The following is a 57,671-nucleotide window of genomic DNA, read 5'->3' as shown; positions in this document are numbered from 1 at the left end:
TGTCTTCTCCACCACCACTTGCCACTTGAGTAGCACTAGCCTGTTCCTTACGGGTTTTATTAATTTGATTATTGATGATAAGTACAAATTCTGCCTCTTCATCCGAAGTTTCTTTTTTCATTTTATGCGGCTCAATCTGGTCCCCACTAATTCCTTTATTTATGGCTTCGCCTCCAGCGCCCACCGTTTCTTGCTGTCGGGTATTCGATGAATCGATTGCTGCATTACTTCCTGCTGCACTATTTTGTCCGGCTCCACTGGCAATTTGTGTTGTATTCGGTGCAAATGTAATCTGATTATTAATGACAATGACAATTTTTCGTTTATCAGCAAGATTTCCCAAATTAATTTCTTCTCCATCTTTTTTTACAAATCGAAACGTGATTTTTTCATTGTTTTCCATACTCTCCCCCCTTTGTAGTATTAAATGACTGGAGAATGATAATGGATTGGACAAGCGTATTTTTTTATAAATATGTGACCCCGCCCACAATGAAGGATGTATTACCAGGTTCCGGTATTTACCTCATATTAGGTACGTTGGCTTGGCGACAGTCCAGCATCCGCCGAATTTCGGAATGCATGGAGAAAAACCTTATAGGAGATATAGAAAGAGAGATTAGTAGAAACATTGGTATATAAAGGTTTCTAGGTTTCATTATATTTTCCTTTTCTTATTTATATTTATCAGCCAAATATCTAGCATAGTGAACTAAATTTCTAGCTACATCTAATTCAAGATTAAATATATTAGGTACCCCTGGTCTCCAATTCACCTCAAATAACCACAATTTTTGATCCTTATCAATCCCTACATCAATTCCTAACTCATCAAATAGTATATCCTTATATAAAGAATTAAAATGGTTAGAAAAAGTTACTGCAAATCGTTCTAAATACCTTTTAATATTATACCAATCGTTATCAAACTCCGCTTTTAAAAAAACATCTAAATACGTACTATAACCACCCTTAGCCATATTTGATACAATACTTCCTAATGGACCTATTCTCGGGAATATAGAAGTAACAACCCACCTGCCTTCCCCATTTCTTTGAACATGCAATCGAAAATCATAAACATGACCAGATTTCATTTGACATGAAATAAACTGTTGAATTATGTAACCTTGCTCTTGAATCTTATCAGATATAAAGCTCCGTAATTGTTTTTTATTAATAGATGAAATTTGTTCTGACTCATTCATACTGTAATTCATCCCATTTTTTTCAATGAAAATAATACCACTACCTTGATGTCCAGAAATTGGTTTAATAATAAGTTTTTCATAACGATTAATCATGTCAAAAAACTTATTAACATCATTTAATTCATAAAAAGGAATAAGATATTGCTTAAATTTTTTCGCTCTATTTATTCTGTTATATACACTTAATTTATTTCCAATTGAATGACTTGTAAAAGGAACTTTTTCATGTAGATAATCATAGATTTGCTGATTTTTATCACTAACATGAACACTTGCATTGTAAATAACATCTGGAAAAGAAAATTCTTGTTCAATCCACTTACCATTTTCATAAGTTTTACCTAAAATCTTCTTCGTTTCTATATTTACTTTTCCTAAAGTAAAATAAAAAAATTCCACACCTTCAGCTTTAGCTACAGCAGCATAAGTATATGCTTTCTTTACGTCATTCGGATCTTTCCGATGATGAAGCATACCAATTATAGTCATGTTAGTTCTTCTTCCCTTCTTTCTAAAGATTTTTTTCAAAACAAATATCAAATTCATTATATATATATTCATGTTCTTCCTCATTCAACCATTTTTCGAAAAATCCAGAACAAGCTTAACCTCATTTTAATATTCTACCTATAGAAATAATAAACCTGAGATTTTATAAAATGATAAAGGTTAAGGTGACATAAAATGGATACTATCGTTTTCATTGAAACAAATAAATCTGGATCAAGTAGGGAAGCAATCAAAGCAGCTGAAAAACTTAATTTCTTTACTGTTTTATTAACTAAAAAAACAAAATTTATTAATGAACGCACTATATTCCCTGATGTACATCAGATGATTTTCACTGATATAAATGATTATGATAATATAATTACAACAATTGAAAAATTAAATACATCAGGAAAAAACATAAAAGGGATCTTTAGTTTTATTGACCCTTTTGTTTATGTGGCTGCACGTTTATCAGAAAGATTTTGCTCAAATATTGTATCTACTAAAGCTATCCATCATATGGAAAACAAAATATTAACTCGTAATGTACTTAAAGAATTACCAATCTCACTCAACTATTTAATTTACAAACCAACAGAATCATTATCATCTTTTCTTGAAAAAACTAAAGAAATAAATTTCCCTCTTATTGTAAAATCCCCTAAATCAACAGGATCCAAAGATGTATTATTAGTAAAAAATAAAGATCAATTAATCTTATCTATACAAAGTCTTTTAAAAAAACTACCTAATGAAGAAATTCTACTTGAAGAATATATAGATGGACCTCAGTACTTAGTTGAAATTTTAGTTCAAGATGGAAAAGTCCATATTATAGCAGTAATTGAACAAGAAATTACACTTTTTGAACGTTTTATTGTTACTGGTTATTCTTTACTAGGACAGGTAGACAAAAGACTATATAATAGTCTTTTCAATGCAGTTAATTCTGTTATTCAGGCCTTTAATATGAAAAATGGAGCGTGTCATCTAGAACTCCGGAGAATAAAAGATGTTTGGAAATTAATTGAGATAAATCCCAGAATATCAGGTGGAGCAATGAATGACATAATTGAAATTGGACATGGAATCAACTTAGTGCAAGAGACTATTCAGTTAATGTTAGGAAATAAACCTTCACTAAATAAAAAACATTATAAATATGTGTACGCTCATTACCTAACAGTTAAATTTAAAGGAAAACTAATTCGAGTTACAGGGAAAAACCGTAGTTCTAAATATCCTGGTGTAGAGAAAGTTTATATAAAACCTAAAAAAGGAACTATCTTAAAACCACCTACATCAATGGGACATCGATGTGGATACGTTTTAGCTGCAGCCTATTTTAAAACAGAAGCTAAAAAAATAGCTTTAGAAGCAGCTAAAGAAATTTCATTTGAAATCCAAAAATAATAAATACGACATATATACACCAACTGATGAAAATATACTAAAAATCATATTTCTTATAATTTTAATTTCTTTACTAAATAGACGACTCCAAAATGTTTTAATTTATATATGATAAAATATATCCATCGCCGATATGTCCAAACATGTAATTTTCATAGCAGCAAAATTACAAATATACTTTTACAACATGATTCAAAAATCAATGAAGGAATGTTTTAAGTGAAAGGACATATTCGAAAAAGAGGAACAAAGTGGTGTATTATTGTCGATATCGGAGCTGATTCAGAGACAGGAAAAAGAAGACAAAAGTGGTTTTCGTGATACATTTAAAGCCTATTTGAAAAAATCCGAATTAAAAAACATTAGATTTCATGATTTACGCCATACTCATGCAACGCTTCTTTTAAAACAAGGAGTACATCCAAAGATTGTAAGCGAACGATTGGATCATAAGGACGCTTTCATAACCTTAAATCGCTATTCACATTTTTCACCTAGTCTGCAAAAGGACGCTGTTAAAACATTTAGTGAAAGACTATTCGGATGGTAATGTTTGCAAATATAAAAAATGAGGTTTCTCTTTTCTAGAGAAACCTCACCACATCAATGTTTTTGTTAAATTTTAAACTGACTCGTATACAAATCAAAGTAAAACCCACCATCTTCCATGAGAGTTTCATGATTTCCTCTCTCTAAAATACTTCCATCTTTTATTACAAGTATTTGATCTGCTTTTTCAATCGTTTTCAGCCGATGAGCGATTACAAAACTTGTTCGCCCTCTCATTAAATTATTTAATCCAGATTGAATTTGTAATTCTGTTCTCGTATCAATATTAGATGTTGCTTCGTCGAGAATTAATATATCTGCATCTGCTAAAATCGCTCGTGCAATCGCAAGGAGTTGTTTTTGTCCTTGACTTAAATTCGAACCTTCTGAAGCAATTTCCGTTTCATATTGATTCGGTAGATGTTTTATAAAAGAATGTGCTGATGCTGCTTTTGCTGCTGCAACTACTTCTTCATCACTTGCATCTAAACGTCCATATCGAATATTTTCCATAATCGTTCCTGCAAATAAATACGTATCCTGTAAAACAACCCCTATTTTACTCCGCAAAGAATTAATATCATAATCCTTGATATCTTTTTCATCAATGCTAATTTGCCCTTTTTGAATGTCATAAAAGCGAGTTAACAAATTAATAATTGTTGTTTTTCCTGATCCAGTTGGACCGACTAAAGCGATTGTCTCCCCAGGATTCGCCTCGAGACTCACATCTTTTAAAATCATGTTGTCCTGTGCGTATCCAAATGAAACTTTCTCAAGCCTAACATGTCCTTGTAAATTTTGTACAAGTACTGCATCTTTTTTATTTTGAATTTCTGGTACTTCATCCATAATTTCAAAGACACGTTCTCCTCCAGCAACTGCCGCTTGAATCGTATCCATTAAAGTTGCAAATTGACTAAGTGGTCTTGAAAATTGTCGAGAATAATTAATAAAAGCTGCAATGACACCTACTGTTGTCATTCCGTTTAATACCATTACCGATCCAGTTCCAATTACAAGCCCCATTCCTAAGTTATTAATAAAGTTCATACTTGGAAAAATAAATGCTGAAAACGTTTCAGCCTTCGTTGCTGAAATTCTTAGCTGTTCGTTAATTTCATTAAAGTTATGTACGGTTTCTTTTTCTTTTCCGTATAACGTAGTTACGTCTGCGCCTGTAATAGCTTCCTCAATAAATCCATTTAATTCTCCTAAATCCTTTTGACGCTTCGCAAAGTTTTTCCCACTATAAGCAACTAGTTTTTTCGTAACGAAAAACATAATAGGTACTGTAATTAAAGTTACAATCGCTAAAATCCAATCTAATGAAAACATCGCAATTGTTACACCTATAAACGTTAACGCTGATGAAATGATTTGCACAACACTTTGTGTCAAAGCTTGATTTAAGTTATCAATATCATTTGTCACACGGCTCATTAAATCACCTTGAGAACGTACATCAAAGAATCGTAGAGAAAGTGTTTGGATTTTTTCAAAAATATCTTGTCGTATTTTTTGTATAGTCTTTAATGCAACATTAATCATTACAAATGTTTGTAACCATGTTAATAATACGGTTATCCCATATATTGCAATGAGTAGCATGCACATTCTGGCTGTCCCGCTTAAATCCTTCGGTACAATGTATTCATCAATGATGACCCCCATATAATATGGCCCCAGTAAACCTAGTAATGTCGTGATAAATACAAGAATAATAACGAACATAAGAGATGCTTTTTGATACCCCATATAGTTCCATACTCGCATTATAGTTCCTTTAGTATTCTTAGTTTTTCCCGTTTTCGGATTGTTACGTCCACCTTTATTTCCAAATTGTCCTTGAAAATTACGCACGCTCTTCCCCTCCTTCTTGCTGCAGGCTACCACCTTGGGAAAGATAAATTTCCTGATACACTTCACAAGTTGCCAATAAATCCTCATGCGTACCATTTCCAACTAATTCACCGTTATTCAAAACGAGGATTTTATCAGCATCTATAATAGAAGATATTTTTGATGCAATTAAAAATGTCGTTGTGCCACTATATCTTGTCCTTAATGCTTCCTGTATTACAGCTTCTGACTTCGCATCAACTGCCGATGTAGAATCGTCTAATACAAGAATAGATGGCTTTCTCACTAGGGCTCTTGCAATAGATATACGTTGTTTTTGACCACCAGATAGATTGGTTGCACCTTGTGTTAAGTTATATTCATAAGAGTCTTCCAGCTTATTGATAAACTCAGTCGCACAAGCAGATGAAGATGCTAATTCCAATTCATCATAAGTTGCATCTTCTTTGCCATAACGTAAATTCTCTTCTATACTGCCTGAAAAAAGAAGTGCCTTTTGTGGAACGAAGCCAATGGAAGCACGAAGTTTTTGCAAATCGTATGCTTTCACATTAACATCATCTATACATATTTCACCTTGATCAACATCGTAAAGTCGTGGCAATAGTTTCGCCAATGTAGATTTACCACTTCCGGTCGATCCAATAATCCCTATTTTTTCACCTTTACGTACAGTAAAGGAAATATCTTTTAAAACATATTCATTATTTTTCGTATAACTATAGCTAACATTTTTAAACTCTACATTACCACCCACTTGCTTTGGTTCATATACGTCGCCTTCAGTTGTAATATCAACTTCAGTATGTAAGACTTGTTGTACACGATCAGCTGATGGAAAAGCACGGGCAATTTGAATAAATACCATACTAATAGACATAAGTGACATTAAAATGATATTTAAATAGTTAATAAAAGCTAAAATGGCCCCTACTTGGAGTGTACCGTTAAAAACTTTCTCGCCACCAATCCATAAAGTTGCTACAATTCCGCTATTTACAACTAGCATAATAATTGGCATCATCAATGAAATAATTTGTATTGCACGAATATTTATTTCAGTTAAACTTGTATTAACTTTCTCAAACTGTGCGATTTCATATTTTTGTCTTACATATGCTTTTATAACACGTACACCGGATAAATTTTCTTGTAGCTTTGTGTTTACTTTATCTAATGCTTCTTGTACTCGCTTAAATGAACCGCTCGATTGACCTGCAATCAATACAATTGCAACTAATAATACGGGTACCACAACAAGTAAAATTGGAAATAGGTCTCTCGCTGTTACAAAGACTATAATGATACTTCCAATAAATAATAACGGTCCACGGACAAGTACACGTAACGTCATCGTCATTGCCGATTGAATAGATGTAATATCATTTGTCACGATTGTTAATAATTTACCTGTTCCAAATGAATCACGATTTTTGCTAGAAAATGTTTCTATTTTCGCAAACACATCTTTTCGTATGTCTGTAGCGAAATTAACAGCAGCTTTTGTAGAATACATCATACAACCAAGTCCTCCAATTAAACCGATTGCTGCTGCTCCTATCATAAGAAGCCCCATTTTTATTACATAATTCAAATCCCGGTTTGCAATTCCAACATCAATAATATGTTGCATTATTGTCGGTTGAATTAAGTCCATCGCAACCTCAAGTACCATAAATAGCGGTCCAATAATAGCGAAGAACATGTATGGTTTTAAATACTGTAACAACTTGCGAAATGATTTCATACACAATCTCCTTTTTTCATGAAATTACCATCGAATAATTTATAGTCCTCCTTATTTGAGCAATATAGTCTGTAATTTCTCCATTAGTCCTATTATATTAGGTAAATTAATATTTAACATTATTAAATGATAAGTTTTAAATCATTTTTAGTCAATAAAATGGAACTTTAATCTACCAGGCATTTTCACTACCAGTTGATGTGAATACTCTTTAACTTAATAAAAACCGCATTCTCATTTAGTAAGAATGCGGTTTTCCCATCTATATTTGTTCAATTTTAAAATCGAAAACCTCGGTCTCGAATCCATTATTTTCAGAAGGACTACACGTATAAAAACCAATTTTAACAGGCTCATTACCTATGTCCTCCATCAAATGAGCGATTCTTATTTGTTCCCATCGCTGACTCGTTTTCACATATATTGTATAATCGCCAAGTTTTCGAATAATTCAAAAACGTAATTGTTGCTTAGCAAACTCATTTGGATAGTCTTGCGTTGACCAATCAGAATAGCCATTATTCGTTACGACAGCACCTAAATGTGATGGGCCCTCAGGAATATATTCTAAAGATGTTTTTAACCAACACTTCTCAGAAATCATAACAAATAAACCCGCTTGATCGTATGTCGCATTTGGATTCATGCGCAATTGAACCTCAGCCTGAAAATCTGTCATTATCTCATCATAAAATACATGGCCATTCATTACTTCAAAACCATAATGGGTTTTCAGCCAAAAATCTGTTTCTTCTTTCGAATGGACAATGAATGTATCATTGTCTTCAAGTTTGTAAAATTTAGGTGCGTTCATTACAGTAAGTTGCTCAATATGATTTGGTATATATGATGTTTTCATAATTCCTCCATAAAAAAGCATTTAAATTAATATTTAAAACTCAGTTAATACCGGGAATTTATAACCTTTAAAATCTAATTCTTTATTACTTCGAACCATTAAATACTTACTAGTCTGTAATTCTGTATATTGTACATCATCAATTCCTAATTGATCTGGGTAGAAATAAAATTCAATCTCCGTAAATTCCCCAGAGATTTCCTCACATAATTCATCTAAAATCGGAATTACCGGCGCAAATACTCCAAATAATTTTAGTTTTTGATTTTCTACTGTAAAAACAATCAGCGCATCTAATTTCTCTGAATAATAAAGGTTTTCATTCCATGTTGAATCATACATATTTAAATAAAACGAAGAGCGGTAATTTAACGTTGAAAATTTATTAGAAAGCCTTTGGCCATTTTCAATAATCTCATGTATTAATTGTCTATCCTCTTCATTATAAAAATCTAACTTTTTAAGTTGAGAATCTTTGTAACCTTTATTTTCGTATGATACTGTCATCAAATATTCTTGCACAATTTGAAAACCAAATGGTTTATATAGTTCCGGATTTTCAGTAAACAAGACCGCACACTCGCATTGCTCATCAATTTCCTCTATCATCTTACTAAACAATTGTTTCATTAATCCTCTTCTACGATAATTCGGATGTGTCATTACTGATTGAATACCCGTTGCATTTATTTTTTCACCATTAATTAAAAGCGGAAGTGAAAATGCCGCAACATTTGCAATCGCATTATCATCTTGTAAAAATGATAATGCTTTATATGTATAATCCCAATACCCTTTCTCTGAAAAATCCTGCAATGTTTGGCTCGTAATCCCAAACACTTCTTCAAATAAAGGAAATAACTGTTCTCTTCTCGGTTCTTCTAATAGCAAGTTTGCCATTTTTTCAACATTCCCCATTTTGTCCCTCCATACGTCGATTCCATTAATTTAGATATACTTATATGACCTACTCTCAAAAAATAGGCCTTTCAAATCAATATAGTATCATAAAACTTTTAAAAATGGTTTAATTTATTTTATGTTTTGATTATTAAAAAACAAGTCGAATAAACTAGTATTAAGATTTTTGAATAATATCATGTTTATTATATAACAAATGGTGCTTCCTACTTATCTTTCCGATAATAGAAATACACCATTTTATGCAAATATAATTCACCTATTCTTTGGTTCCCTCAAGTCGCTCCTTCGTACTAATTTCTTCTCCCTTCACTCGCTTTTCAAACGTCTTTCTCCAACTAGTAGACAGTGCATTTACTTCTAAAATCCTTTTTAATCCTTCAGAGTTTTGTTTTTCTTTATGCATTATGCGATTCGCAAACAAAATTGACACACCTTTTGGATCAGGCTTCAACAATTTTAAAGTATCTACCGGTAATATCCACCCTTCTTTTAATACTCGAAAATAAAAACCTGTGTATCCTGTATCTTGAAAATATAATGGCAACTTTGGAATATTATATTTCTTCGCTAATTTAAAACAAGGTTGTCTTGGCTGCGTTACTTGTACAATCGCTTCTCCGAGTTGAAACGTGTCACCAATACAAACATCTTCTTCACGCATTCCGCTTACTGTTATATTTTCACCGAAAGCCCCATATACAAGTTCCTGATTCAATTCTTTTTCCCAGTACGGATAGTGATCACCAGTATAAACACAAACCGCTTTATCTACCCCTCCATGATGAACTAAATCCGCCTGTCCATCTCCATTAAGCTTTAAAAATGATAAAAAAACAGGTTCCTTTACTTGCTTTTTATTTATCCCTGTTTGAATTAACTTCCCACCATACATAACCTCTTTTGGCAGTCCTATATTTAGAGATAGGACTTCATATGCTTTAGTCATTCAAATCCCTCCTCTTACTTGCGGCACAACTTTTCAAAAGACTCATTTATTATTTCAAATCCTCTATCTATTTCTTCGTTTGAGATAACTAGAGGTGGTAAAAAGCGTAGTACATTATCAAATATCCCCGCTCCAATACTTATAAGCCCATTCTTCCAAAAATCTTCAATTAGCTTTACTGTTAGTTCTTTTGCAGGTTCTTTCGTTATGCGATTCGTTACAAGTTCCATTGCAACCATCGCACCGATTCCACGAACATCACCAATCACTTCGTACTTTAATTGCATTTGATGTAGATGTGACATTATTCTATTTCCAATTTGCTGAGCCCTTTCAACTAGATTTTCTTCTTCCATTATTTCAATTACAGCAAGACCGGCTGCACATGATAACGGACTCCCGGCAAAAGTTCCACCAATTTGTCCTCTCCCAGGAATGTCCATCAACTCCGCACGACCGACAATAGCACTTAATGGTAAACCGCCAGCAATTGATTTTGACAAAGTCATTATGTCAGGTTCTATATGAAAATGTTCCGTTGCAAACCATTTCCCTGTTCGGCCAAATCCAGTTTGCACTTCATCCATTATCATTAAAATACCGTATTGATTACAAATTTCTCGTAATCGTTTTACAAATGAAATGGAAGGAACAATAAACCCACCCTCTCCTTGTACTGGTTCCATTACGATCGCTGCTACTTTTTCAGGTGATACTTCTTCTAAAAACTTTTCAAACTGATAGATGACTTGAGAATCCACTTCTTCAGGAGAAACTCCTTCTTCAGCTCTGTAATAGTACGGATACGGCAATATATGCATGTCTGAAACGAACGGACCAAATCCTGCTTTATATGGAGTTTCTTTGGTCGATAAAGACATTGTCATTAATGTTCTCCCATGAAATCCTCGTTCAAACGAAATTACTTTACTCCTCCCTGTTACTTTACGTGCGATCTTTACAGCATTTTCAATCGCTTCCGCACCACTATTGGCAAACATCGTTTTTTTCTTACTTGTACCTGGCACTTTCTCATTAATTTTCTCCGCTAAAGTAATATAATTTTCATATGGAGTTACATGAAAACAAGGATGTATAAACGATTCTGCTTGTTTTTGTACCGCTCTTACAACTTTCGGATGACAATGTCCAACATTTTGCATACCAATTCCACCAGCAAAATCAATAAACTGATTTCCATCTACATCTGTTATTATCGCTCCCCTTGCTTCTTTTACATATAAAGGCGTTAAATGATATATTCCTGTCGGTACGGCCTCCTCATACCTTTTTTGAAGTACTTGTGAATAACTGCCCGGTAATACACTAGATTTCAACAATTCTTCTTCACCTCATCTAATTTTTTAATCAATCCATTTCTGATAAAGTGATTATATATCCCACAAAACCATTGTTCAATTCAATTATTTATATAATAATGATAGGTATATCCTATGATTAAACTTGAGGTGATTTCAATCGAATTACGACAATTAGAATACTTTTTAGCTGTTTCGAAAGAATTACATTTCACAAAAGCAGCCGAGAAATTAAATATTTCACAACCTTCACTAAGCCAACAAATACGTGCATTAGAACATGAAGTAGGCATGCCACTTTTCGATCGAATTGGTAAAAAAATATCTTTAACTGAAGCAGGAAGAGTTTTATTATCGCACAGTAAAACAATCTTTCACGAAGTCGAACAAGCTCGTTCTGCCATTCAAGACTTAAATGGATTACATCATGGTTCCTTAACAATAGGATCTTTGTTAACCGTAGTAAATTATTTACTACCACCAGCTATATTAGATTTCAATAAGCAATATCCAAATATCGAACTCTCTGTGTTGGGGCTTCGTACAGGAGAAATTCGTGAAAAATTATTACAAAATGAATTAGATATTGGTATTACATTTCTCCCGGTGCAAGATAAAGAGATTGTTTCTATCCCACTATATAAAAGTGAACTTACATTAGTTGTGCCAACCAGCCATTCTTTAACTGAACGTAAGTATGTATCTATTGAAGAATTACAGGACTATCCTTTAATTCTTCTACCTAAAAATTTCTATTTAACAGAACTAATTACATCTCATTGCCAAAACTTTAACTTTAAACCAAAGCCAATTTTAGAAATTAGTACAATGGAATCTTTAATTCAAATGGTCGCACAAGGTATGGGGATTACCGTGTTACCAAAACCGTATATAGACTTTTTGCAAAATGAGCACATACAAGCTATTAAAATTGAAAACCCCACTCCAACAATAGATATAGGACTTATTTATAGAAGAGATAAATATATGTGCGCTGCTACCCGGAAATTTATTGAGCAACTCAAAATAACAGTACATTCTTTACAAAAATAAGCATAAAAAGAGATTATCCTATGCAGCCGTTACACAACGACCTATTAGAATAATCTCTTTTTATAATGATATAAAACATTACATTTTATGGTTTCTTTTCTAATAACCTATTATTCATTATAAGTGCTAAATTATTATCGTATTATTAAGCTACACATCAGCGATATTTTATGTCTATTTCGTATAGGTGTTAGCAAGTCCGTTTGCAAACTTGTTAGCACATTTTTATAAAAATTATATAATGCTTCACAAAGTAGGAATCCGTTTCGATCAATCTTTTTTCAAAATGGATTCCTTTTTGTCTCTTATCAATATTCAAATGTTACAGTAGTACCATTAAAACCATCAAAACAATTAGAGCAATTAGAGCAATTAGAGCAATTAGAGCAATTAGAGCAACCACCACAACCAAAACAACTAAAGCAACCGAAGCAACCAAAACAACGGAATCCACCACAACGACCACCGCCACAACGACCACAACCACCACAACCACCACAACGACCACCGCCACAGCCGCCACAGCGACGAGCATCATCTGTAATATAGTAATATGGATATTGGTTTTGCTGGTCCCAATACACAATATTTCCAGGCTGATAATCATTAAGGCTTAACGCTTGTAGTTCTTGTTGAAAATTATTCATCTTCATGACCTCCGTTTATAAACTAAAACCCCATCGATACTTTCCTATATTTCTGTTCGTTAAATCTAAGTAGAAATAGCGCTATAAAGTGAAACTTTAATCAGTAGGGGTTTTGTTCATCCCCACTGATTATTAGCCCGCACCAATCGGGCGTTTACGGGCAGCAGGGCTCCCACCTAACTTCTTTGCTCCAGTTGAATTTTGAGGTGGGAGTTTTACTGCCCACAAATAGCGGGATAAACTAAGTTCAATACGTACACCAACAAAATATGACCTATCACTAGATGATGCACCTTGTTCATATGCCTATTTTTAGGTTATTTTTACTATGGGCTCATTTTTATAAAGTGAAACTTTAATCAGAGGGGGTTTACGGGCAGTTAATGCGGGCTAAATGGACATTATAAAATATGAATTTAAACAATAATATTTAGATTTATGTCATCATTTTCTAGTTCTATAGTCGTATATTCCATAATTTTGTTTGGTCATCTTCGTATTTCCAATATGCACTCCCATCTTTATTTTTCTTCGCTTCAATATCTGCTATATCAGAGCTAATTTTATAAGTATTTATAATTAGTGATTTCTGCTAAGAAAAGTCTATTTTTATGAATGGCAAATCAGCGATGTTTTTTGCTATTTCCCCCATCACAACCACGGTTTTCCTTTTCAAAAGGCATTATTTACTGTCTAGTTAAAACCTTGTTAAGATTACCGTAAGAATAGACTTTTAATAGGTTGTAAAAATAAGTTCAACATTACAAAACTAGATTTAATAATATCAAATGGATAATACTCTACATCGAAACTTCTTATTTGCGATCAACTATTTATTGAAACGAGCAAACTTGTATTTATAGGATTGCAAATAGCCACATTTTACAATTAATGAATAAATTTTTTACTCATCCATTTTCATGGCAAAAGGAGTATATATTAATGTGTAATAGCAAACCAATTGATGAATTAACTATTGAGGACCTGAAACAAAACCCAATATGGGAATGGGCAATAGATGAAGCGGAAAATGAAGAGTGCGATGAAACGTGGGTAAAACCAGTGGAAACAATAAATTTTACAGAAGAATTAAACGGTTCAATAGTACTTGGCGAATTAATAATACATAATGATGAGAAATTCCCTATGATGTGTAGTATTGATATTGAAAATAATGAGGTATTAATTAGTTCCATTGTTTTTATAACGAAAAAGAAGATGAGTATATTGCTATAGAAGATGTAGTGAAAAAGGTTGAAATGCCTTTATCACTTAATATTAATCTCACAATTAACGGAGAGCCTAGATTTTTAAAATTCTCTGCAGATAAAGTTGATATTTATAAAAACACTATAAAAACTAACTTAAATTAAATTTTAATTGAAGTAAGAGGAAAATACTCATTAAGTAAAAAACAGGAAACCATTATAATTAACGGTTTCCCAAATATCCTTCTATTTTCAATATTTATATAAATCCATACTAAATAATCCCATTTTCCACCAATGTCTCTGCGATTTGAACTGAGTTCCAAGCAGCACCTTTTAATAAATTATCAGAAACGATCCAAAGATGGAATCCTTTTGATGTATCAGGATCTTTACGTATTCTACCTACAAATGTATCTCTTTTACCCTCTGCATATAATGGCGTTGGATAAATTTGTTCACTAGGATTATCTTGTAAAATAACACCTGGTGCATTCAGTAGTACTTCTTTAATTTCTGCAACGGTCGCTTCTTTTTCAAGTTCAATATAAACTGATTCAGAATGCCCCGATACAACTGGAACTCTGACGCAAGTAGCTGCCATTTTCAGATTTGGATCTTCTAAAATTTTCTTCGTCTCTTGAATCATCTTTACTTCTTCGAATGTGAAATCATTGTCTGTAAATATATCCACTTGCGGCAATACATTAAATGCAATTGGATAATGTTTTTTATCTTTTTTCACTGGTAATATAGTGCTCTTCACTTCTTCACCTGTAAGCATTGACTTAGCTTGTTCTTTTAATTCATGAATCGCATGAATTCCTGAGCCTGATACGGCTTGATACGTTGAAACAATAATTCGTTCTAAACCAAATGATTTTCGAATTGGCTGAAGAGCTGTTACCATCTGTAGTGCTGAGCAATTCGGAACTGCAATGATCCTTTTATGTTCCCTTAAAGTATGTGCATTTACTTCTGGAACGACGAGTGGTACATCGTGTGCCATTCGGTATTCACTTGTGTTGTCAATTACGATTGCACCACTAGAAACTGCATGATTTACATATTGTCTAGAAACTTCTCCCCCAGCGCTAAAAAAGGCAATGTCTACACCTTCAAAACTAGTTGATTTTGCCTCTTGTATTTTAATCTCTCGTCCTTTAAATTGTACTATCTTACCAGCAGATCGTTTTGACGAGAGTAATGTAATTTCTTCTATATTAAATTTCGTTACTCTCTCTAACAATGCAATGATTTTTTGCCCTACTGCGCCTGTAGCTCCAACTACAGCTACATGATAGCTCTTTTCACTCATTTTTTCTCCTCCAATTTCAATTGAATGAATTTCTCCACAACTTAATTTTAAAAGAAATTTAATGATTTGAAAAATTGAAATACATGATATAATCATTCACAAATCATGATAATAAAAGAGGTATCATTTATGGAAATGAGACATGTTAAAACATTTTGTGCCATTGTTAAATATGGTAGCTTTTCTAAAGCTGCTCATGCATTAGGTTATGCGCAATCTACTGTGACAGCCCATATTAAAGCATTAGAGAACGATTTAAACATTCCCCTATTCGATCGATTAGGAAAAAAAATACTTCTTACAAAAGCAGGTCATCAATTTCATCCGTATGCATTAGAATTACTTACTATTTATGATAAAGCGCAAGAAATCCCTCAAAACAGTGACCATTTAGAAGGAACATTGGCTATTACATCTAATGAATCATTGGCAGTGTATCGGTTACCACAATTATTACGTACTTACAAACAGGAAAATCCGAAAGTAAATATCGTACTTGAGACAAATACCAATGAGCAAGCATTGAAAAAATTACATGAAGGAGAAACCGATGTTATCTTCATAATTGGAGAAAGTATAGAGCATAATGATTTTATTACGTGCAATTTATGTAATGAAACATTTGGATGGATTTTCCCTGCTCATTTCCCTTCAAACACTGATCCACTCCTTTTATTACAAGATACTCAATTTATATTTACAGAACAAAGCTGTGGCTATAGACCAATGGTAGATCGTTTTTTACGTCAAAGCGGAAGAAATCCTAATAAAACATTTGAGACTTCCAATGTTGAAGTCATTAAACAATCCGTTATGTGTGAGTTAGGAATTTCTATTCTCCCTTACATCGTTGTACAAGAAAGTAATCAAAAAGAACAACTCTGTTTTCAGCCCATCGAAACTCCAGCCGTCATTCAAAGCCACGTAATCTATCATAAATCTAGATGGATATCCCCAGTTTTGCAATCGTTTCTTACATTATTAGAGAGAATAGAAAAGTAAGCGAGTAATTACAAAAATGAGTAACTGCTCTAAAAAGCAATTACTCATTTTTGTTAAAACATTTGTGTTCATAACAATACAGGTGTTTCAAAATCAATATGTATATTATTTATTAGCTTGTACCTCACCTGCAATTAATTTACTACCTGAATATGTACCTTTTTGTATAAAAACTTGATTAATTAATTCTTTTTGCTCCTTTTCTGACATTACTCCTTTCCCTTCTCCTAAATTCCCACTTTGTAATTTCCAAATCTTGTTGTGGTCCACATCAACCTTTTCATATTTTCCTTGTTTCCATCGTTCTAAAATATCCACATATGTACTTTTTTGTGCAACATCATTACTATTTATAATTTCAAGTAAACTTTCAATACGTTCTTGTGTAATAAAAATATAGCCCCATTTTTGATCAGCTTTCGCTTTTTGATGTGCCATTTCATGTAATGCTGTCTGTATGTTCTCATCTGTCCATTTGAAGTTTTTATTAAAACCACTATTCGGCAATGAATAATTTCCATTTTCTAATCTCTTTGCATCTTCGGCTTTTACATTACTATCAGCTAGCACTTCTACTGCCGGAGCGGCTGGTGATGCCTTTTTCGCAGCTGGTTTACTATTATTCAGATAATACAGCATACCATATGTTAAACCTACTCCAATTACTGCCATACCAGCTATAATTCCTATTATTTTAAATAATGTTTTCATCTTGCCTATTTCCTCCCATATTTCCCTTTTCATAATATCTATTTATCAAAAACAGATGTAGCTTCTCTTTTTTCGCAACTTGCTGCGATTCATTTTTCCATACTAATTAACATAAATATAACTATTACTTTCCAGAAATGTAGCAACTCCATCCTCATCATTACTTTTGGCAATAAATTTAGCGACGGATTTTAATTCTTCAACAGCATTGCTCATCGCTACGCCAATCCCACACTTCTCTATCATTTCCATATCATTGTAGTCATCTCCAAATGCAATTACTTCAGATACATCTCGATTTAAGTGCTGTAGAACATGCTGAATACTATTCCATTTTGAAACATCCGTATGCATAATTTGACACAATGTTCCGTTATCTGTAATGACTGCCTTGCACTCATCAGGCAACTCCTTAGTGAACTCCTTATTTATTGAGCCATTAGTACAAACAATTACTTTAGAGGCTTTTTCAAAGTTTAATTCTCTTATATCCATGACTTCACACGGCACATTACCAAAATAATCAGTAACATCAAAATTTGAGTACAGCTTATCATTTATTTCAAGACAAATCTGATGAAGATTATACTTTTTTGCTATTTCTATGATTCCTAAAATATCATTTTTAGAAATCTTCATTTCATATAAAATATCATTACCTTTAAGAACTAGAGCTCCATTATAACAAATGATAATCTCATTCTTTAACACGTTGGGAATATACTGATTTATAGCTCTTGGAGGCCTTGCCGTAGCAAAAATCAATTCGTCTCCATTATTTTTACATTCCCTCAAAATATTAATAGATTTCTCTGAAATTGTTTTATCACTTCTTAATAAAGTCCCATCAAGATCTGAAATAATAATCTTTTTCATGCTTATATTTATTCCTCCTTCACAAGTTATAACTCGAAGCATCGATTATTTGTTGAACCAATCGAGCTTTTACGGGTAGTAGACCTCCGCCTAATTTTTTGTCACAGCTGAATTTCGAGTCTTATTTCCCGCAAATAGCGGGATACATTTTCATTTATTACATATTTTCTATTTCCTGAATCATATATGCATTTCCTTATATTGTATTTCTTTTCTTTATAAATTGAAAGATTATTCCGTCAAAAAGTGCAGTCTTTTTCAAATGCTAATTCCACTCTAAGCATTTCGTTTTAAATTTATAAAAATATATGCTAGCCTAATAATTTATAGTAGCTGCATAAATATGAGCTTATTGTATGATGGTTTAACATCTTCAAACTTTGATGAAACTATCTACACTTTTAAAATGTATTCATTCTCTCACTATGAATAATTCTGTTTATGGTATCGATGTTTGTAGTGAACTACCAGTTTCTCCTTCTCAACTCTTTCTACCTAAATATACAAATACTATTAAGAAAAATGAAAAATCAAACTTACAACAATATATAAACTCACATATTCAATATGCATAAAAAACAACGAGTACCTTATAAGGCACTCGTTGTTTTTTATGCACGACTCTCTTTTAACCACTTCGTAATAGCTTCTAACCTCGAAACATCAAACCGTCTTTTTTCACACACGTTCAAGCTGTTTAAACTTTTCACAATTTCTAATTCATTCGACTTTATACTTTTTGCTTCAATCAATTTACAGTACCCGTCTGTGACGGTATTGAGATTTTCATAATAACGCTGAAATGCTTTAGATATATGTAAATGTTTTTCAAAGTTTCTTCTTTTTTTCGTCCCATCAAACTCTTTCCGTTTTCTAAGCTCTTCATCACTTGTATATAAATAAAAATATTGATCTGGAAAACCAATTTCTCTATTTATCATCTTTTCTTTATAAAAGTTTTCTATTAAAGATAACGGCTGATTAAATATATCAAAACGAAAACACCAATTATAACTAAGTGGCTGATATATATCCCCATCGAGTATTACTAATTCATATTGCTGAGACTTCTGTATTGCTATTTTCCAGCGCTCTACTTGTTTTTCAAAATACCATGTTCTATGTTCATTTTTTGGTCTTTCAAATAATAGATTAACTTCAGGTATAATAAATGCACCGTAATTTTTTTCTAATTCACGACATGTTGTACTTTTACCAACAGCGCTCGCTCCCTCAAACGCTACAATCCCCATATCTTCTCCCTCTTTCATTAGCTAATATCTCGTTGTTTCACTTTTCGCCCCCATAACTGTTTCCATAAAATGATTGAAGCGATAGAAAGCATTATTGTTGTAATGATACTACCTTCAATACCAAATGAGCCTCCATGAAGCACTTCTGACCCATTTGTTACAGGTTTAAATAGTGGTGTTGAATATATCGTCATGCCACTAACTGCAAAACCATAGACATTATATTGTGCCCAATTCCAAATGGAATGCCATGCACAAATCCCCCAAAGACTACTGTCCTTTAATACGTAAAAAGCTGCAAATACACCAACTAATATTATATTCGATATTGAAAGAATTGTAATACCTGGATTAAGTAAATGAAGAAAACCAAATAAAAAGGACGTCACTATAATCCCAACCCATATACGACTTCTAACAGAAATAACTGGAAACAACCAGCCTCGTACAATAATTTCTTCCGTTGCACCTTGTATTAAAAAAGCAATTAAAGATCCTACAATACCAAATATGGCGGTTGCCGTAATTTGTTGCATTTGTAGTTTTACAATACCTGTTAATACAAGTACAATTACTGGTATTGAAATGAAGAAAAATCCTATTAACGCACCTCTCAAATACTGTCTCATCCATTGCACTTTCCAAAAACCAATGGATGAAAATGACCTTTTCTCTACAAACCTAATCCATAAAAAAATAAAAAATATAGCCCCACCAAACGTTAATATCATCTCAATATTACTATAAATTGCCTTTACAAATGATGTATCTGCTTTCGGTAAAAAAAGCATAAACAACATGAAAAATTCACCTAAAGTTAAAAATACAATTGCAAGTATAACAGCGAAAATAGGATGAACTTTTCTTCTTCCTTCTTTTGCTGCTTCAATTATTTTAAATTGTTTATTTAGCAATATTCTATCCTCCTTATTATTGTAATCATCTGTATTCTTAAAATATATATCGTTTCCCTTAAACATATTTTTTAAAATAAATGATTTCTGTTTGGAATAAATTCAGATTAGGAATAATATATAAATAAAAGAGATGTCTTCGTGCTTTTTACCAGTATCACCCAATTCATTCACTGGTATTACCAGCACTTGCTATTTCCCACCATTTGTTGTAAGATAGTAATTAAGGTCAATTTAGCACTATACTTTCTTTGCATATTATCAAGTATCAATCAGGAATATTTTGTACTCCTTATGGATTTTTGATAATATGTGAACTTTTATTTTCAATCGAATAAGGCCGATCATATTGTAATCTTTTTAAATTTTAGGAGGCATTACCATGACATTAACAGGTAAAGTAAAATGGTTTAACAGCGAAAAAGGTTTCGGTTTCATCGAAGTTGCAGACGGTAGCGACGTATTCGTTCACTTCTCAGCTATCACTGGCGACGGCTTCAAATCTCTTGACGAAGGTCAAGAAGTTAGCTTCGAAGTTGAAGACGGTAACCGTGGACCTCAAGCTAAAAACGTTGTAAAGCTATAATTCAATCAATAAAAAGGTTGTTACCAGCTCGGTTAACAACCTTTTTAATATATAACTAAAAATTTTTACATAAAAGGAGTGGTTACATGTATCGCAATCGAAAGAACGATGTAGCAGAAGTACCACCAGAACAAACCCCTGTTTGGGAATGTGAATCAGAGGATTGTTTAGGATGGATGAGAAAGAACTTTTCATTTGAAGAAGAGCCTAAATGCCCTTTATGTAAAAGTAGTATGAAAAGCGGAGAACGTTTATTACCTAAAATAGGTTGATTTTTACAAGCCCCTCTTATTTTAAATAAGAGGGGCTTTTTTATTAATAATGAATATCCTCTACATCAGTTCGTACAATAGAATACATTAATGCATCGTGTTGTTTATTTCCTTGATGAATGTATCCACGTAACAGCCCTTCTTGTTGAAAACCTAATTTAGATAACATATTACACGAAGTTATATTTTCAGGATATGTAATAGCTCCAATTCTAAATAAGCCTAAATCTCGAAATCCATAAGTAATAATTTCTCGAGCAGCTTCAGAAGCATAACCATTCCCCCAATAACGAGGATGCAAATCATATCCAATCTCTGAGCGTTTACTCCAAAGTTGTAAATTATTTAATCCAATTGTTCCTACTAAATTATTTGTGTCTTTTAATACAATCCCCCAACGCATTGCCTTTTTCTCAAAGTAATTTTTTGAAAAAGATTCAATCATACGTGAAGCTTGTCCAAACTCAGTAAAAGAATTCATACCGTAATAACACGTTACCTCATCTAATGAGAATATTTCATATATTTTTTGACAATAAGATTGTTCTATTTCAACTAAGCGCAAGCGTTCTGTTTCTAACATAGGAAATACCATAGGATCACTCCTTTCTCTCTACTCATTTATTATAGCAGAAAAAGTATTTATAATTAGGAAAGTCCTTAATGTCCCACAAATCAAATATTTCTAGCGATGTTTATCCTATTAATAATATATAACTTCGTTGTATTTATTAATTCCCCTCTAAAAGCCACCCCTAATTTACACCCTCTCATGTTAAAATATAGAAAAACAGTAAATATTTCTTACGGAGGTGCTTAAACTTTATGTATATTTTCATTGGCTTATCCCTCTTGCTCATTTTACTCATTTTTTTATTCGCAAAAAAATTCACACCACACTCATTTATGATGACAAGTTTTAAAGGAAATAGCTTTAAGACATTTTCAGTTGGTATATTAATCGCTGCCACACTCTCTCTTTCATACGGAATGTATCACGCAGCAACATATCAACCTAGATATTTAGATATTAAATTGCAAAATCAAAATTTCACTGTTTTTGGTAATGTTGGTGAGTTTGGTTATTTCTCAGAAGAATTACTAAAAAAAGATGCAGAAGTTGAACTGTATTTTGTCTCTTGGGAAACAATACAATTAAATAATCCAGAAATAATAGTAGACTACCCTTCAGGCAAACAGGAAACATGGAAGCCTAATATAACATTAATTCCTACAAATAATTTAAAAGAAAAACATAGTATTAAAGAACTTTATCGGCTCTCACCGTATTCCTTTGAAGAATCTGGAAAAATAACATTAACTATTAAAGAGAATAAAGCCAATCATAAAAAGATTGTAATTAATGTTAAATAATTACAAATAAAATGTCCCTCCATTATATTGGAGGGACATTTTATTTACATATGTATTCAATATTATTATTTTGACTGTTCATTCAATGTCGTAATTATTTCATTGGCAGTATTCTTTCCGTTTCCAATACAAGCACCAATTCCTACACCGTAATATGAAGCACCAGCTAAGTATACATTAGGATAAAGCACGGCCAATTTTTCTTGTAATGATTGAACAGCTTGATTATGTTCTAAATGATATTTCGGCATTAAATCTTTCCAATTTGTAACTTCAATTACTTCCGGTTCACCTTTAATTCCGAGGCTCTTTTCAATATCATATAAAGCAACTCGTACTAATTCTTCTTCACTATAACTTTTGATCGTTTCATATACTGGATTAGTGCTCTTATAAAACATTCTTACTAATAGCTTTTGTTTACCAGATGTATGTTTCCACTTCCTGCTTGTCCATGTGCAAGCATCACAATGTAAATCACTGTTTTCCGTTACGATAAAACCTGTGCCGTCAGCCGGTAGTTGTTCATCTAGTATGTCAAAACCTAAGTAAATACTTATAAGCGATGAATTTTTAAATTTATTAAAATGCTCATTTAACTCATTAGACTGTAATAACGTTTGTGCGATATCATGTGGAGCTGCTAAAACGACATAATCAGCTTGTATTGTCTCATGATTTGCAAAAGAAACCTCATACCGATCCCCTTTTTTACTTATCACTGTTGTTACAGCACCTTTATTAATGACAGTCTCCGTCAGCACTTCTTCTAAGCGATTAATAATCGTAGATAGTCCACTTTTAAATGATACAAACTTTTTATTTCCTGCTGACTGAAATTGTTTTTTATTCTCTTCAAAACCTTTAATAATACTTCCATATTTATTTTTATACTCAAGTAAATATGGTAACGTAGATGCCATTGTAAGCTCCTTCAATTTACCAGAATATACACCTGAAAGCACAGGTGCAATTTGTCTTTCCACTAATTCTTTCCCTAAAAAGCTTTCTAAAAATACAGCAAGTGATGTATCCTTTGTAAACTCCTTATTTTTCGTAATAAAATCTTTTAAAGCAACGATTTTCCCTTTTTTTGAGACTAGCGTACTGCTAAATAATGATTCAACACTCATAGGAATCCCAAATATAGTGTCAGCAGGAATTGGATGTAATATGTTATCAGAGTATATGTAAGAAATACCTGTTTCGTTATATACCATTTCATTTTCTAAATTTAAATCTTTTACAAGCGGCAAAACATGTTCATTACGAGCTACAATAGAATCTGCTCCAGATTCCATAATAAAATCATTTTCTTCCACACTGTGGATTTTACCACCTAAATACTCTTCTTTCTCAATAAGGATTAAATTTAAATCTATATTATAATCCTTCTTTAATTTTTCTAAATAAAACATAGTAGAAAGTCCAGTAATACCTCCACCGATGACAACGACTGTTTTCATATTTGCTGCGCCCCTAACCGATACAATTAATAATTCCTTTATTATTATAACCAAAAATTATCATAGTCGACTAGCAGCTTGCGCATTCTGTAAGAAATTAGACAATATATATGAATAAAAAAGAACTATAACATATTCAACTCACGTCATAGTTCTTTCTATTTTAAAAACATAAACCAGTTTATTAATTTGTCAATTTCTTGGCTGAGTGCTATTACTTTTTCATGTTGAAGTCCATAATTTGAGACTAGATTCAATAATTCTTCTTTTTTCAATTCAATTATTTTTTCTAACTTCACTAATTCCATATCGTCTTTATTCGCTCCAATTTCAAAATATATGTATTTTAGTATAGCCTACTTACATAATAAGTAAAAGTCTCATGCTAATGTAAAATCTTACATATTTGAAAAAACAATATACTACTAACAAAAAAAGAGACTTAAACTAAGCCTATTATTACAGGTCATTATAATTTTCTACCATTTTTTATAAATATGTTAGTTTATGAATGTGTACCATTTACTATTAATTTAAAGTTAGACACTTTTACTCATTAATAATACAACAGAATTTCTCAAATGTTTTATCTTTATATTCTGGAACCCTTGTTAAGTGATCAAAATAACTATATGAAAATTTAAATATGTGCCCAAAATCCCAATTAAATTCGCTGTAGTCTTTAAGCCAGAATGCATTATCTAGCGGAAGTGTATCAACTTGTTTTGCTTTTGTAAGAGGTAAACGATCTACAGGAGAATTCAATATTATTTGGGCATTCGGCATTAAATTGCGACTTTTTCTAAGTACATAAACTAGCTTTAATAGTGGTTTTATTCCTCGTTGAAATAATTCTATATGCCCTAAGTCATATAATATATTAATCGCATGTGAGAAGGTAAGCATATGACCAATTAAATCTTGATGTGATTCTGCCTTATATATAACATTAAATTCAGATAATTCATTTAAAATAAATTCAGATAATTGCTTTGGGTTTTTAATTTCACTTTGAATCTCCTCATTATTTATAATTAGTTGCTTTACTTCTTTAGTTGTAAAACCAATCCAAGATCTACCGGGAATTGTTTTTTGAAACGATAATATAAGGTTTGCTATATTATTAATATCTTGCTCACTCCCCCAATGACTTAACTCCTTAATGGCTAGTAAACTTAAAGAAGCGTAAATTACATTATGGCCAACCCAATGGAGTTCATCAATCGTTTGTTCCAAAGATTTAATTATCGTTTCTTCAGCACTTTGATAATCGACACCTTGTTTATTATCAATTGTTTCGCCTAACCTTTGCTTATGGAGCATCATTTTCGCTTGAGAATAAATGTTACAGATAGTTTTTTCATCAATGTTATTGTTTTTCGTAAAAAAATAACTAGCAATGGCAGCTGCTCCGAAATGTGCATGCCAAATATCATTTGTTTCTTTTTTACATTGAGATATAATTGAAAGCCCATCTTTTAATACACTTATATTTTCCATCTCTCTTATCCCCTCTAAACCCTAATAAAAATGGTTTTTTAGCATCTACAAAGTCGGCAAAAAGCCAGGTGAAAACTCTTGAAAAGTTTCCTCCTTTACAGTTATAAATTAAAATTGCCCCTGTCGCTCAACAAGAATTAAATTTGCTTCTAATAATATTTTGAGATGATACTTATTCATCCCTAATGCAGTCTCAATCTTCCACAATTGTGATTGTTTTGATTATGAAATACATAACGAACAATTTCTCGTTTTACTCCTGCCAAAGCCTTAAAAATTTCCACTCTTTGTTTATCTGAATTATTTGGTTTGATAGTCATGGAACTATCTTATTTTTTTGTCAAATCTCTCATCTTCTTAAACATACAAAGTGAAAATCAAATGTGTATGTATTTATAGATAGTTGTTTTATTATACACGCGAATCTTTATGTAATTGATACTTTCTATTATGTTACCACTTAATATGTATCCTTAAGCTACTTCCTTAGCTTAACGAAGGTGTTAATACAAATAAGATGTGATTCATTTCATCACTCTTATTCAAAAATCTATGTTTCACGTTCGGTGGAATACGCACAACATCTCCTTCTTCTAAAAAATATTCATTCCCTTCCAATTCCACATACACTTCCCCTTTCATTACAACTGCAATTTCTTCCTTATCTTCGTGGGAATAGTGACTTTCTGTTGTATTTGCATATCCGTTTAAATCCATCATTAACATTTCAATGCGAGCTTTCATAAAATCTGGTGTTAACACATCATAAACAATATGATCATTATTTTCTCGATATACTTTTTTCCGATCTTTCTTCTTAGAAATAAGTGAGTCTGTATCGATATCATTAATAAAAAGAGTAAACAGCGGTACATTTAATGCTTTCGCTATTAATTCCAATACATTTAAAGAAGGATTGGCATGCCCTCTTTCAATTTGACTAATAAGTGAAGTACTGATTCCTGCATAATCAGCAAATTCACGAATTGTCATATTATTTTTCTTACGATAACTTAAAACAGTTTGACCTAGCCGATAATGAATCATTGTTACAACTTCCTTTCGTCCATCATAATACATCTTTTGTCCCTTTTGTGCTGACATACTAAACAGTGGCAATTAATCCTTCCTTATTTCATCTTAGGCTTATATACTAACTTTTGTACATTATATTATATACAGTTCATTATAATAAACAACCAATCGGAGGGACAAACTTTGAAATCACCTATTCTTTCATATTTCATCTTATTTTTCGGCGTGTTCGCCTTATCTACTTCAGCTATCTTCGTAAAAATAGCCGATGCCCCTGCAGCAATCACTGCTTTTTATCGATTATTGTTTGCTACGGTAATTCTTTTACCGTTTCTAATATTTAATACAAACAATCGAAGCGAACTTCGCTCATTATCAAAAAAGCAATGGGGATTTGGACTCTTATCTGGATTATTTCTAGCAGCTCATTATGTACTATGGTTTGAATCATTACAGTATACTTCCATAGCAAGTTCTACAGTTATCGTAACGTTGCAACCTTTATTTTCAATGGTCGGTGGTTATTTTTTATTTAAGGAACGGTTTACGAAAGGTGCGATTATAGGCTGCCTTATTGCAATTTCAGGAAGTATCGTGATTGGGTGGCAAGATTTTCAAATTAGTGGCGAAGCTTTATACGGCGATATTTTAGCTTTTATTGCTGCTGGCGTCATAACAGCTTACTTTTTCATTAGTCAATATGTTCGTAAAGACCTATCCCTAATACCGTACTCGGTAATTAGTTATGGCAGTAGTTCACTCTTTCTCGGTATATTTGCTTACACACAGCAGTCATCTTTCTTCAATTACACTGCACAAACATGGTGGTCCTTTATAGGTCTTGCATTCATTGCAACGATTTTAGGACAAACAATTTTTAATTGGTTATTAAAATGGATGAGCGCTACTGTTATCTCGATGAGTATTTTAGGAGAGACAATTGGAACTTGTATTTTAGCCTATTTCATTTTAGATGAAACAATTTCTTTACAGCAAGGACTAGGAATTCTACTTATTTTCATTGGATTAGCATTATTTTTATTACAACCGAAACAATCAAATCACAATTTATAAAGTGAAACTTTAATCAGTGGGGGTTTTGTTCATCCCCCGCTGATTATTAGCCTTCACCAATAGGGCGTTTACGGACAGTTTTTCTCCCTCATAACTTCTTTGATCCAGCCAAATTTTGAGATGGGAGTTTTACTGCCGACAAATAGCGGGATAAACAAGAAAAGCATGACATTAGTTTGCCATGCTTTCCTTGTTTATTTATTATTGCGGAGATTGTTCCACCTGCTTTTGCTTTAGCCTTTGCTCCAATACATGAATCATGAAGAGGAAATGCTCTGCCTCTCTTGTAACATGATCAGCAAGCAATGGATTTATGACATTTCGGATTTGACATGTTTGAATTAACTCTAATCCTGCTTTTTTGAAATCCCTTAACTCAACAGTGGCATTTTCACTATCTTTATTCATTTTTCCTATAATCGGGTATGTCGGTTCTTTTTGATATAACATCGATTCAACATCTCTAGCTTGGTTAAGCAAAATTTCGAAATCATCACCGAATTTCAACGCTGTATGAAAAAGATTTCTTTCCGATTGATCCAGTAATGATCCAATAAAACGTGAGTGTTCCATCATAATTCGTAACCAGAAAACATTCTCGCTAATAATCGCATCTTGAATAGGATCCATCTTGCCTTCATTAAACTTTTGAAGTGTCCGCATAAAATATTCCGCTTCTCGTGCAACATGATCCACTAAAAGTGGAAAATTAAACCCTTTCACTTTACAATTGATGATTAAAATTAGTAAGTTTCTTTTATAATTACGAAAAGCATACACTAACTGAATACTCTCTTCATTTAATTGCCTTACCGCTTGAACAGTTTGTGGAATAGTAAATGCTTTTTGCAGCTGCCTATCAAACTGATTATAAAACTGTTCTACTTACTGAATTAAATTTTTATCGTTACGATTAAACCCCTCACCAAGAAACAAAGCATGCTCTTTCATAATACGTAACCAAAATCTATTTTCAGTTATAGACCGTTCAATAAATAATTGTTCTGTTAATGATTCAGATGGAGCTGCTTTCAATTCCGGTGGCAACAGCATAGCTCACTGTGGGTCCATAATAAAATGTCCAGGAATAGGTTGGTCTGTCGACATTACAATCACTCCTTGTTCCTGGAATGCTCAATTATACTATGTATGAAAATAAATAAAATTTAAATATACTTATGCAATCGTTTTTTCAAGGTTTTTGAAATTTCCACATATGCATTCCCCTTGCACATAGAAATAGATTCTATTAAGTCATATGCTTTCCGGATTGAGATGATTCCTAATGCTTCATCCTTTAAAACATCCTTTAAATAAAAATTGTTCTTTATTTTTAATAAACTGAAAAAAGCATGGCGTCCTTTTGCCATACTTTTTTCAAAACAAATCGATATTTCTGTTCAATTTACACCCCTATTTATTATGTACAATCAAACCATTTGGTCTAAAACGACTCATCATGATTTCGTTAACAAAATTCCCATGAGCCTTCAAATTCCCAACCTTTACACCCTCTTCGATAAATCCAAATTTTTCATATAATACTTTGGCTCTAGGATTCGTTTCTAATACACCAAGTTCCACTCGTTCTAACATTAGCCAATTATCAGCTAAATCAAGCATTTTTGTAAGAAGTGCTTTTCCAATTCCTTTATTGTGATACTCACTATCTACTCCGATGAATAAATCACCCGAGTGAGATCTTCGCCCTGGACTTTGGGTTAAACCGACAAATCCAACAACTTCTCCATCACATTCTGCTACAAATTCAAATTGATTCTGTGCTAAATTTCGAATTCTATTCTCCATTGCATCTACACGCATACTAGGTAAGAAAACCATATAAGGTAAAACATCATCTTGTATGCATATACGATGAATTGCTCTAGCATCTTGTATTTCTACTGCTCTAACGTTAATCTCCATCTTTCTCCCCTCCATTCAAATATTCATATTCTAATATCCCATATTAAAATCCTGCCAACCCTTATTTCTTTGTGTTATTTTCATATAATTATTTCGATATAATATTCGCTTTTTGAACATCATCTCTTATATTCCCTCTCGTTCAAAATGAAAAAATCACTTAGAATATGCTAAGTGATTTTTTATTTAATTTTTCACCCTATTATACAACTCAAGCAGTTCTTCTACTGAAATACCATTTATTTTCATACCGGTAATATCACAATTTTCTATTTCAATATTTTTCAGATTACTACTACGTATTGTAGTACTTTCCAAATCACATCTATCAAATGAAATAGGATCTTTATCCTCTCCAAGGCTTGTATCTCTAAATTGAACTCCACCTAAAGTCACAAAATTAAATTTACTGCCAGAAATATTCAAATCTGCATATGAGGAATTTCTAAAATTAATATTTCTAAAGGTTGATTGACTTATATTACAATTACTCATATTCATATGCATTATATTACTACCAACAAATGCACTATTTTTTAAATTTACTTGATAATATTCTGTATTAACCAAATTACAGTTTTCGTATTGACCATTTTTCATATCTTTATTTTTAATTAGGTTCTCTCCAACTGCATCTACATTTTTTCTTTTTACATAGCAATACTCATCTTCAGATTTAAAAATTATTTCATAGCCCATTTTTTTATAAAAATGATGATTATTAATTTGTCTACTAGATGTTTCAAGATCCCAAATCCTTATGTTCGGAAATTTTTCTTCTATTAACTTAATAACCCGCGATCCAATTCCTTTTCCTTGAAGAAAAGGCTCTACAAAAATACGATCGATTCTTCCGTACGATTTACCAGAGATCGTAACTATAATTCCCCCGATTACTTTTTCATCCATTATCACTTTGTAAGTATCCAATTCTTCAATTGAATATTTCATCATTTCAACTGAAGAATATCCTGGCGGTTGAATGTTATAATCAATTACATCACCTTGGCCGTATAACCATCGCTTTGCTTCTTCATCAAATGTTCTTTTCATTATTTCTGTTAACTTTTCAGCATCTAAAATTGTAGCTTTTTCTATAGATATTATTGTCATTTTTATTTTCCCCTTCATTGTTATAAACCGATAACTTTTGTGAACGATATAGTTATTAATTTACTTTTGTCTTTAATATTTTTCCCATTATTACATATGGGGCATCACTTTTACTTGGGTGAAATGGCTCTAATACATCCACCCAATCCAATCTTTTATATAAAGAACGCGCTTTTTCATAGTTTATTTGTGTTGTTAAAATACTCGTTCTATTTGAAATCCCTTCTAATAATTCATTATGTAATTTCATTCCAAGACCTTCATTTCGATATTGTGGGTGAACTGCTAACTCTACAAATTCAAAACAATCTTGTAACCATTCGTCTGCTTGTTCTAGATTTAACGCTTCTCTCATTAATTGATTATAGTACTGCCCTTCTAATGAGCGATAACCATAAGTAAAACCAACTACCTCATTTTCATCATTTATTGCTACTATACCTTTAAAATCTGCATATTCTATATGTCTTTTCATTCTCTCAATCATTTCAGTAAAATTTGTTTTCTCAAATGCTTTACAATACAATTTTGCCATATTATTAATTAGGATTTCATCTTTTTCAATACGTATGAATTTCACTTTACTTTCCCCCTATTAAAACATTTGAACCCTTAAATAATTATAAAATAAAGAAATTTAAAACTAATCACTCTCTTTACTATTAAACTACAAATCAACCTATATTTTCCACTGTTACTTAATATGAATGAATAAAAAGAAGAGAATATGTAATATACATATGTTCTCTTCTTTTTATTTTAACGCTTATTCATTTTCAATTTTATATAATTAATAATTAGATATTACTTAAGCCACTCGTTACAAGTATTAGCTAGCTCCTGTAAATCCTCTATAAATCGACTCGCATGATATCCATCACAAACCGCATGATGTACTTGCAATGAAACAGGTAGCATAACCCTGCTTCCATCATTGAAATATTTCCCACAAGTAATAATTGGTAATAAAGAATCACCATCATTATTAATATTTAAATTAAATCCTGTAAAACTAGTCCAAGGTATACCAGAAATCGGAAAAATATTTGGCGGAATATTTTCTTTCGGGAAGAAACCATGAACATTAGCATAACATCTCATATCCTCTTCATAGTTTTTATAGAAAATGTGGAAATCGCTAGAATAATCCGTCCATATACTTGAAAAAGATTTATCATCTTTATGAAAGATTGTATAACTAGGTATCATTTCCTCCCAATACCCTAAAACTCCTTCATCATTAAAACATGTTCGAAATTCTGTATGTTTATTTATCACTCTAGAAATTACATAAATAGAAGTCGGATAAAATTTAATTTCCTTTTGATGTATTTCCTCTAGCATCATCGTAATATCAACATTCGCTGTCATACTAAACGAACACTTTAATTTTAAATAATGTTCAAAATACTGCTCTCTATTCCAATTTTCTCTGTCAATTACATGAAACTTCATTTTAATAGCCTCCTAAAATTTTATTTTTATTTTAGAAGGCTAACTTTCTTGTTTTCACCACACTTGTTCACTCCTTACAGTTTAAATTTAATACTAAGCTTTTTATTTAACTATATAACATCTGCAGAAATTCGTTCACATATTTCTGGAAATCCATCCACATACTATTAATAAATCAAATGACGTTTGGAGGATTCAAACATGAATGACAAAAATGTAAATAAAAAAGAAAATGTTATCGAAAACACTACATCTATTCAAAATAATAATACTGCAAATCTTAATATCGAAGAACAAGCAATGAACGGCTTATATGGAATGCCCGAAACAACCATTGAAGATGCTGATCACGTTGTAAATGATGATTTGACTTCAAAAAATTAATGAACTACATAGAAAAGAGCCAAGGAAAATATCCTTGGCTCTTCTCTATTATATATCCAATTTTTTTACTTCTTCTCTCTTTTTAGAAAGTTTCCCTGGCCAAAAAGCAAAGCGGCCTAAAACAACTGTAATCGCAGGTACAAGTAATGGTCTTACAATAAATGTATCTAGCAATACACCGATTGCTGTCACAATACCGAATTGAACTAAAACTTGAATTGGCAATGTACCTAATACTGCAAATGTTCCTGCTAAAATTAAACCTGCGGATGTAATTACACTACCTGTTTGTATAACACCATTTTTAACTGATTCTAAATGATTTTGTTTCTTTTTATTCTTCCATATTTCTGAAACCATAAAGATATTATAATCTTCCCCTAAGGCAACTAAAAATACGAATGCATATAACGGTATCGCACCTTGTATCGCGGGAGCTCCCATACCGAAATGCAGTAAAATCCAGCCTGCTCCTAATGCAGAGAAGAAAGATAAAACGACAGTTACAATTAAGTAAATCATCGCAACGATTGAACGTAAATACACGAGTAAAAGTAAAGCGATGATACTAATCATAACCGGAATAATAACCGCTTCATCCCGTTCAGTAATTTGCTTTGTATCATATAAGGAAGCTGTTTCTCCGCCAATCCATAAATGATTCTCAGCTTGACTAATTCCTTCATCTTTTAATACCTTTTCTACACTATTTTTCAATTTAGGGATTTGATCTAATGCTTCAATTGAGTATGGGTTTTCCACTAAAGAAACTTCATACATTTGCAATTGATTATTTTCTTTTCCCTTCATTGGCTCTTTCACTTTATTAACAAAAGATAATTTCTCTATTTCTTGTTTAATAGGTAAATCTTTTCCCTTTGAATCAACTACAATCTTTACTGGCGCTAATTCTCCAGCTGAAAAATGATCCGTAATTAATGTAAATCCTTCGCGTGATGGCATATCTTTCGGGAATGATTCTAATAAGTCGTACGTGTATTGAATACGCGGTACAAATGAAGCCAAGCCTCCTAATAAAAATACGGTTAGCATAATAATTGTCCACGGTTTACGTACAACAATATCCCCAAGTTTTTGACTAAAGAACCCTTTAGTATTTTTTACTTTTACTACTTTCTTTTTCTTTCTTGCAAACTCTTCATTCATTTCAGCTGTTCTCGGTATGAACGGGAAAAATGCAACTCTACCGAAAATTAATAATAATGCTGGAAGAATCGTTAAAGCAGCGATTCCCATAATGAAAACAGCCACACTAAATGGAACTGCGAATCGATGAAAAGCTCCATAATGAGCAAGTAATAACGTTCCTAACCCTAATACTACAGTAAGTGCACTCATTATAATTGCTCCACCTGATGCTTTTATCGCAAGTTGCAATGCTTTATACTTACTTTCTTCTTCTAGCAAGTACTCTTTATATCTTGAAATAAGAAATAAACAATAGTCCGTTCCTGCTCCAAACAGTAAGACAGTCATAATCGATATAGCCTGTGCATCTACTTTAATCCATCCATTGTCTGCTAAAAAGCCCAGTGTCGGACTGATAATTCCGTATGCAAAACCAACAACGAGTAAAGGTAAAATTGCTAAAATTGGTGAACGGTACAGTAAAATTAATAAAACCAATACTAGTAGTACAGTAGCAACTAATAATTTCACATCAGCTTGACTAAATAAACTTACCGCATCCGTTTGAATACCTACAGGTCCAGATAATCGAACATGTAAACCAGAGTCGGTAATTTTTTGTTTGAACGGATCTTCATCCACTTTACTATTCACTATTTTTCGTAACTCTTCTAAATTACCTTTTAATATATCCGTTCCAGCAGATTTATTAAAAAATATTGGTGTGACAAATAATGTACCATCTTTTGATCCACTTTTTGATAATACTTGCTCTGGAATTGTATCAAATGGTGGTAACAATGATTGTTCTTTTAAAGGGTCCGTTTTTAACTCTTTATAAACGTCCTGTATTAATTTGTAGTCTTTTGACTCTAATCCACCATCCCGATGCCATACAACTAACAACGGGTTTCCTGCATTATTAGGAAAATCTTTTTTCATAAGTGCTTCAGCTTGCTGTGACATAGCTGTTTCAGGTAAATTTTTCGGATTCGGTTCTTTCGTACTGTTTACTTGTGGTAACGTAAATGAAAGTACTAATGTAATAAGAATCCATACCGATAAAGTTATCCATTGCGTATTCTTCCCTGCTACAAGCCTCCCTAACATATGTAACGGGTGCTTTTTCATAAAACCCCACCTTCCTTTTTTCCTCCAATATTAATTATATATACTGGTCGGTTAATTAATCAAGAATGATTAAAAAATTATGTTATAATTATCTCAATAATAAATGTCAGGAGCGAATGTATTTGGATCAAAAACAACGTCCTCTCGGAAGGCCTCGTCAAAATAAAAATACAAAGTCTACAAAAGCAATCATTTTAGAAGTTGCAACTAGGTTATTTCTCACTCAAAGTTATCAAGTTGTTTCAATGGATGAGGTCGCGAAAGAATGTGGAGTTACAAAAGCAACTGTCTACTATTACTACTCAACAAAAGCTGATCTATTTACCGCTACTATGATTCAAATGATGGTGCGCATAAGAGAAAATATGGATCAAATACTCTCTACGAATAAAACTTTGGAAGAAAGATTATTGAACTTTGCTACAGTATACTTACACGCAACGATGGATATTGATATGAATAATTTTATGAAAGATGCAAAACTTTCTTTATCTGAAGAGCAATTAAAGGAATTAAAAAATGCCGAGGATAACATGTATGAAGTGTTGGAAAAAGCGCTAGATAACGCAATTCTCCTTGGAGAAATTCCTAAAGGAAATCCTAAATTTGCTGCCCATGCTTTCGTCGCTTTATTATCAATCGGGAATTTTAAAGATGAGAATCACAATCCTACTCTTGCAAATATAGATGAATTAGCAAAAGAAATCGTTTCGTTTTATTGGAATGGATTAAGTCATCAAAATTAAATTGATTATATTTAATAAAGAGCACATTTGAAATTCCTTCAAACATGCTCTTTATTAATTTAAGGGTTTTATTTATATACTAGCAATTAAATTATACTTTAGCACTGATTAACAAAAAATTCTTATCTATAGCTCTTGAATTTGTGCATTTATATTCCCCTTACTTAATCCACCATGGTAACAAACTACAGAATCAATTTCTAGATTTAAATACTTCTTCAAAGAATTTTGCGCTTCTTTTATATCCAAAGTAGTTGGGGCATGAATTCCACCTAAAATTCCGTTTACGCTATACATTGAATCCCCAGCGATAAGAGTTTTACTTTGTCTCAAATATAAACTAATATGACCAGGAGTGTGCCCTGGGGTATGAATAATAAGAATACCACCGCAATATGGAAGTTCTTGGCCGTCAACCAAAGTATCATCCACTTTTCCTTTCGGAGGATTCTGTACTTGTGCATCCTTCAACAAAGGTAACTCCCCCTCGATATACGGCTTATCTAGATCGTGAGCATAGACTTTTATATTACTTCCACAGTTTTGTAATAGTTCAGGAAGACTACCTATATGATCTATATCTTGATGCGTCAAAATCACGGCTTTTAGTTTATCAAACGATACTCCAACCTTCCCCATCTCTATTCGTATATCTTCAATTTGTCCAGGAAATCCAGTATCTATTAAAACTGCCATTTCATCATCCCATATAAGAATTGGGTGAATAATATACTCTTGAAATTCAAGATGTAACATCTCTACCCCTTTAGCAATCTCCATAACATTATTCTCCTTTATAACGAAATTTTTGAAATCTAAAAATTGGCCCGATAAACAAGTAATTCTAAATTACAAAGCCCCGCTATCGTTTAATATGTTTCGTCATACCAATCGAAAATCCCTCAAATCCAATTGATTCATAGTAAGATTTTAAATCTTCAACACACATAAGTTGTGGAATAACTCGTTTTTGTTCACAGTGCCGGATTAATCGTTCCACTATTTCCTTTCCAATGCCTTTGGACTGATATTCCGGTAATACACACACTCCGCAAATAATGCCAGTAATTACACCATCTGATATAACGCGTCCCATCCCTACTAACTTTTGGTCATCAAAAACATATATTGCATACCAACTTTGCTTACACATTTTCTCTAACTCGTTAACCGATAATTTAAGAGAATTCCATCCTAAAGATTCATACATAGTTAATAATTCATTGAAATCTTTAGGGGATTCAATTGTATACTTTAAAATAGTTTTCATGTAAATACTCCCTATTATCCTTTTTGTTTTTATGCCAAAAAATTTTTGACCGTCGTTAAACTGACTAGAACAATACTTCAATAAGAAAAAATGAAACTCCTTCTCTTTAAAAACATAAGGAACTTAATAAGATTGGTACCATATATATTTCTCTATTTAATATTTGTTTAATATATCAACTAATGGTGAGTATAAAATATATACATTTCAACCATCACCAAATACTGAATCTAAATTACAATTATAAGAAAAAGAAGGTATCTCATCTTTGTGAGATACCTTCTTTTATATCAATCTATCATTATATTATCAACCGAAAATCATACAGCTACATACGATAAGAACAAACAAAACTAATAAACTATTTGAGAAATAACCCATAGAATACTACCCCTTTATTTCATTATGTAAAAGATTTTACCATAAAATTATTTACAGCATAATATCTGAAAAAGACATTAGCTTCATTAGTTTTTTATATATAAAGTAATATTTTATAATATTTCTATTCTCCTCTCATAAAAAAACTTTAACTTTTCCTCTACTGCATCTCTCACGATTTAAATAACATTGATATTAGTAAATAAACAATTACTAATATCAACGTTATCATTTGATTTCAAGTGAAAATAGTAATAAAATAATTACTAAATTGATAAAGGACACGAAAAATAATGACTAATAAAGAATTAATAAACGAATACATGAATTTATTATTAAATATGTCAGGTACTTTCAAATTATTATCAGAGAAATCCACTGAATTTACACATTTAGAGCAACACATAGTTGAGTATATTGCCCAGCAAAAAGTCGCTGTAAATTTAAAAATGATTGCTAGTTATTTAAACATACCTAAACAACAATTAAGTGTAACCGTTCGTAATTTAGAGCAAAACGGATACATTGTAAAAAAACAAGATACAGTAGATAAACGAGCTGTTTTAATTTCCTTAACAGATAAAGCTGAAAAAGTACATTATGAAAGATGGAAACAAATTTATAATAATTTCACTAGTAATCTTGAAAAACTCAGTGAAGAAGATCAACGTGATTTAACTTACGGACTGTATAAAACAAATAAAATACTATCAAAAATGCTAAATAACGACTAATCATATATATATATGATATTTTTTTATTATTAAATGGAGGACGTTTCATGGTTAAAGAAATAGATTTACAATCAGTTCAAAGTACTATGCTTATTCCACTATGGGGACGAGCATATGGTAGTGAGAAAAACAAGGATATTTTAGATGATACGGAAGCTATTCGGATTATTAAAGAATGCGACTTTGATTTCTCTAAAATAGCAGATACATTTGGCGAATATGGATGTATCACTTACATTACCCGTGCAAGAAAAATAGACGATACTATTAAACAATTTATTAGAAAACATCCGAATGCTACTATAGTAAATATCGGTTCTGGACTAGACACTACTTTTTCAAGAATTGATAACGGTACTATACAGTGGTATAACCTTGATTTGCCTGATGCGATCGCTTTCCGCAAAACATTAATCGAAGATACACCACGAAATATAAGCATTGCCAAATCATTTTTTGACACTTCTTGGTTCAACGATATAAAATATGATCCAAAAGACGGTATTCTTTTTATATCAGCAGGTGTGTTTTATTACTTTAAAGAAGAAGAACTGAAGGAGATATTTGTCGCTATGGCAAAACGTTTTCCTGGAGGAGAGTTATATTTTGATGCCGAATCAAAGTTCGCACTGACACTTTCGAATGCTACTGTAAAAAAATCTGGTAATAACGGCGCTATGATGTATTTTTACGTAAATAATCCAAAGACGATAGAAAAGTGGTCTTCTAACATAAAAATATTAAGCTGCTCCCCTTTCTTTAAACATATACCTACAAATAAAGATTGGGATGGAAGTACACGAATTATGATGCGGATTGTAAATTTAATAAAGATGTTGAAGTTCGTTCATATACGGTTTGAAAAATGATAAATCTATAGCTTATATATTAATCATATATAAAAGAAGACCTCGATTTTATTAAATTCATATAATAATCTATAGGATAGTTAGTCCATTATGAGGGCTAACTATCCTTTTTTATTTACATAATGAATGAAATAAGTAAACAATAAATATTTAGTTTAATCAGTATAATAAATATATATAACTTGAAACGTTCGATTGGTTTTTGGAGGAGGACATAGCCTCGGTGCGAAGGCAACACTCCGCTTTCGAGGACATGCTTCAGTTATAGTTTGTCACTATTTGAATTATAAATCAGTTATTTTATCTTTATCTGGATTCTTGCCCAAACTAATGACCTCTTCTCCTTTTCAATAGTTTCGAGTTAGGTCCGGGATTTCTAAAGGTCGCGTACGTTCCAAACAATCTCACCGCGCTCGTCCCACGTACTGTGATGCCTCTTAAATCCTATCTTTTCTAACACCCGGAAGGACGCAACATTCCAAGCGCCTACAGTCGACCAAAGTCTGTGGCGCCCCGTAGCAATCGCAGCGTCCAGCACAACAGCTGCTGCCTCAGTCGCATAGCCTTTGCCATGAGCACTGCGGAACAACTCGTATGCGATCTCCGGCTCTTCCAGTGTGGAACGACCGATAATCAAGCCACAGTATCCGATGAAATCACCTTCGTCTCGTCGGCGAATAGTGAGAAGGGAAATGCCATTTTCGCCTGCTCTCTTACGCATCTCGATAAGCTTGCTACGAACGGCGTCAAGGGTTGGCATATCCACACCACGTTCGCCAATTAATTTTCTCATCCAGACTGAATCGGATTCCTCCCACATACTCAGATCAAGTCGTTCAGTTTTCAGCTGGAACTCCATAGCTTTAAATAAAGCTGTCATAGTGGAAACCTCCTAGTTATGTCACTGCACTCATAATATAATGTACACCATCTTCCAACATGTACTGAATCACTTATTTTCTCTCCTTATCGCTCATTTACTACCACCTAAATGTATATGTTCTAATTATTAACACCTTTTTCCTTTAAATTCTTTAGGCCCTATCCTCATTTATAGTAATAGCTTTCTTATTCGAAAAAAAATTTTTAAAAATTCCTACCCCTACAATTAATAGACCTATACCAATTAATTTATTTATTTGTATAGGTACTCTCTCCATTCCAAACAATCCAAATGTATCAACACATAATGCAACAACTAATTGAGTAATAAGGCTAATGAGCACCGTATAAGCTGGACCTAAACTCTTTATTGCACCCATTATACAAATAATTAATCCGATACCAAACAATCCACTTATATAAAATAAATAATTTGCAGTATAAAAGTTAACGCTTATACTTTTCTCTGTAATGATATGAAATAAAACAGAACTTATGAGACCTATTCCAAGAACACATGCAGTTGTTAACCACTGTCCTACAATTTCATTCACTTTCGTATTAAAAACAGATTGTAAGCTAATTAATATTCCAGCTAATATAGCTAAACTAAATCCAATCATAACCCTTCTCTCCCTTTCATTACTCATATATATTATCTTTAGCAACTTCCTTCATTCTAGAAAAATCTTTAATTACAATAACTCCATTATTCTTTTCAATTAATTTTTCACTATAAAATTTTTGTAAAACTCGAATTACATGCCTATAACTTACACCTATAAAATCTGTAATACTTGATACAGAAGTTGAATCTAAATCCTCTTTATACATATTCCCATTACTATCCGTTGAAATCGAAAGTAAATAACTAGCTACACGTACTTCTACCGGATAAAGTAAATTTAGAGCTGTAAAACGAGTCGATATTTTTAACGTGTTCGCAATGTTTTCAAGCAAGAACTTCATAAATATAGGATCATGTAATAACTTATTTCTAATAACTGTATTAGAAATGGAGATTGCTACAACATCTGAACAAGCTTCAACAACATTATGTGCTTTGCTATTTTGTATTAATTCAATATCACCAACAATTGCTAATGGATTGATAAAGCGAAGGATTAGTTTCTTTCCTTCTGGTGTAATCGTGTAAACTTTTACTTTTCCTTTAATAACAAAATATAAACGATGAATTTCATCATCTTTATCGCAAATAAGCTTGCCTTTTTCAAAATGATTTACTTGAAAATTGTCAGTACTTATTCCTGAAAAAATTTCAAGTATATTATAAGCTTTCAAATATTGAATAATTAAGTCTGATTTATTATCCACTTACAGTCCCTTCTTTCCTTACATATTAAACACAAAAATACCTAAAATCATTACTATCGTCCCCACAATATGGTATCTCTCCATTTGTATCTTTTTTATATGAAATAATCCTTTCATTTCAATAACAGTAGCTGTTAATAATTGAGCAACCATAAGTGTTCCAGCTGTTAATGTAACTCCCATTGAATATATCGCCATTGTTTCCGCACAAATAATCAACCCACCAAGTGCGCCAGCTGCTAAATATACTTTTTTTACACCCTTTAAATCCGTTACTTTCTCTTCTTTCTTTAACAAAAATATAGTTGTTGCAATAAGAAACCCAATTAAATGCGTCATAATACTCGTCGACCATATACCGATATCTGAACTAAGTTTCGCATTAAACGTACCTTGAAGTGTAATGAATACTCCTCCAAAAACTGAAAGTAAAATACCTTTCAAAAAAATCATCTCCTAATCTTCTATCTATGATTTAATTAAAAGCTACAATACTACAACGACAAAAGGACAAATGTCACATCAATATGAAAATAATTAGTAATGTACACGAAAAAACACATCTCAAAATATGTGAGATGTGTTTAAAACACTTCATCCGTATATAATATTTTAGTAATTAAAACTATGCTACATTAACAGCTTTATTCTTCAAAACAAACTTTCCAAATAAGAAACGTACAAGAGGTCCCATTATTATTAATTGAAGTGGGTACGCCATAATGAAATTTTTAATGAAAATCGAGAAATAAATTGAAGCGAATGAGTCACCATGTAACCCATTATGTAAATACATCATAGCCATTCCGTAAAATGACATAAAGAATACCATTCCGATTACCATTGTTGTTGCCATCGCAATAATCATGTTTACTTTTTTTGATTTATCAAATGGTAATGCAAATACAATCTTTTTCGCACACGGTCCTACGATACATATTTCAATTAATAGCGCAATAATAAATCCAATTATTAGTTCTAATGCGATCTCCTTAATATGAATTGGCCCTCCTGCTCCATTCATTAATAAATTGTAAAACGTCATAACGATAACCATCCCGAGGCACATCATCATACCAAATTGGAGGTTTTCCTTTCTTGTTGTTGGCAATTTTCATCATCCCTTCTCTTTGAGTCTTTGTCATTATATCGATATTGGAAACTCCTTCGTAAGTGAACATTTTGTGAACATTTTTAAAGCGTTTACGTGCATTTCTTCCACTCTTCACTCCAATCCTCCCACTCTATAACTTTTTACTTACAAAGGTTTTATATATTTTGATGTTGAATTATTAAATTTAATATTGAATTATATGATAATTACTACTAGGAGGATAACCATGAATAAAGCAGAATTTTACGCATATCACATCGTTACAAGGAAAATAATGAGTATTGGACAAATCATTCACTTTGACAAAAATCAAACTAATACCCTCTATCACTTCTTTTTTGAAAGAGAACAATTAAATTCTAATGATGAAGACTCCATTCAAATTTTAAAAAGGCATTATATCAATGAAGAATTACATATAAATAATGAAAATGCTAAAGTAGTTCTGAATTATATAGATCAAACAATTAGAGCAGTTAGAGAAACGATTGTGGAAATGGTTAGGCTGCAAGAATTTCCTGAATACCCGTCAAGGTTGTCTTGCTTATATGCTGCCAAAAGCTATGAAGATGCTTTGAAATGGAAAGCTTTATTTGATTCTTATAATCGAGATGTTTTACAGATTGTTAAACTACGAGTGATCGGTAGTTCTTTTGAAGGTGACGGAAATCTTTTACCGAAAGAAGATGGTATTCCTTTCGCTCAAAAAATGGAACAAGCTAGAGAGTATTGGAAAGGAAACGTTAGAAATGAACTTCCTGAGTTACTGATTAATGGGAGAATTGAAGTGGTGGAAATTATTGATGATTTTTCATCAATTAAAATTTAATTCCTGGTTAAATATTAAAGAATGGAGATTAAAATGATGAAAAAAGTGTACTTCAATCATGATGGTGGTGTAGATGATTTAATATCACTATTTTTACTACTCCAGATGGAAAATGTAGAACTTACAGGTGTTTCAGTTATTCCTGCAGATTGTTATTTAGAACCAGCAATGTCTGCCAGTCGTAAAATTATAGATCGCTTCGGCAAAAATAATATTGAGGTAGCAGCGTCCAACTCTCGTGGAAAAAACCCATTTCCAAAAGAATGGCGGATGCATGCATTTTATGTAGATGCTTTACCAATTTTAAATGAGTTTGGGAAAGTTGTTACACCTGCATCAAAAAAACCTGCACATCATCATATAATAGAGACTCTTCTACAAACTGATGGAAAAACAACTTTATTATTTACAGGGCCCCTGACTGACCTTGCTCGTGCACTATATGAATCTCCAATAATCGAAGATAAAATTGAACGTCTCGTTTGGATGGGCGGTACATTTCGTACTGCAGGCAATGTACATGAGCCAGAACATGACGGAACAGCCGAGTGGAATTCATTTTGGGATCCCGAAGCAGTAGCTCGTGTTTGGAATGCTAATATAATCATTGATTTAGTAACTCTAGAAAGTACAAACCAGGTTCCGCTAACTATAGACATACGTGAACAGTGGGCAAAAGAGCGTAAATATATTGGTGTCGATTTCCTTGGTCAATGTTATGCGATAGTCCCCCCTCTCGTTCACTTTTCAACTAACTCTACCTACTATTTGTGGGATGTATTAACTGCTGCGTTTGTTGGGAAAGCTGATCTTGCAAAAACAAAAACGATTATTAGTATCGTTCATACATACGGACCCAGCCAAGGACGTACAGTGGAAACTGCTAACGGAAGACCAGTAAATGTCATTTATGATGTAAAACGTGATGCATTCTTTGAATATATTACTGAATTAGCTAAAAAAGCTGCTACTTGAAACCTCAATTTTACGAAAAATAACTTTTAAGATTACAATACATATATTCTGAGAAATCACTCCTAAAAGTTAGAAACCCAAACGAAAAGTATATTAAGAATGATATACTTTAATTAATATAACATGGGGTGATATGATGGATTACGAGTTACTAAAAGAAAGAATAGAAATAATAACTTCTAGAATTAAAGAAATAGGCGGTGAAGTTCAAGAAGTTTGTATAGATGAACCATCTTCTCTTGAAAAGATAATCCAAGTGGAAAAAAAACTTGGTGTTAAATTACCAAATAGTTTCAAAAAAGTACTTTTAGAGTTCTCAGGAAATTTTAGCTTACGCTGGTTTTTACCTGACGATATGGAGCTACCAAATGAATTTCGTGAAATTTTTTGCGGAACACCCCACTGGAGTTTAGAAAGTCTTTCTGATTTTGAAAAAGAACGAAAAGACTGGATTGACACGTTTTTTCCAAATCCTGAAGATGAATATGATATAGTGTGGCATAATAAATTAGCATTTTGTGAAGTGGGCAATGGGGATTATTTAGCATTTGATATGCAAGATAATATAGATGCTCCGATAATTTACCTAAGTCACGAGGATGGAGAAGGACATGGATATAAGATTGCGAATAATTTCATTGAATTCATTGATAATTGGTCAAGAATAGCTTTTGTAGGATGCGAGGATTGGCAGTGGTTACCGTTCACAACCAGTCTTGAAAGTGGTGTAAACCCAGATGATGAGCCAGCAAAAAAATTTAGAAATTGGTTGGGACTAAATATTTAATTATTAAAAAGAGTATTGAATTAACTTTCAATACTCTTTTTGTACAGTTTAATTATATTCAAATCAGAATAAGCTTCAATCTGGTTTGAGTTAGGTTTTACAGATTAACCATTTCATAACCATTTACAAAGTACGTTATTGTTTCTAGCTCATCTTCATTTAATTCTCTATCTAGTTCTTGTTTATATGCTGCCTTTATCTTCTCTTCATCGCCTTTATGAGTTTCCGTATAAGTTCCTACTGTTTTTAATAAACGAATCTCTCGCAAAAATTCATTTCGATCTATAGCTTCCCCATGTGAAAGAATATAGGTCTCGGCATCAAATTTCTCTAACTCTTGTATCAGTTTAAACGTTCGTTTCGTCGTATAGTTCCACTTAGAAGAAAAAATATCTGCATAAATACAATCTCCTAAAAATAAAATCTTTTCTTCTTTAATATAAATGACAACAGAGTCATGTGAATGGTTCCCGCCCACATGCTCTAACACACATGTCACATCACCAAGGTCTAATTCAAGTTGTTTCTGAAAGGTTAAGGACGGCGGAAGAATTTGAATATTTCTTGGTTTTTCACTGAACTCTTTTTTTATACAGTCCGCACAAAATTCAATTTCTGTACCCTCTTTCACTCGTGCGTCCAATGCCTCATCCGACCACTCATAAGAAACAAGTGTGTTCATCTCTTTTTTTGTTTCAAAATGTGCGATAGACAATGCATTTTGTAATACAGGCAATCCAAAAATATGATCCCAGTGCCAATGCGTTAATGCTACAAAATCAGGATTTGAGATATTTTGCTCTTTTAGCATTTCTAAAAACAATTGTGTATGTGCTTCTGAATTACCTGCATCTATCATCAAAGTCTTTTCTTTTCCAACTACCATTCCTAAGATAGGTCTATCAGTCTCGGAAACAGGTGTCATGTACCAAAATGCGTTTCCTATTTTTTTAATTTGCTGCATAACTATTGCCTCCATTTTATGAGTATGTAACAATTTCCAGTCGAGAAAATTCTTTATTTTGTATTTTGATTACTATTAAATAACAATGTCAGAAATAAAATCATTCTACATTTTTTATTATCTAGTGAAATACAAATACTAATTTTGACAAGGGAATCCTTTCTCAACATTTGTTACTTTTAATCTATTTTACGCTACGAATTTACATTTAAATTATATTACAATTTGTATAAATGAGATACATTTTACAATATCGAAGGAGTGTTGAACCTGGAATGCAAAGGAACCAATTATTCCCTATTTCGGTAATGTGTTAACAGGTAAAAAGTTGATCAATGGATTTAATAAGGAGGGCTACCATGTTATCAGCTGAGTCAACTATCCCCACTGAGATGAAGCGTTTCAGTGGGGGCTTGAGTTAGAACGCTAGGTCTTTTCATCTATCACTAGACAGTTGACGCTCTAGCATTCATGCCACCTCACAGTAACACCCCAAGTATGTTTTTGGTTGGTACTAGAAACGAATAATCGTTTCCCCACTTGCACCACCCTTTCGAAAAAGAGCAGTTCTTCCTTATAGAAGAAGCCACCACTCAGATGAATCCGGCGTGTGCTACAGGCCCCGACAAGTCGAGTACACATGGATGGTTGACACATCCACTAAGCTATGCGCGAAGCAACAGCCTTACGTTTTTGCACTTCTAATAGAATCGGCGTTTTCACTTTAAGATTTTCATCCAATTCTACAACTCTTGATTTTTGCAATGTATTCAACGCACCATTAATATCAGCGTGAATACATGTTCCTGATTTACTTTGATACAGACCACGAGTGATTCGTTTGCCACTAAAGCGATAATGAGTCCTATCCTCCTTAGACCAAACTGGAATCTTATCTTTATCAAGAAAACTAGCTTTTGAAGTATAGCTTTCTTCTTGTTTTAAAAATCGTATACCTTCTTTTATACATTTATTCTCAATCGCTGCAATCAGTTTATGAAATGGGATTTGAACAAATTTTTGATTATTCTTTTTCCCCATATCAGATTTTTGTTTCCAACCAGTGTTATACCCTACGACAACCATATCTATGTTACATGCTTTCACTTTTTTGAACAACAAGCCGACAGTTTGTGAAATGTAACCATTTATTTGTCGTTCCCGTTTATGCCAAAGTGCAGCCATTTTGTTCGTTACAACTCGTTTAGAAAGTCCATTTTCCACATTTTTCAGTTGGAGATTACGTATCATTTTGTTGAAGTACTGGTTAATAGATTTTAGTTTTTTTCCATCAATTAAAAATGCATCACCTGTATTTGTTACGCAACTTAATAATCTATCTACACCTAAATCGCAACTCAAAGCGTTACTAGTAGTCGTGGATGGTTTCTTCATTTGAGAAACGTGCATTTCATATGTGTAATGCACCTCAAAGAACCGACCTTTTTGCTTCGGTACAATCTCAATGTAGGAGATTTTTTTATTTCTTACATTTTTAGGCATACGTATTTTAATGGAACCGAATTTTTTCCTGAATGCAACATTCATTGGAATCATCCAATACCCGTTATCATCCACTTTTGGAACTTGATAGATTTCAATAATTCGTTTGTCAGTTGAACCAGAATAATTCGGAAACTTAGGACGACCTGCGAAGGTTTTAGGTTTTTTCTTCCACTGTTCCAATCCTTTAAAAAAGCTTTTTACTTCTGTAAATAAGGATCTACGAATCGCTTGAACAGAGTTTGATTGAATGCCCCAGTAATTCATATCGGCTTGCATGGCAGTGTCCACTTCTTTTACAGTAGCCATCTTGTTATTATTCAAGTAACTTTGTTTAATTGTGTATAATCCAACATTTCGCAACGCTTTTGAACTATGTGACATGCGTTGCAGTAAGCGAAATTCTTTCGCAGTAAGGCAAGCTCGTCCGATATTCTGTTTCTGCGTGAATCGTTGTATGTTTTCTCTTTTCTTTTGTTTACTTAATACTTTCACTGCTTTCTTTCTAGCCATTGTTTTCACCACCTTTCTCAGAGGGTTTATTAAAATCATTAGTTACTTTTAACAAATCAATATTTGGAACAAAATGTGAACATGGTCTTCATCGTAATTCCTTTTAGCGCAAGTAACCGAATGATTATTATTATCCAATTTCGTTGTCTTACGATATATTCCCTCCTTATCTAAGGGCAGATTATATCGTAAGACAAAAAGAAACAAATATTCGCCCTCAAAAAATTGTTATGAACGAAACAAAAGAGTTCAGCCTACCTTCTGACGGCAATTCATCTACACCTGAATTGTTGGGTTTCACCCGTAACACAAATCAGATGGAGTCTTCTTGCCAAAAAGGATAAAAGCAGCAACTATACAGTTGCTGCTTCCAACATTTCTTTTTGTATTTCAACACGTTTGATTTGGTGAGGGTCTTTAGAAAGAATTTTAAATGCATATCCTTCGCTATTCACTGTTTGCCCTTCCTGGATATCATAATTCTGCATCAGAATCCAACCACCAATCGTGTCAACATCACTATCATTCATATGTAATCCTAGTAAATCATTTAATTCGCTAATTAATACTTTACCTTCTACGACAACATGACCTTCATTCATTTGCTGGATGGGCGGACGCTCATCTTCATCATATTCATCACGGATTTCTCCTACAATCTCTTCCAGAATATCCTCAATTGTTACAATACCAGCCGTACCGCCGTATTCATCATATAACACAGCCAACGGAATACGTTTCTTTTGCATTTGTAGTAAAAGATTATGTATTGGTATGGTCTCAATTACTTCAATTACTGGACGCGTATACGATTGAATAGAATTGAATTCTTTTGTTTCCTTATTCATATAACGAATAAAGAAGTCTTTCACATTCACCATGCCAATGATTTCATCTTTATCTTCCCCAAATACTGGGTAACGTGTATACTTTTCATCACGGATTATTTTCATATGGTCTGCTAAAGAATTATCTACATGTAGCCCTATAATTTCTGTACGGGGGACCATTATTTCTTTCGCAATACGATTATCAAATTCAAAAATATTATTTACATATTTGTATTCAGCTTGATTAATTTCTCCACGTTCATAACTTTCAGAAAGAATCAATCGTAATTCTTCTTCTGTATGTGCTACATCATGCTCTGATGCAGGTTTTAAGCCGAACATTCCTGTTATCATCCTTGCAGAGCCATTTAACAAGCGAATAAACGGATACATGATTTTGTAGAACCAGATAAGCGGAGCCGAAAGTAATAACGTAACCTTCTCAGCCTTTTGAATCGCGAATGTTTTTGGTGCTAATTCACCAACTACAACATGTAAGTACGTCATAATAGTAAAAGCAATTCCTAAAGATAATACACCTGCAATGGAAGGATTGATGTTCCACTTATCAAATAAAGGATGTAAAAGTCTCTCAATCGTTGGTTCACCTAGTGCCCCGAGTCCCATTGCTGTAACTGTAATCCCTAATTGACAAGCTGACAAATACTCATCCAAGTTTGATGTCACTTTCTTCGCTGCCAGCGCACCCTTCTTTCCTTCTAGTACAAATTGATCAATCTTTGATCCTCTTACTTTTACAATAGCAAACTCAATTGCTACGAAAAATGCAGTACATGCGATTAAAACCACTACCATGATTAAATTAAATATGTCCAACTAATTCCCTTAGCTTCCTTGAAACTAAAGGATTCACCTCCTGATATATTTTCTCTTTCCAGACCTACTTCATACACATTGACATGAGATTGTATAAAATCTACATTCTCAAAATGATGAGGGGTACTCTGAGAAAATCGAGGTCATTTAGCCACCTATCCGAGTCAACATCTGAGTCCAATACATTTCCACCGCCTTGATTAAATTATCTATATGTTAGCATGAGAAATAAATCCCAGTCAACGTTTACATTTTGTATACCCTGAAATTCAAACAAAAAGCTTCTCTTTCCTGTTACATAAAACCTCTTAATGTGTGCATCAAACACTATAACATTTCCTTCGCTTCCACTAACTATATTATTTTTTTGTTCGTTATTTACATTCCTTCTCACATTAAAAATAAAGCGAAGAAACATTTATCTATCTTTTTTAAAAATATTTTGACACACATATTAGTAATAACTAATACGATTGTTCAACTCAAATGATTTAGATGTGAAAGCGAAGTTCATACATGGCTTTTCCGATAAAATAATGTTACAAATGCTTCAATGTATCATAGGTGGGGAAAAACAGTTTCTTATTTAAATGTCATTCTCTTCTTGTTTTTCAAAATCACTCCATGTCCAATTGGTCCAATCATTATTTACTTTCCCTACAGTTATCAAATTCACATTATTTAATTCAATCGCTTTAGCTAAACTTTGAAAGAATATGCTCTCACTCGGTTTTTGATCATCACTTATATCAGGATGTTCCCATTCTTCTGTTTGATAAAATTGATTTGGTTTAAATTCTGCATTGGTTTCATCTAATATGTCCGAGGGATTTACCCAGAATTTCTCCTTATATTTAGAAGTTAAAAAACGAATAAGTTTGGTAGGATGAAATGAATCAGTTTCAATTCCTAAACGCTTATACTCTTCTACAGTTGGTGTTAAAGTGATACGTTCTCCTTTCAAAAGTAACTCCATATGAAAAGGATCTACAAGAAAATGCTCTTCATCATCGTACCAATATTCTTCATTTACAAGCGTTAAGATTTCATCGAAACATGAAAAGAATCCTTGCTGTCTCATGCTATTACTATACACATAGAAGTTATTCGATATCTCAAGGTTTGCATCAACGCCCACAACCTCAAATACTATGAGCCACTTGTCTTCCTCTCGAAAAACAGATATTCTGGATTGTGCTAAGTCAAAATTATAGTTATCAAGTACTGGAAAATCAAACTCCTCCGCGTACCTATCTAGTGTTTCAAGTATTTTTTCTGCTTTCATAACATTACTCTCCATAAAGTTAGTATAGTAAATTTTTATTACATTCGTTTTTCTTTATTTAACTCATAAACATTATCTAAATACCAGGACATTTTTTTATGTCTCTCTAAACTGGCAACCATCCAGTTTTATTTATTTGTATATTATATAAAACTCTAATGGCTCAGTAAACAACATTTGATTATGACCTTATCCTTCATTTTCTTTATAATTGTATTTTCACAGTCCCCACCATAGCACTCCACTGCAGCTCCTCTTATTCTTCCTTACAATTAAAACAAAGACACATAGTCTATTGTTAATGTGAAATACAGTTTGATCATTTTTTCTAATAACTTACTATATAACAATCGGACGCATTTCTATATAAACGCGTCCGTGACTCTCCCTGTTCCACATGCAATATCTAAAATCCATTCATTTTGTATATTTAATTTTTGCGCCCATGATAGTAAAAACGGAAAATCTGAAAAACTTTTATTTTCTATATCATATCGTTTTGGATTTTCATATTCAGATAAGTTCCATTTTGTTTGCACTTACATTCCCCATTTCATTTTAATATATAATTTATAATGAATTTACAATTTTTTCTCTATAATTAGTCATAATAATTTGGACTAATCTCCCTCCCCTATTAGTAAGCTGAAAACAAGGGGATAGAATTGGAGTGTGATGATATGGAACGTTTATGGATTCCTATAATCGTTACGTTTTTTTCGTTCGGTGGATTACTATTAGGAGGTGCTGTTGGAGTAGCAACACGCCAACTAATTGAAGAAAAGATGCATCGCTTATACGCATTATGTGGTGGGATTTTGCTTGGACTTTTATCACTTGAAATTATTCCTGAAACATTTTCAAGCTATGAAATAATTGGGCCTATGCTCGGTATAGCTATCGGTATTTTAGTTATGAGCTTATTAGATAACTATTGTCATCATCCGATTATACATAAGAAAGATCAACAAGCATGGCAAACCTTCCTTTTTCTTTCTTTTGCTATATTCATTCATAATATGCCGAGTGGGTTTGCGTTAGGTACAGCGTTTATAAATCATAATGACTCTGCCATTCCTTTCTTACTTGCGATTGTCATTCACCATATTCCAGAAGGATTAGCTTTAATTATTCCATTTCTTTTTACAAAACATAAATATATTTCATTTTTATTAACAACTTTATTACTTTCTCTCATCCTAGGGACCGGTACTGTTTTTGGCATTTTGATGGACGGGAAAGCTCTCCATTTACAAGGACTTATTATGGGAAGCGCAATTGGTTCTCTTGGCTATGTCACAATTCACGAAATGCTTTGGAAAGCAAAGAAACAGCTCTCTTTCCTTACATTTCTCATGTGGGCAACTAGTGGTTTTTTACTAATAACAGTGTTTACTTTATTCGCTGGTCATCATTAAAGCGAAAAAATTTATTATTTGTATATTTTTCCTTTTTCTCCAAAACATAATGTTATCTACCTATTATAAGGAGGAACGATTATGTTTGGAAAAACAGCCGGTGAAGCATTAGTGGATCTTTTAATTGACTGGGGTGTAGAACACATATATGGTATGCCTGGAGATTCCATTAATTCTATTATTGAAGCTTTAAGAAAAAAACAAGATAAAATTAAATTTATTCAAGTTCGCCATGAAGAAGCTGGTGCGTTAGCAGCGGCAGCCTATGCGAAATTAACAGGAAAACTTGGTGTTTGTATGGCTATTGCAGGACCTGGAGCGATTCATTTATTAAATGGTTTATACGATGCAAAACTCGATCAAGCTCCTGTACTAGCAATTTCAGGACAAGTAGAAAGCGATTTACTCGGAACGGATTTTTTCCAAGAAGTAAACTTAGAAAGAATGTTTGATGACGTTGCGGTTTATAACCAACGAATAATGTCAGCTGAACAGTTACCTGCTGTAGTGAATCAAGCGATTCGAATGGCATATACAAAAAAAGGTGTCTCTGTTCTTACAATTCCAGATGATGTTCCAAAATTTGAAGTGAAAAATGGTGCGCGCATTACAAACTCTTCCTTTACATTACCAGAAATATTTCCGCAAGAAGAAGATTTAGCTGTAGCGAAACTCGCACTTAATGAAGCGAAAAAACCTGTTATTTTAGCCGGGAAAGGAGCTAAACATGCGAGAGAGTCTTTACTTGCATTTGCAGAACATATCGGTGCTCCAATCGTACTTACATTACCAGCTAAAGGGATTGTTCCTGATGAACACCCTCTTTGTATCGGTGGATTAGGATTAATCGGGACGAAACCTTCTTATGAAGCAATGAAGCATGCCGATACTTTAATTATGGTTGGTACTTCTTATCCGTTCACTGGTTTCTTACCCGAAAAAGCAAAAACACTTCATATTGATACAGACCCCGCACAAATTGGGAAACGTTATACGACAGATATCGGCTTAGCTGGTGATGCTGATAAAACATTAAAATGGTTAATTGAAAATGTAGAAAAACACGAGGACCATTCCTTCTTAGAGCATCATCAAGAAATGATGAAAAAGTGGGAAGAAAAATTACACAATCAAGAAGAAGATTCTTCGACTCCAATTAAACCACAGCGAGTTATGCACGCTCTGCAACAAGTAGCAGAAGATGACGCAATTCTTTCGGTCGATGTTGGAAATGTAACAGTATGGACAGCAAGGCACTTCCGCATGACAAACCAGCAATTTATCATTTCTAGTTGGCTTGCAACACTTGGCTGCGGTTTACCTGGTGCACTCGCTGGACAAATTGCTTTCCCGGATAAACAAGTGTTTGCAGTTTGTGGTGACGGCGGATTCGGAATGACAATGAATGACTTCGTAACAGCTGTTAAATATAAACTGCCAATCGTTGTCGTTGTATTAAACAATAATAAAATTGCTATGATTAAATTTGAACAAGAAGTTATGGGAAATATTGAATTTGGTACAGACTTAACGAATCCTGATTTCGCAAAATATGCTGAGGCGTGCGGTGGTATTGGATACCGTGTAGAACAGTTAGATGACTTACTTCCCGCCTTTGAAAATGCAGTAAAACAAAGTAAACCATGCATTATTGATGTAGTTGTAGATGTAAATGAAGCACCAATGCCAGCAAAAATCACATTTGGTCAAGCAGCCGGTTATACGAAACATATGATAAAAGAATTATTTGAAGAAGGTAAGATTGATTTACCACCACTTTAAAGAAAAAAAGATAGCTGAAAACAATTTGTCTTCAGCTATCTTTTTTTATTTTTGCACCTCACTATGAAATGAAAAATCATTCATGGTAGGCTGTATTTGTTTCTCTACTTTCACTTCTTCCTTCTTCCGATTCGCTCTTCTAACATTCCCTAGCTTAATCGCATCTTGCATACTATTACTAACTAGATTTCCCGCTAAAATTGTCATGCTATAAAAAGCAATTGGTATAAGTACAATCCATGTATGTGTGGTTAAATGACGGAAGTTTTGACCAATTAGGCCAGTCCATTCTTTTGTTACACTATCTGCTTCTGTACCAAAAATTATTGTTCCGCCAAAAAATAATTCTAACAAACCAAGATGCAAGAGGAGTAATAAAGTACTTACAAATTGCTGGGCTACTAATAAAAGAAATGATGGTAGCATATGCGGCCATACATGGCGTTTCAACCTCTGCCACTTACTCCCGCCGAGCACAGTGGCCGCCAACATAAATTCTTCATTCTTAATACGTTTTACTTCTTGCGCTACATACAACATAACAGTTGGTACAGCAAGGCACGCAAGAACTATAATTTGAAACGCAACCCGTAAATGAAACGGAGCAGCAGCCTCTCCACTTTCAAACGTTAAAACTGCATTTAACATAAAATAGGAAATCATAATCATTGGTACAATACTAAACGGATCAAAAAAAGATGAGATAACTGGAAATGAGCGTTTACTGTACATACCAAGTAATAAACCAATAGCTCCTCCAATTACTACACGTAAAACTGCGATAACGATACTTGCACCAACTGTCCATTTCGCTCCTTCTATTATTAACTGGAACAGGTCACGGCCTTTCTCATCAGTTCCGAACCAAAATTTACTCGACGGTGAAAACGGAGCAGCCTCTAATTCTCCTTTTTCGTTATACATCATCGTTAGTTCACGAATATTCCCATCGAAAAACAGCGTATTTCCAATACTAACAATCATTAGTACACTCAAAAAAGTAACACCTAGCCAAAATCTCACATCTCTTTTTACAACTTGCCACATGTTACACACGCTCCTTTATAACATTTTGTAAAAGCGTATGTAATAAACGAAATAGTATAAAAAGCGGTACGTATAATAAAACTAAACTCACTGTAAATATTTCTAATTTCGAATTTTCTTTCACGAAAACGAACATACCGTACGTATTAAACAGCCATTCAATAATATATAAGTTTGATAACATAAATAAAATATTCGTTTTTGCGTAATAGACTGTTGTTAACAAGACATTTCTTGAAATATGGTGCATCAAAATATGTCTTAAACTTAGCCCTTTACTCTTAGCAAATATACTATAATCTTTCTCTAATTCTTCTCTGAAACGTAATAGTAGTAACTTAATAAATAATAATGTTGTAGGTAAAGTAAGGCATATTATTGGTAACAGGCGAGCCCTTTCCTCTCCAAGTCCTGCAAATTTCACTGGCATAAAACCTGTCTTTTGAAAGATTATTACTACTAGAAGTTGAGATAATAAAATTAATAAAATGTCCGGAATACTTTCAAGTGCGACGAAAATCCCATTCCACATACGTTGCTTTGATTGAGAGCGCTGTAATACCCACACAACGATAAGATACGCAATGAGTAAAGATAGTATAAATGCCGAAATAAATACAAACATTGTTTCTACATAATGAATCCATATTTGTGGAAATAACTTTCTTGAATTCCGAAATCCATACGTAATTTCACCTGGTTGAAGTAACTTCTCTCCAAGAAACACAACTGTGTTCCAAAAACCGATTAAATCAATTTGTAATCCCTTAAATAAACGCGGTAGTGCCCCTAAAAATAGAATACAAATAAGCGCCGCAAATAATTGTAAACATGTAACCCCACACCACTTACCAATTCGAATGAACATAACTATTACCCCTTCTGTTTAAATGAATATTCAGAAATTAAAACTATGTATAGTACCTATACCTTTTAATAAAATAACTCCTCTCTCGACAAAACATATCGATTCTCGTCATTTCTCTGAAGTTGTATTATATCTTTCGACTATTATCCAACATTTTCCTTCTCGCTCGATTATATACTATAAAAAAGCACTTATTTTTAAAATAAGTGCTTTTTTATTTAATTTCATTTTACGAATGTATCACACAACCACTCATAAAACTTTTCCTTCTCTTCAAATTGAGGGTAATGTGCTGAGTTTTCAAAAGCTATAAATTCTTTTTGATTCGCCTCAATTCTATCAAAATACTGTTTTGCTGCATGAAATGAAGTATTATAGTCATATTTACCCATAAGAAAATAAAGCGGTAGATTCAGCTTAGTTACTTTAGTAGATAATGGATTCCTTAAATCTTTTTCTAATAAGACAGTTTGAGAATGTGATAATCCAACGTTATAACGAATTACGTCTAACAAGTTATATTCATTACTAAATAGCATCCTCATGTTATCACCATCTGGATTTTCAATGAGTCTTGATGTTCCACCATATTTCGCAACATAATTTCGCGGAGTGTATGTATCGCCATTTTTAATTTTTTCGGTTAACCCTTTTAAATAGAAAACCTCATCTGTATTCCCCGCATTTTGTGCCTGTTCAATAACATAGTTTAAGCTATCCATTTCACTTTCTACTGTATCACTCATCTGCCCTATTCCAACATATGCATCATATTTTTCAGGGGCTTTATTGGCAGCTTGCATTCCAATATATGTACCGTAAGAATGACCAACCAATATTACTTTTTCTTTGCCAAGACGTTTTGAAATATAATCTGTCATAGCTAATAAATCTTCTACAAGTAGGTCTGATGATAGATTCGAATAGTCTTCAAAGAAATGATACGATTTCCCGCTTGCCCTTTGATCGTAATTAACAACTGTGAATTTCTCTTCCAATAAGTCTTGATATTTTTGAGCATATGGTATTTCTGAAGAACCTGGTCCACCATGAATAAAGAGAATAACTGGGTTCTTCTTATCTTTTCCGCGTATCATAATTTCATGACCACTTCCATTTATCTCTACTTGCTCTAATGTACTTATACTGTTTTTCCCTTTTATTTGCGAGGTCCATGTAGGAAATACTAAAGCCATAATTATTAATAGTATAATAGTGACTGCAATACGTTTTACTAATTTTTTTATCTTCTTCATAAGACGTTTCCTTTCTTATAAATTTGTAAAAATAACAATTTAGTTCTGTAAAACTACCTCAAAAAAATATGAATGTACAATAATTGCACTTTCCAATTTCATCTCAATCTTTTTTACATTCTTAATATCCCATACACTTCTTAACTTTCCGCTATATAAACCCTTAATATTTTCTTAATTTTCAATACATTAATCATAGGAAGGCTTGGTCACAATGTATTACAAATAAAAAGAGTCCTTGTTTTCAAAACAAGGACTCTTTTCTTAAACTATTTTGCTACTTCCTCTTTCGGCATTACCATACCTTTATAAAGTTGGACAGTAATCCAATAATAAATGAAATAAATTACTATGAAGATTCCTATTGGCATCCACACTTTTACAAACGGGTCAACTAATATAAAGCTGAATAAGTTAAGCCCTACTAACACGTGGGAAATTCCAATAATTGCTGGGAATATAAATAAATATGAGATTTCTTTATATATACTTTTTGTTAACATACTACGTCTCACACCGATTTTTCGTAGCATTTCATAACGGCGTACATCACGAGAAGCGCCTGTTAATATTTTGAACATAAGAGAACTCGCCATCATTGCTAAAAACGCAATTCCAAGGAAAAACCCCATAAACATTGTTCCGCTCATGAAACTGTTCATGAACTGATAAATTG

At 32.7% G+C, this 57,671-nt stretch carries 57 protein-coding genes and 5 pseudogenes (2 of these 62 cut by a window edge); 20 read left to right on the top strand and 42 right to left on the bottom strand.

Annotation, left to right across the window (positions count from 1 at the left end; genetic code table 11):
* Both DN408_RS16640 and DN408_RS16635 read right to left on the bottom strand, forming a co-directional pair.
* Positions 1 to 403, bottom strand: partial view of a hypothetical protein gene (locus tag DN408_RS16640; RefSeq protein ID WP_003189202.1) — the 5' portion only. The gene continues 128 nt to the left of window position 1, outside the view; the window shows 403 of its 531 coding nt (coding positions 1–403); it begins with the start codon at positions 401 to 403; its stop codon lies beyond the left edge, outside the window.
* A gap of 271 nt (positions 404 to 674) precedes the next feature.
* Complete coding sequence (locus tag DN408_RS16635; RefSeq protein WP_002165834.1) at positions 675 to 1,772, bottom strand: YheC/YheD family endospore coat-associated protein; 1,098 nt, start codon at positions 1,770 to 1,772, stop codon at positions 675 to 677.
* A gap of 123 nt (positions 1,773 to 1,895) precedes the next feature.
* Between DN408_RS16635 and DN408_RS16630 the strand changes: the two genes are divergently transcribed.
* Together DN408_RS16630 and DN408_RS16625 are read left to right on the top strand one after the other, a co-directional pair.
* A complete protein-coding gene (locus DN408_RS16630; RefSeq protein WP_016120191.1) occupies positions 1,896 to 3,116 on the top strand; it encodes an ATP-grasp domain-containing protein in 1,221 nt (406 codons plus the stop codon).
* Positions 3,117 to 3,378: 262 nt separating this feature from the next.
* Complete coding sequence (locus DN408_RS16625) at positions 3,379 to 3,666, top strand: tyrosine-type recombinase/integrase (protein ID WP_370458391.1); 288 nt, start codon at positions 3,379 to 3,381, stop codon at positions 3,664 to 3,666.
* A gap of 65 nt (positions 3,667 to 3,731) precedes the next feature.
* Here the strand turns inward: DN408_RS16625 and DN408_RS16620 are convergent, their stop codons facing one another.
* The 6 genes and pseudogenes from DN408_RS16620 to gabT form a co-directional block, all read right to left on the bottom strand.
* The gene (locus DN408_RS16620) at positions 3,732 to 5,528 is read right to left on the bottom strand and encodes an ABC transporter ATP-binding protein (protein ID WP_078179105.1); all 1,797 of its coding nucleotides are present in this window, start codon (positions 5,526 to 5,528) and stop codon (positions 3,732 to 3,734) included.
* A complete protein-coding gene (locus DN408_RS16615; protein WP_002168397.1) occupies positions 5,521 to 7,275 on the bottom strand; it encodes an ABC transporter ATP-binding protein in 1,755 nt (584 codons plus the stop codon). Before DN408_RS16615 ends, DN408_RS16620 begins: the two co-directional genes overlap by 8 nt.
* A gap of 262 nt (positions 7,276 to 7,537) precedes the next feature.
* Positions 7,538 to 8,134 (bottom strand): annotated as a pseudogene (locus DN408_RS16610) (DUF1349 domain-containing protein).
* A gap of 33 nt (positions 8,135 to 8,167) precedes the next feature.
* Positions 8,168 to 9,052 (bottom strand): GNAT family N-acetyltransferase, encoded by an 885-nt coding sequence (locus DN408_RS16605; RefSeq protein ID WP_078179104.1) that lies wholly within the window; start codon positions 9,050 to 9,052, stop codon positions 8,168 to 8,170.
* 262 nt (positions 9,053 to 9,314) lie between these two features.
* Positions 9,315 to 10,004, bottom strand: coding sequence for an MOSC domain-containing protein (locus tag DN408_RS16600; RefSeq protein ID WP_078179071.1), 690 nt, complete (start codon positions 10,002 to 10,004; stop codon positions 9,315 to 9,317).
* A gap of 14 nt (positions 10,005 to 10,018) precedes the next feature.
* Complete coding sequence (gene gabT / locus DN408_RS16595; protein ID WP_078179070.1) at positions 10,019 to 11,344, bottom strand: 4-aminobutyrate--2-oxoglutarate transaminase; 1,326 nt, start codon at positions 11,342 to 11,344, stop codon at positions 10,019 to 10,021.
* A gap of 129 nt (positions 11,345 to 11,473) precedes the next feature.
* On the opposite strand from gabT, the gene DN408_RS16590 reads away from it, so the two are divergent.
* Positions 11,474 to 12,376 carry a LysR family transcriptional regulator gene (locus tag DN408_RS16590; RefSeq protein WP_085963395.1) on the top strand — a complete coding sequence of 301 codons (903 nt, stop codon included), beginning with the start codon at positions 11,474 to 11,476 and terminating at the stop codon, positions 12,374 to 12,376.
* A gap of 308 nt (positions 12,377 to 12,684) precedes the next feature.
* Here DN408_RS16590 and DN408_RS16585 read toward each other — a convergent pair whose 3' ends face one another.
* On the bottom strand, positions 12,685 to 13,023 hold the full coding sequence (locus DN408_RS16585) for a heterocycloanthracin/sonorensin family bacteriocin (RefSeq protein WP_147740257.1): 339 nt from the start codon (positions 13,021 to 13,023) through the stop codon (positions 12,685 to 12,687).
* 942 nt (positions 13,024 to 13,965) lie between these two features.
* On the opposite strand from DN408_RS16585, the gene DN408_RS16580 reads away from it, so the two are divergent.
* A complete protein-coding gene (locus tag DN408_RS16580; protein ID WP_002168401.1) occupies positions 13,966 to 14,259 on the top strand; it encodes a hypothetical protein in 294 nt (97 codons plus the stop codon).
* A gap of 246 nt (positions 14,260 to 14,505) precedes the next feature.
* Here DN408_RS16580 and DN408_RS16575 read toward each other — a convergent pair whose 3' ends face one another.
* The gene (locus DN408_RS16575; protein ID WP_002168402.1) at positions 14,506 to 15,549 is read right to left on the bottom strand and encodes an aspartate-semialdehyde dehydrogenase; all 1,044 of its coding nucleotides are present in this window, start codon (positions 15,547 to 15,549) and stop codon (positions 14,506 to 14,508) included.
* A gap of 129 nt (positions 15,550 to 15,678) precedes the next feature.
* On the opposite strand from DN408_RS16575, the gene DN408_RS16570 reads away from it, so the two are divergent.
* Entirely contained in the window at positions 15,679 to 16,551 is an 873-nt protein-coding gene (locus DN408_RS16570) for a LysR family transcriptional regulator (protein WP_002127351.1), read from the top strand.
* A 105-nt stretch (positions 16,552 to 16,656) separates the two neighbouring features.
* Here the strand turns inward: DN408_RS16570 and DN408_RS16565 are convergent, their stop codons facing one another.
* Both DN408_RS16565 and DN408_RS16560 read right to left on the bottom strand, forming a co-directional pair.
* Positions 16,657 to 17,262, bottom strand: a complete 606-nt coding sequence (locus tag DN408_RS16565) for a PRK06770 family protein (RefSeq protein WP_078179068.1) — start codon at positions 17,260 to 17,262, stop codon at positions 16,657 to 16,659.
* Between the two features lie 102 nt (positions 17,263 to 17,364).
* Positions 17,365 to 18,138, bottom strand: coding sequence for a Cof-type HAD-IIB family hydrolase (locus DN408_RS16560; RefSeq protein WP_016126914.1), 774 nt, complete (start codon positions 18,136 to 18,138; stop codon positions 17,365 to 17,367).
* Between the two features lie 383 nt (positions 18,139 to 18,521).
* On the opposite strand from DN408_RS16560, the pseudogene DN408_RS32495 reads away from it, so the two are divergent.
* Positions 18,522 to 18,713: pseudogene (locus DN408_RS32495) on the top strand (hypothetical protein); the annotation flags it as partial.
* 36 nt (positions 18,714 to 18,749) lie between these two features.
* Here DN408_RS32495 and DN408_RS16545 read toward each other — a convergent pair.
* Together DN408_RS16545 and DN408_RS16540 are read right to left on the bottom strand one after the other, a co-directional pair.
* Entirely contained in the window at positions 18,750 to 19,409 is a 660-nt protein-coding gene (locus DN408_RS16545; protein WP_016126913.1) for a nucleoside/nucleotide kinase family protein, read from the bottom strand.
* Entirely contained in the window at positions 19,409 to 20,305 is an 897-nt protein-coding gene (locus DN408_RS16540; protein ID WP_078179213.1) for a CPBP family intramembrane glutamic endopeptidase, read from the bottom strand. Before DN408_RS16540 ends, DN408_RS16545 begins: the two co-directional genes overlap by 1 nt.
* A gap of 382 nt (positions 20,306 to 20,687) precedes the next feature.
* Here DN408_RS16540 and cspD point away from each other — a divergent pair, with 382 nt between their 5' ends.
* Positions 20,688 to 20,891 carry a cold-shock protein CspD gene (gene cspD / locus DN408_RS16535; protein WP_002012849.1) on the top strand — a complete coding sequence of 68 codons (204 nt, stop codon included), beginning with the start codon at positions 20,688 to 20,690 and terminating at the stop codon, positions 20,889 to 20,891.
* A gap of 86 nt (positions 20,892 to 20,977) precedes the next feature.
* Positions 20,978 to 21,163: a cold-shock protein gene (locus DN408_RS16530; protein WP_000286202.1), complete on the top strand. Its 186-nt coding sequence runs from the start codon at positions 20,978 to 20,980 to the stop codon at positions 21,161 to 21,163.
* A 43-nt stretch (positions 21,164 to 21,206) separates the two neighbouring features.
* Here DN408_RS16530 and DN408_RS16525 read toward each other — a convergent pair whose 3' ends face one another.
* Positions 21,207 to 21,758 (bottom strand): GNAT family N-acetyltransferase, encoded by a 552-nt coding sequence (locus tag DN408_RS16525; protein WP_002031946.1) that lies wholly within the window; start codon positions 21,756 to 21,758, stop codon positions 21,207 to 21,209.
* Positions 21,759 to 21,988: 230 nt separating this feature from the next.
* Here DN408_RS16525 and DN408_RS16520 point away from each other — a divergent pair, with 230 nt between their 5' ends.
* Entirely contained in the window at positions 21,989 to 22,537 is a 549-nt protein-coding gene (locus tag DN408_RS16520) for a hypothetical protein (protein WP_016126911.1), read from the top strand.
* Positions 22,538 to 22,602: 65 nt separating this feature from the next.
* Here the strand turns inward: DN408_RS16520 and DN408_RS16515 are convergent, their stop codons facing one another.
* From DN408_RS16515 to DN408_RS16495, 4 genes are all read right to left on the bottom strand, one after another.
* Positions 22,603 to 24,003, bottom strand: a complete 1,401-nt coding sequence (locus DN408_RS16515; protein ID WP_002168406.1) for a protoporphyrinogen oxidase — start codon at positions 24,001 to 24,003, stop codon at positions 22,603 to 22,605.
* A 158-nt stretch (positions 24,004 to 24,161) separates the two neighbouring features.
* Positions 24,162 to 24,311: an aspartyl-phosphate phosphatase Spo0E family protein gene (locus tag DN408_RS16510; RefSeq protein ID WP_002012842.1), complete on the bottom strand. Its 150-nt coding sequence runs from the start codon at positions 24,309 to 24,311 to the stop codon at positions 24,162 to 24,164.
* 241 nt (positions 24,312 to 24,552) lie between these two features.
* Positions 24,553 to 25,503 (bottom strand): hypothetical protein, encoded by a 951-nt coding sequence (locus DN408_RS16505; protein ID WP_016126910.1) that lies wholly within the window; start codon positions 25,501 to 25,503, stop codon positions 24,553 to 24,555.
* Between the two features lie 486 nt (positions 25,504 to 25,989).
* A complete protein-coding gene (locus DN408_RS16495; protein WP_002031957.1) occupies positions 25,990 to 26,607 on the bottom strand; it encodes a helix-turn-helix domain-containing protein in 618 nt (205 codons plus the stop codon).
* A 114-nt stretch (positions 26,608 to 26,721) separates the two neighbouring features.
* Between DN408_RS16495 and DN408_RS16490 the strand changes: the two genes are divergently transcribed.
* Positions 26,722 to 27,612 (top strand): DMT family transporter, encoded by an 891-nt coding sequence (locus DN408_RS16490; RefSeq protein WP_002168408.1) that lies wholly within the window; start codon positions 26,722 to 26,724, stop codon positions 27,610 to 27,612.
* A 201-nt stretch (positions 27,613 to 27,813) separates the two neighbouring features.
* On the opposite strand, the pseudogene DN408_RS16485 reads toward DN408_RS16490, so the two are convergent.
* The 5 genes and pseudogenes from DN408_RS16485 to catA form a co-directional block, all read right to left on the bottom strand.
* A pseudogene (locus DN408_RS16485) lies at positions 27,814 to 28,665 on the bottom strand (DUF2935 domain-containing protein).
* 360 nt (positions 28,666 to 29,025) lie between these two features.
* Positions 29,026 to 29,538, bottom strand: coding sequence for a GNAT family N-acetyltransferase (locus tag DN408_RS16475; RefSeq protein ID WP_016126908.1), 513 nt, complete (start codon positions 29,536 to 29,538; stop codon positions 29,026 to 29,028).
* 186 nt (positions 29,539 to 29,724) lie between these two features.
* Positions 29,725 to 30,669 (bottom strand): GNAT family N-acetyltransferase, encoded by a 945-nt coding sequence (locus DN408_RS16470; protein WP_179957901.1) that lies wholly within the window; start codon positions 30,667 to 30,669, stop codon positions 29,725 to 29,727.
* A gap of 37 nt (positions 30,670 to 30,706) precedes the next feature.
* Positions 30,707 to 31,231: a GNAT family N-acetyltransferase gene (locus DN408_RS16465; RefSeq protein WP_016126906.1), complete on the bottom strand. Its 525-nt coding sequence runs from the start codon at positions 31,229 to 31,231 to the stop codon at positions 30,707 to 30,709.
* Between the two features lie 224 nt (positions 31,232 to 31,455).
* On the bottom strand, positions 31,456 to 32,106 hold the full coding sequence (gene catA, locus DN408_RS16460; protein WP_002127330.1) for a type A chloramphenicol O-acetyltransferase: 651 nt from the start codon (positions 32,104 to 32,106) through the stop codon (positions 31,456 to 31,458).
* 201 nt (positions 32,107 to 32,307) lie between these two features.
* On the opposite strand from catA, the gene DN408_RS16455 reads away from it, so the two are divergent.
* Positions 32,308 to 32,490 (top strand): DUF4021 domain-containing protein, encoded by a 183-nt coding sequence (locus tag DN408_RS16455; protein ID WP_016120182.1) that lies wholly within the window; start codon positions 32,308 to 32,310, stop codon positions 32,488 to 32,490.
* Positions 32,491 to 32,538: 48 nt separating this feature from the next.
* On the opposite strand, the gene DN408_RS16450 is transcribed toward DN408_RS16455, so the two are convergent.
* Positions 32,539 to 34,770, bottom strand: coding sequence for an MMPL family transporter (locus DN408_RS16450; protein ID WP_078179174.1), 2,232 nt, complete (start codon positions 34,768 to 34,770; stop codon positions 32,539 to 32,541).
* A 122-nt stretch (positions 34,771 to 34,892) separates the two neighbouring features.
* Here DN408_RS16450 and DN408_RS16445 point away from each other — a divergent pair, with 122 nt between their 5' ends.
* Positions 34,893 to 35,516 carry a TetR/AcrR family transcriptional regulator gene (locus tag DN408_RS16445; RefSeq protein ID WP_078179173.1) on the top strand — a complete coding sequence of 208 codons (624 nt, stop codon included), beginning with the start codon at positions 34,893 to 34,895 and terminating at the stop codon, positions 35,514 to 35,516.
* A 126-nt stretch (positions 35,517 to 35,642) separates the two neighbouring features.
* Here the strand turns inward: DN408_RS16445 and DN408_RS16440 are convergent, their stop codons facing one another.
* Positions 35,643 to 36,296 (bottom strand): MBL fold metallo-hydrolase, encoded by a 654-nt coding sequence (locus DN408_RS16440; RefSeq protein ID WP_078179172.1) that lies wholly within the window; start codon positions 36,294 to 36,296, stop codon positions 35,643 to 35,645.
* 82 nt (positions 36,297 to 36,378) lie between these two features.
* Positions 36,379 to 36,786 carry a GNAT family N-acetyltransferase gene (locus DN408_RS16435; protein ID WP_078179171.1) on the bottom strand — a complete coding sequence of 136 codons (408 nt, stop codon included), beginning with the start codon at positions 36,784 to 36,786 and terminating at the stop codon, positions 36,379 to 36,381.
* A 674-nt stretch (positions 36,787 to 37,460) separates the two neighbouring features.
* On the opposite strand from DN408_RS16435, the gene DN408_RS16425 reads away from it, so the two are divergent.
* Both DN408_RS16425 and DN408_RS16420 read left to right on the top strand, forming a co-directional pair.
* A complete protein-coding gene (locus tag DN408_RS16425; protein WP_147740256.1) occupies positions 37,461 to 37,901 on the top strand; it encodes a MarR family winged helix-turn-helix transcriptional regulator in 441 nt (146 codons plus the stop codon).
* Positions 37,902 to 37,948: 47 nt separating this feature from the next.
* Complete coding sequence (locus tag DN408_RS16420; protein WP_044439690.1) at positions 37,949 to 38,770, top strand: class I SAM-dependent methyltransferase; 822 nt, start codon at positions 37,949 to 37,951, stop codon at positions 38,768 to 38,770.
* A 376-nt stretch (positions 38,771 to 39,146) separates the two neighbouring features.
* On the opposite strand, the gene DN408_RS16415 is transcribed toward DN408_RS16420, so the two are convergent.
* The 6 genes from DN408_RS16415 to DN408_RS32050 form a co-directional block, all read right to left on the bottom strand.
* Complete coding sequence (locus tag DN408_RS16415; protein WP_078179233.1) at positions 39,147 to 39,650, bottom strand: GNAT family N-acetyltransferase; 504 nt, start codon at positions 39,648 to 39,650, stop codon at positions 39,147 to 39,149.
* A gap of 154 nt (positions 39,651 to 39,804) precedes the next feature.
* Positions 39,805 to 40,275: a DMT family transporter gene (locus DN408_RS16410; protein ID WP_002127321.1), complete on the bottom strand. Its 471-nt coding sequence runs from the start codon at positions 40,273 to 40,275 to the stop codon at positions 39,805 to 39,807.
* A 19-nt stretch (positions 40,276 to 40,294) separates the two neighbouring features.
* Entirely contained in the window at positions 40,295 to 40,987 is a 693-nt protein-coding gene (locus DN408_RS16405; RefSeq protein WP_002127320.1) for a Crp/Fnr family transcriptional regulator, read from the bottom strand.
* Between the two features lie 18 nt (positions 40,988 to 41,005).
* Positions 41,006 to 41,431 (bottom strand): DMT family transporter, encoded by a 426-nt coding sequence (locus DN408_RS16400; RefSeq protein WP_002127319.1) that lies wholly within the window; start codon positions 41,429 to 41,431, stop codon positions 41,006 to 41,008.
* A 181-nt stretch (positions 41,432 to 41,612) separates the two neighbouring features.
* Positions 41,613 to 42,062 (bottom strand): DUF2798 domain-containing protein, encoded by a 450-nt coding sequence (locus DN408_RS16395; RefSeq protein WP_229180808.1) that lies wholly within the window; start codon positions 42,060 to 42,062, stop codon positions 41,613 to 41,615.
* Entirely contained in the window at positions 41,980 to 42,216 is a 237-nt protein-coding gene (locus DN408_RS32050; protein ID WP_232301881.1) for a hypothetical protein, read from the bottom strand. The genes DN408_RS16395 and DN408_RS32050 overlap by 83 nt, the downstream gene beginning before the upstream one ends.
* A gap of 111 nt (positions 42,217 to 42,327) precedes the next feature.
* Here DN408_RS32050 and DN408_RS16390 point away from each other — a divergent pair, with 111 nt between their 5' ends.
* The 3 genes from DN408_RS16390 (at position 42,328) to DN408_RS16380 (ending at position 44,692) form a co-directional block, all read left to right on the top strand.
* Positions 42,328 to 42,930, top strand: coding sequence for a DUF2441 domain-containing protein (locus DN408_RS16390; RefSeq protein ID WP_016120180.1), 603 nt, complete (start codon positions 42,328 to 42,330; stop codon positions 42,928 to 42,930).
* A gap of 33 nt (positions 42,931 to 42,963) precedes the next feature.
* Entirely contained in the window at positions 42,964 to 43,905 is a 942-nt protein-coding gene (locus DN408_RS16385) for a nucleoside hydrolase (protein ID WP_078178810.1), read from the top strand.
* Between the two features lie 136 nt (positions 43,906 to 44,041).
* Positions 44,042 to 44,692 (top strand): SMI1/KNR4 family protein, encoded by a 651-nt coding sequence (locus DN408_RS16380; RefSeq protein ID WP_078178809.1) that lies wholly within the window; start codon positions 44,042 to 44,044, stop codon positions 44,690 to 44,692.
* Positions 44,693 to 44,789: 97 nt separating this feature from the next.
* Here DN408_RS16380 and DN408_RS16375 read toward each other — a convergent pair whose 3' ends face one another.
* The 3 genes from DN408_RS16375 to DN408_RS16355 all read right to left on the bottom strand — a co-directional run bounded on the left by DN408_RS16375 (position 44,790) and on the right by DN408_RS16355 (position 49,339).
* Positions 44,790 to 45,656, bottom strand: a complete 867-nt coding sequence (locus DN408_RS16375) for an MBL fold metallo-hydrolase (RefSeq protein WP_016120178.1) — start codon at positions 45,654 to 45,656, stop codon at positions 44,790 to 44,792.
* Positions 45,657 to 46,316: 660 nt separating this feature from the next.
* Complete coding sequence (locus tag DN408_RS16365; protein WP_078178808.1) at positions 46,317 to 47,672, bottom strand: RNA-guided endonuclease TnpB family protein; 1,356 nt, start codon at positions 47,670 to 47,672, stop codon at positions 46,317 to 46,319.
* A gap of 353 nt (positions 47,673 to 48,025) precedes the next feature.
* Positions 48,026 to 49,339: a hemolysin family protein gene (locus DN408_RS16355; RefSeq protein ID WP_002168422.1), complete on the bottom strand. Its 1,314-nt coding sequence runs from the start codon at positions 49,337 to 49,339 to the stop codon at positions 48,026 to 48,028.
* Between the two features lie 473 nt (positions 49,340 to 49,812).
* On the opposite strand from DN408_RS16355, the pseudogene DN408_RS32045 reads away from it, so the two are divergent.
* A pseudogene (locus DN408_RS32045) lies at positions 49,813 to 49,914 on the top strand (ArsR/SmtB family transcription factor); the annotation flags it as partial.
* Positions 49,915 to 49,925: 11 nt separating this feature from the next.
* On the opposite strand, the gene DN408_RS32040 reads toward DN408_RS32045, so the two are convergent.
* Positions 49,926 to 50,624: a DUF7003 family protein gene (locus DN408_RS32040; RefSeq protein ID WP_233154295.1), complete on the bottom strand. Its 699-nt coding sequence runs from the start codon at positions 50,622 to 50,624 to the stop codon at positions 49,926 to 49,928.
* Positions 50,625 to 50,989: 365 nt separating this feature from the next.
* Positions 50,990 to 51,163: pseudogene (locus DN408_RS16340) on the bottom strand (SAM-dependent methyltransferase); the annotation flags it as partial.
* A 141-nt stretch (positions 51,164 to 51,304) separates the two neighbouring features.
* On the opposite strand from DN408_RS16340, the gene DN408_RS16335 reads away from it, so the two are divergent.
* Positions 51,305 to 52,042 carry a ZIP family metal transporter gene (locus DN408_RS16335; RefSeq protein WP_002168426.1) on the top strand — a complete coding sequence of 246 codons (738 nt, stop codon included), beginning with the start codon at positions 51,305 to 51,307 and terminating at the stop codon, positions 52,040 to 52,042.
* 81 nt (positions 52,043 to 52,123) lie between these two features.
* Entirely contained in the window at positions 52,124 to 53,824 is a 1,701-nt protein-coding gene (locus DN408_RS16330) for a pyruvate oxidase (protein WP_002168427.1), read from the top strand.
* A 45-nt stretch (positions 53,825 to 53,869) separates the two neighbouring features.
* Here DN408_RS16330 and DN408_RS16325 read toward each other — a convergent pair whose 3' ends face one another.
* The 4 genes from DN408_RS16325 to DN408_RS16310 form a co-directional block, all read right to left on the bottom strand.
* The gene (locus tag DN408_RS16325; RefSeq protein WP_002168428.1) at positions 53,870 to 54,871 is read right to left on the bottom strand and encodes an ABC transporter permease; all 1,002 of its coding nucleotides are present in this window, start codon (positions 54,869 to 54,871) and stop codon (positions 53,870 to 53,872) included.
* 1 nt (position 54,872) lies between these two features.
* Complete coding sequence (locus DN408_RS16320) at positions 54,873 to 55,739, bottom strand: ABC transporter permease subunit (protein ID WP_002185902.1); 867 nt, start codon at positions 55,737 to 55,739, stop codon at positions 54,873 to 54,875.
* A 224-nt stretch (positions 55,740 to 55,963) separates the two neighbouring features.
* A complete protein-coding gene (locus tag DN408_RS16315; protein ID WP_078178807.1) occupies positions 55,964 to 56,995 on the bottom strand; it encodes an alpha/beta fold hydrolase in 1,032 nt (343 codons plus the stop codon).
* A 269-nt stretch (positions 56,996 to 57,264) separates the two neighbouring features.
* Positions 57,265 to 57,671, bottom strand: the end of a protein-coding gene (locus tag DN408_RS16310) for an ABC transporter permease (protein WP_078178806.1). Its footprint extends 1,477 nt past the window's final position; only the last 407 of its 1,884 coding nucleotides appear in the window; the start codon falls outside the window, past its right edge; its stop codon occupies positions 57,265 to 57,267.

The organism is Bacillus sp. AR13-1 (assembly GCF_008042285.1).
Taxonomy (GTDB): Bacteria; Bacillota; Bacilli; order Bacillales; family Bacillaceae_G; genus Bacillus_A; species Bacillus_A mycoides.
Note: the sequence above shows the minus strand (reverse complement) of the source record. Positions and strands in the feature narration are given on the sequence as shown.

Excerpts from the sequence above, each read along its gene's own strand:
- DN408_RS16635 (WP_002165834.1), bottom strand. The coding sequence starts at position 1,772 with ATGAATATATATATAATGAATTTGATATTTGTTTTGAAAAAAATCTTT.
- DN408_RS16630 (WP_016120191.1), top strand. The coding sequence starts at position 1,896 with ATGGATACTATCGTTTTCATTGAAACAAATAAATCTGGATCAAGTAGG.
- DN408_RS16615 (WP_002168397.1), bottom strand. The coding sequence starts at position 7,275 with ATGAAATCATTTCGCAAGTTGTTACAGTATTTAAAACCATACATGTTC.
- DN408_RS16605 (WP_078179104.1), bottom strand. The coding sequence starts at position 9,052 with ATGGGGAATGTTGAAAAAATGGCAAACTTGCTATTAGAAGAACCGAGA.
- DN408_RS16600 (WP_078179071.1), bottom strand. The coding sequence starts at position 10,004 with ATGACTAAAGCATATGAAGTCCTATCTCTAAATATAGGACTGCCAAAA.
- DN408_RS16585 (WP_147740257.1), bottom strand. The coding sequence starts at position 13,023 with ATGAATAATTTTCAACAAGAACTACAAGCGTTAAGCCTTAATGATTAT.
- DN408_RS16580 (WP_002168401.1), top strand. The coding sequence starts at position 13,966 with ATGTGTAATAGCAAACCAATTGATGAATTAACTATTGAGGACCTGAAA.
- DN408_RS16575 (WP_002168402.1), bottom strand. The coding sequence starts at position 15,549 with ATGAGTGAAAAGAGCTATCATGTAGCTGTAGTTGGAGCTACAGGCGCA.
- DN408_RS16570 (WP_002127351.1), top strand. The coding sequence starts at position 15,679 with ATGGAAATGAGACATGTTAAAACATTTTGTGCCATTGTTAAATATGGT.
- DN408_RS16565 (WP_078179068.1), bottom strand. The coding sequence starts at position 17,262 with ATGAAAACATTATTTAAAATAATAGGAATTATAGCTGGTATGGCAGTA.
- DN408_RS16560 (WP_016126914.1), bottom strand. The coding sequence starts at position 18,138 with ATGAAAAAGATTATTATTTCAGATCTTGATGGGACTTTATTAAGAAGT.
- DN408_RS16545 (WP_016126913.1), bottom strand. The coding sequence starts at position 19,409 with ATGAAAGAGGGAGAAGATATGGGGATTGTAGCGTTTGAGGGAGCGAGC.
- cspD (WP_002012849.1), top strand. The coding sequence starts at position 20,688 with ATGACATTAACAGGTAAAGTAAAATGGTTTAACAGCGAAAAAGGTTTC.
- DN408_RS16530 (WP_000286202.1), top strand. The coding sequence starts at position 20,978 with ATGTATCGCAATCGAAAGAACGATGTAGCAGAAGTACCACCAGAACAA.
- DN408_RS16525 (WP_002031946.1), bottom strand. The coding sequence starts at position 21,758 with ATGGTATTTCCTATGTTAGAAACAGAACGCTTGCGCTTAGTTGAAATA.
- DN408_RS16520 (WP_016126911.1), top strand. The coding sequence starts at position 21,989 with ATGTATATTTTCATTGGCTTATCCCTCTTGCTCATTTTACTCATTTTT.
- DN408_RS16515 (WP_002168406.1), bottom strand. The coding sequence starts at position 24,003 with ATGAAAACAGTCGTTGTCATCGGTGGAGGTATTACTGGACTTTCTACT.
- DN408_RS16510 (WP_002012842.1), bottom strand. The coding sequence starts at position 24,311 with ATGGAATTAGTGAAGTTAGAAAAAATAATTGAATTGAAAAAAGAAGAA.
- DN408_RS16505 (WP_016126910.1), bottom strand. The coding sequence starts at position 25,503 with ATGGAAAATATAAGTGTATTAAAAGATGGGCTTTCAATTATATCTCAA.
- DN408_RS16495 (WP_002031957.1), bottom strand. The coding sequence starts at position 26,607 with ATGTCAGCACAAAAGGGACAAAAGATGTATTATGATGGACGAAAGGAA.
- DN408_RS16475 (WP_016126908.1), bottom strand. The coding sequence starts at position 29,538 with ATGGAGATTAACGTTAGAGCAGTAGAAATACAAGATGCTAGAGCAATT.
- DN408_RS16470 (WP_179957901.1), bottom strand. The coding sequence starts at position 30,669 with ATGAAGGGGAAAATAAAAATGACAATAATATCTATAGAAAAAGCTACA.
- catA (WP_002127330.1), bottom strand. The coding sequence starts at position 32,106 with ATGAAGTTTCATGTAATTGACAGAGAAAATTGGAATAGAGAGCAGTAT.
- DN408_RS16455 (WP_016120182.1), top strand. The coding sequence starts at position 32,308 with ATGAATGACAAAAATGTAAATAAAAAAGAAAATGTTATCGAAAACACT.
- DN408_RS16450 (WP_078179174.1), bottom strand. The coding sequence starts at position 34,770 with ATGAAAAAGCACCCGTTACATATGTTAGGGAGGCTTGTAGCAGGGAAG.
- DN408_RS16440 (WP_078179172.1), bottom strand. The coding sequence starts at position 36,296 with ATGGAGATTGCTAAAGGGGTAGAGATGTTACATCTTGAATTTCAAGAG.
- DN408_RS16435 (WP_078179171.1), bottom strand. The coding sequence starts at position 36,786 with ATGAAAACTATTTTAAAGTATACAATTGAATCCCCTAAAGATTTCAAT.
- DN408_RS16425 (WP_147740256.1), top strand. The coding sequence starts at position 37,461 with ATGACTAATAAAGAATTAATAAACGAATACATGAATTTATTATTAAAT.
- DN408_RS16420 (WP_044439690.1), top strand. The coding sequence starts at position 37,949 with ATGGTTAAAGAAATAGATTTACAATCAGTTCAAAGTACTATGCTTATT.
- DN408_RS16415 (WP_078179233.1), bottom strand. The coding sequence starts at position 39,650 with ATGACAGCTTTATTTAAAGCTATGGAGTTCCAGCTGAAAACTGAACGA.
- DN408_RS16410 (WP_002127321.1), bottom strand. The coding sequence starts at position 40,275 with ATGATTGGATTTAGTTTAGCTATATTAGCTGGAATATTAATTAGCTTA.
- DN408_RS16395 (WP_229180808.1), bottom strand. The coding sequence starts at position 42,062 with ATGATGATGTGCCTCGGGATGGTTATCGTTATGACGTTTTACAATTTA.
- DN408_RS16390 (WP_016120180.1), top strand. The coding sequence starts at position 42,328 with ATGAATAAAGCAGAATTTTACGCATATCACATCGTTACAAGGAAAATA.
- DN408_RS16385 (WP_078178810.1), top strand. The coding sequence starts at position 42,964 with ATGATGAAAAAAGTGTACTTCAATCATGATGGTGGTGTAGATGATTTA.
- DN408_RS16380 (WP_078178809.1), top strand. The coding sequence starts at position 44,042 with ATGGATTACGAGTTACTAAAAGAAAGAATAGAAATAATAACTTCTAGA.
- DN408_RS16375 (WP_016120178.1), bottom strand. The coding sequence starts at position 45,656 with ATGCAGCAAATTAAAAAAATAGGAAACGCATTTTGGTACATGACACCT.
- DN408_RS16365 (WP_078178808.1), bottom strand. The coding sequence starts at position 47,672 with ATGGCTAGAAAGAAAGCAGTGAAAGTATTAAGTAAACAAAAGAAAAGA.
- DN408_RS32040 (WP_233154295.1), bottom strand. The coding sequence starts at position 50,624 with ATGAAAGCAGAAAAAATACTTGAAACACTAGATAGGTACGCGGAGGAG.
- DN408_RS16335 (WP_002168426.1), top strand. The coding sequence starts at position 51,305 with ATGGAACGTTTATGGATTCCTATAATCGTTACGTTTTTTTCGTTCGGT.
- DN408_RS16330 (WP_002168427.1), top strand. The coding sequence starts at position 52,124 with ATGTTTGGAAAAACAGCCGGTGAAGCATTAGTGGATCTTTTAATTGAC.
- DN408_RS16325 (WP_002168428.1), bottom strand. The coding sequence starts at position 54,871 with ATGTGGCAAGTTGTAAAAAGAGATGTGAGATTTTGGCTAGGTGTTACT.
- DN408_RS16320 (WP_002185902.1), bottom strand. The coding sequence starts at position 55,739 with ATGTTCATTCGAATTGGTAAGTGGTGTGGGGTTACATGTTTACAATTA.
- DN408_RS16315 (WP_078178807.1), bottom strand. The coding sequence starts at position 56,995 with ATGAAGAAGATAAAAAAATTAGTAAAACGTATTGCAGTCACTATTATA.